The sequence below is a fragment of the Spiroplasma endosymbiont of Tricholauxania praeusta genome (genome assembly GCF_964019535.1).
Classification (GTDB): Bacteria; Bacillota_I; Bacilli_A; order Mycoplasmatales; family VBWQ01; genus Spiroplasma_E; species Spiroplasma_E ixodetis_A.
Genome location: NZ_OZ026450.1, coordinates 1,211,104 through 1,268,774 on the forward strand (window position 1 = coordinate 1,211,104; position 57,671 = coordinate 1,268,774).

Annotated in this window: 63 protein-coding genes, 11 tRNA genes and 1 other RNA gene (2 of these 75 only partly in view); 27 read left to right on the top strand and 48 right to left on the bottom strand. The window is 23.3% G+C overall.

The annotated features are described in order from the left end of the window. The 13 genes from gpmI to AACK96_RS06675 all read right to left on the bottom strand — a co-directional run. Window positions 1-1,491 carry the 5' portion of a 2,3-bisphosphoglycerate-independent phosphoglycerate mutase gene (gene gpmI, locus AACK96_RS06615; protein WP_338974017.1) on the bottom strand. 45 nt of this gene lie to the left of the window's left edge, so the window shows 1,491 of its 1,536 coding nt (coding positions 1-1,491); its start codon is at window positions 1,489-1,491; the stop codon falls past the left edge of the window. A gap of 17 nt (window positions 1,492-1,508) precedes the next feature. Next, window positions 1,509-2,885 carry a hypothetical protein gene (locus AACK96_RS06620; RefSeq protein ID WP_338974019.1) on the bottom strand — a complete coding sequence of 459 codons (1,377 nt, stop codon included), beginning with the start codon at window positions 2,883-2,885 and terminating at the stop codon, window positions 1,509-1,511. Between the two features lie 41 nt (window positions 2,886-2,926). Further along, window positions 2,927-3,676: a triose-phosphate isomerase gene (gene tpiA / locus AACK96_RS06625; protein ID WP_338974021.1), complete on the bottom strand. Its 750-nt coding sequence runs from the start codon at window positions 3,674-3,676 to the stop codon at window positions 2,927-2,929. 16 nt (window positions 3,677-3,692) lie between these two features. Continuing rightward, entirely contained in the window at window positions 3,693-4,442 is a 750-nt protein-coding gene (gene nagB, locus AACK96_RS06630) for a glucosamine-6-phosphate deaminase (RefSeq protein WP_338974023.1), read from the bottom strand. Between the two features lie 27 nt (window positions 4,443-4,469). Then, on the bottom strand, window positions 4,470-5,663 hold the full coding sequence (nagA, locus tag AACK96_RS06635; RefSeq protein ID WP_338974025.1) for an N-acetylglucosamine-6-phosphate deacetylase: 1,194 nt from the start codon (window positions 5,661-5,663) through the stop codon (window positions 4,470-4,472). Window positions 5,664-5,795: 132 nt separating this feature from the next. After that, a tRNA-Phe gene (locus AACK96_RS06640) sits at window positions 5,796-5,871 on the bottom strand. Window positions 5,872-5,967: 96 nt separating this feature from the next. Beyond that, a complete protein-coding gene (locus tag AACK96_RS06645) occupies window positions 5,968-6,684 on the bottom strand; it encodes a hypothetical protein (protein ID WP_338974027.1) in 717 nt (238 codons plus the stop codon). Between the two features lie 106 nt (window positions 6,685-6,790). Further along, complete coding sequence (locus tag AACK96_RS06650) at window positions 6,791-7,363, bottom strand: IS630 family transposase (RefSeq protein WP_338975134.1); 573 nt, start codon at window positions 7,361-7,363, stop codon at window positions 6,791-6,793. Continuing rightward, on the bottom strand, window positions 7,320-7,679 hold the full coding sequence (locus tag AACK96_RS06655) for a helix-turn-helix domain-containing protein (RefSeq protein ID WP_338973555.1): 360 nt from the start codon (window positions 7,677-7,679) through the stop codon (window positions 7,320-7,322). The genes AACK96_RS06650 and AACK96_RS06655 overlap by 44 nt, the downstream gene beginning before the upstream one ends. Window positions 7,680-7,838: 159 nt before the next feature. Next, window positions 7,839-8,312, bottom strand: coding sequence for a hypothetical protein (locus tag AACK96_RS06660; protein WP_338974029.1), 474 nt, complete (start codon window positions 8,310-8,312; stop codon window positions 7,839-7,841). Then, on the bottom strand, window positions 8,278-9,141 hold the full coding sequence (locus AACK96_RS06665; RefSeq protein WP_338974031.1) for a hypothetical protein: 864 nt from the start codon (window positions 9,139-9,141) through the stop codon (window positions 8,278-8,280). Before AACK96_RS06665 ends, AACK96_RS06660 begins: the two co-directional genes overlap by 35 nt. A gap of 241 nt (window positions 9,142-9,382) precedes the next feature. Then, on the bottom strand, window positions 9,383-10,489 hold the full coding sequence (locus tag AACK96_RS06670) for a hypothetical protein (RefSeq protein ID WP_338974033.1): 1,107 nt from the start codon (window positions 10,487-10,489) through the stop codon (window positions 9,383-9,385). 20 nt (window positions 10,490-10,509) lie between these two features. Next, entirely contained in the window at window positions 10,510-10,758 is a 249-nt protein-coding gene (locus tag AACK96_RS06675; protein ID WP_338974034.1) for a hypothetical protein, read from the bottom strand. 363 nt (window positions 10,759-11,121) lie between these two features. On the opposite strand from AACK96_RS06675, the gene AACK96_RS06680 reads away from it, so the two are divergent. Next, window positions 11,122-11,538, top strand: coding sequence for an ankyrin repeat domain-containing protein (locus tag AACK96_RS06680; RefSeq protein WP_338974036.1), 417 nt, complete (start codon window positions 11,122-11,124; stop codon window positions 11,536-11,538). A 100-nt stretch (window positions 11,539-11,638) separates the two neighbouring features. Here AACK96_RS06680 and AACK96_RS06685 read toward each other — a convergent pair whose 3' ends face one another. From AACK96_RS06685 to ssrA, 20 genes are all read right to left on the bottom strand, one after another. Continuing rightward, window positions 11,639-12,274 (bottom strand): hypothetical protein, encoded by a 636-nt coding sequence (locus tag AACK96_RS06685; protein ID WP_338974038.1) that lies wholly within the window; start codon window positions 12,272-12,274, stop codon window positions 11,639-11,641. Window positions 12,275-12,461: 187 nt separating this feature from the next. Continuing rightward, complete coding sequence (locus AACK96_RS06690) at window positions 12,462-13,433, bottom strand: HNH endonuclease (protein WP_338974039.1); 972 nt, start codon at window positions 13,431-13,433, stop codon at window positions 12,462-12,464. Further along, window positions 13,415-14,527 carry a DNA (cytosine-5-)-methyltransferase gene (locus AACK96_RS06695; protein WP_338974040.1) on the bottom strand — a complete coding sequence of 371 codons (1,113 nt, stop codon included), beginning with the start codon at window positions 14,525-14,527 and terminating at the stop codon, window positions 13,415-13,417. Before AACK96_RS06695 ends, AACK96_RS06690 begins: the two co-directional genes overlap by 19 nt. Before the next feature lie 122 nt (window positions 14,528-14,649). Further along, window positions 14,650-16,137, bottom strand: coding sequence for a VWA domain-containing protein (locus AACK96_RS06700; protein WP_338974042.1), 1,488 nt, complete (start codon window positions 16,135-16,137; stop codon window positions 14,650-14,652). Between the two features lie 14 nt (window positions 16,138-16,151). Further along, entirely contained in the window at window positions 16,152-17,729 is a 1,578-nt protein-coding gene (locus AACK96_RS06705; protein ID WP_338974043.1) for an AAA family ATPase, read from the bottom strand. Between the two features lie 22 nt (window positions 17,730-17,751). After that, window positions 17,752-18,372 carry a hypothetical protein gene (locus AACK96_RS06710; RefSeq protein ID WP_281749118.1) on the bottom strand — a complete coding sequence of 207 codons (621 nt, stop codon included), beginning with the start codon at window positions 18,370-18,372 and terminating at the stop codon, window positions 17,752-17,754. A 330-nt stretch (window positions 18,373-18,702) separates the two neighbouring features. Continuing rightward, window positions 18,703-19,164, bottom strand: a complete 462-nt coding sequence (locus AACK96_RS06715) for a hypothetical protein (RefSeq protein ID WP_338974045.1) — start codon at window positions 19,162-19,164, stop codon at window positions 18,703-18,705. A 234-nt stretch (window positions 19,165-19,398) separates the two neighbouring features. Further along, entirely contained in the window at window positions 19,399-21,024 is a 1,626-nt protein-coding gene (locus tag AACK96_RS06720; protein ID WP_338974046.1) for a hypothetical protein, read from the bottom strand. A gap of 22 nt (window positions 21,025-21,046) precedes the next feature. Further along, complete coding sequence (locus AACK96_RS06725) at window positions 21,047-21,658, bottom strand: hypothetical protein (protein ID WP_338974048.1); 612 nt, start codon at window positions 21,656-21,658, stop codon at window positions 21,047-21,049. 230 nt (window positions 21,659-21,888) lie between these two features. After that, window positions 21,889-23,871, bottom strand: a complete 1,983-nt coding sequence (locus AACK96_RS06730) for a hypothetical protein (RefSeq protein WP_338974050.1) — start codon at window positions 23,869-23,871, stop codon at window positions 21,889-21,891. A 231-nt stretch (window positions 23,872-24,102) separates the two neighbouring features. Continuing rightward, window positions 24,103-24,178, bottom strand: a tRNA-Asp gene (locus AACK96_RS06735). Window position 24,179: 1 nt separating this feature from the next. Continuing rightward, window positions 24,180-24,254: transfer RNA gene (locus AACK96_RS06740), tRNA-Met, on the bottom strand. Window positions 24,255-24,275: 21 nt separating this feature from the next. Further along, window positions 24,276-24,365: transfer RNA gene (locus AACK96_RS06745), tRNA-Ser, on the bottom strand. 13 nt (window positions 24,366-24,378) lie between these two features. Next, a tRNA-Ile gene (locus tag AACK96_RS06750) sits at window positions 24,379-24,455 on the bottom strand. Window positions 24,456-24,462: 7 nt separating this feature from the next. Next, a tRNA-Met gene (locus AACK96_RS06755) sits at window positions 24,463-24,539 on the bottom strand. 34 nt (window positions 24,540-24,573) lie between these two features. Continuing rightward, a tRNA-Ala gene (locus AACK96_RS06760) sits at window positions 24,574-24,649 on the bottom strand. Between the two features lie 13 nt (window positions 24,650-24,662). After that, window positions 24,663-24,739: transfer RNA gene (locus AACK96_RS06765), tRNA-Pro, on the bottom strand. Window position 24,740: 1 nt separating this feature from the next. After that, window positions 24,741-24,817 (bottom strand) — tRNA-Arg (locus tag AACK96_RS06770). Between the two features lie 107 nt (window positions 24,818-24,924). Then, window positions 24,925-25,000, bottom strand: a tRNA-Cys gene (locus AACK96_RS06775). 196 nt (window positions 25,001-25,196) lie between these two features. After that, window positions 25,197-25,613: a transfer-messenger RNA gene (ssrA, locus tag AACK96_RS06780) on the bottom strand. Window positions 25,614-25,969: 356 nt separating this feature from the next. Here ssrA and AACK96_RS06785 point away from each other — a divergent pair. Both AACK96_RS06785 and AACK96_RS06790 read left to right on the top strand, forming a co-directional pair. Continuing rightward, a protein-coding gene (locus tag AACK96_RS06785; RefSeq protein ID WP_338973306.1) for an IS3 family transposase occupies window positions 25,970-27,093 on the top strand; the annotation gives its coding sequence in 2 pieces (ribosomal slippage) (window positions 25,970-26,213 and window positions 26,213-27,093; 1,125 coding nt in all). A 6-nt stretch (window positions 27,094-27,099) separates the two neighbouring features. Continuing rightward, window positions 27,100-27,534 (top strand): hypothetical protein, encoded by a 435-nt coding sequence (locus tag AACK96_RS06790; RefSeq protein WP_338974051.1) that lies wholly within the window; start codon window positions 27,100-27,102, stop codon window positions 27,532-27,534. Window positions 27,535-27,683: 149 nt separating this feature from the next. On the opposite strand, the gene smpB is transcribed toward AACK96_RS06790, so the two are convergent. After that, the gene (gene smpB, locus AACK96_RS06795) at window positions 27,684-28,115 is read right to left on the bottom strand and encodes an SsrA-binding protein (protein WP_338961046.1); all 432 of its coding nucleotides are present in this window, start codon (window positions 28,113-28,115) and stop codon (window positions 27,684-27,686) included. A 276-nt stretch (window positions 28,116-28,391) separates the two neighbouring features. On the opposite strand from smpB, the gene AACK96_RS06800 reads away from it, so the two are divergent. After that, a complete protein-coding gene (locus tag AACK96_RS06800; protein WP_338974053.1) occupies window positions 28,392-28,784 on the top strand; it encodes a hypothetical protein in 393 nt (130 codons plus the stop codon). Here the strand turns inward: AACK96_RS06800 and AACK96_RS06805 are convergent, their stop codons facing one another. The 4 genes from AACK96_RS06805 to AACK96_RS06820 form a co-directional block, all read right to left on the bottom strand. After that, window positions 28,785-29,399 (bottom strand): hypothetical protein, encoded by a 615-nt coding sequence (locus tag AACK96_RS06805; protein WP_338974055.1) that lies wholly within the window; start codon window positions 29,397-29,399, stop codon window positions 28,785-28,787. It abuts the gene before it with no gap. Beyond that, the gene (gene rnr, locus AACK96_RS06810) at window positions 29,372-31,648 is read right to left on the bottom strand and encodes a ribonuclease R (protein WP_338974056.1); all 2,277 of its coding nucleotides are present in this window, start codon (window positions 31,646-31,648) and stop codon (window positions 29,372-29,374) included. The genes AACK96_RS06805 and rnr overlap by 28 nt, the downstream gene beginning before the upstream one ends. 106 nt (window positions 31,649-31,754) lie before the next feature. Further along, window positions 31,755-32,018, bottom strand: coding sequence for a preprotein translocase subunit SecG (gene secG, locus AACK96_RS06815; RefSeq protein WP_174480339.1), 264 nt, complete (start codon window positions 32,016-32,018; stop codon window positions 31,755-31,757). Between the two features lie 365 nt (window positions 32,019-32,383). Beyond that, window positions 32,384-34,195 (bottom strand): hypothetical protein, encoded by a 1,812-nt coding sequence (locus AACK96_RS06820; protein ID WP_338974057.1) that lies wholly within the window; start codon window positions 34,193-34,195, stop codon window positions 32,384-32,386. 938 nt (window positions 34,196-35,133) lie between these two features. On the opposite strand from AACK96_RS06820, the gene AACK96_RS06825 reads away from it, so the two are divergent. The 21 genes from AACK96_RS06825 (at window position 35,134) to AACK96_RS06925 (ending at window position 48,102) form a co-directional block, all read left to right on the top strand. Further along, window positions 35,134-35,376, top strand: coding sequence for a hypothetical protein (locus AACK96_RS06825; RefSeq protein WP_338973510.1), 243 nt, complete (start codon window positions 35,134-35,136; stop codon window positions 35,374-35,376). Between the two features lie 48 nt (window positions 35,377-35,424). Beyond that, on the top strand, window positions 35,425-35,571 hold the full coding sequence (locus tag AACK96_RS06830; protein ID WP_338973430.1) for a hypothetical protein: 147 nt from the start codon (window positions 35,425-35,427) through the stop codon (window positions 35,569-35,571). A 15-nt stretch (window positions 35,572-35,586) separates the two neighbouring features. Next, on the top strand, window positions 35,587-35,916 hold the full coding sequence (locus AACK96_RS06835; protein WP_338973513.1) for a hypothetical protein: 330 nt from the start codon (window positions 35,587-35,589) through the stop codon (window positions 35,914-35,916). Beyond that, window positions 35,916-36,353 (top strand): hypothetical protein, encoded by a 438-nt coding sequence (locus tag AACK96_RS06840; protein WP_338973516.1) that lies wholly within the window; start codon window positions 35,916-35,918, stop codon window positions 36,351-36,353. Before AACK96_RS06835 ends, AACK96_RS06840 begins: the two co-directional genes overlap by 1 nt. Next, complete coding sequence (locus tag AACK96_RS06845; protein ID WP_338973519.1) at window positions 36,343-36,636, top strand: hypothetical protein; 294 nt, start codon at window positions 36,343-36,345, stop codon at window positions 36,634-36,636. Before AACK96_RS06840 ends, AACK96_RS06845 begins: the two co-directional genes overlap by 11 nt. Beyond that, entirely contained in the window at window positions 36,605-36,817 is a 213-nt protein-coding gene (locus tag AACK96_RS06850; protein WP_338973522.1) for a hypothetical protein, read from the top strand. The genes AACK96_RS06845 and AACK96_RS06850 overlap by 32 nt, the downstream gene beginning before the upstream one ends. Further along, a complete protein-coding gene (locus tag AACK96_RS06855) occupies window positions 36,817-37,092 on the top strand; it encodes a hypothetical protein (protein ID WP_338973523.1) in 276 nt (91 codons plus the stop codon). Before AACK96_RS06850 ends, AACK96_RS06855 begins: the two co-directional genes overlap by 1 nt. Further along, window positions 37,092-37,379, top strand: a complete 288-nt coding sequence (locus AACK96_RS06860; protein ID WP_338973525.1) for a hypothetical protein — start codon at window positions 37,092-37,094, stop codon at window positions 37,377-37,379. The genes AACK96_RS06855 and AACK96_RS06860 overlap by 1 nt, the downstream gene beginning before the upstream one ends. Before the next feature lie 166 nt (window positions 37,380-37,545). After that, complete coding sequence (locus AACK96_RS06865) at window positions 37,546-37,671, top strand: hypothetical protein (RefSeq protein ID WP_338973528.1); 126 nt, start codon at window positions 37,546-37,548, stop codon at window positions 37,669-37,671. Between the two features lie 111 nt (window positions 37,672-37,782). After that, window positions 37,783-38,028: a hypothetical protein gene (locus tag AACK96_RS06870; RefSeq protein ID WP_338973530.1), complete on the top strand. Its 246-nt coding sequence runs from the start codon at window positions 37,783-37,785 to the stop codon at window positions 38,026-38,028. Window positions 38,029-38,149: 121 nt separating this feature from the next. Continuing rightward, window positions 38,150-38,344 carry a hypothetical protein gene (locus AACK96_RS06875; protein ID WP_338974059.1) on the top strand — a complete coding sequence of 65 codons (195 nt, stop codon included), beginning with the start codon at window positions 38,150-38,152 and terminating at the stop codon, window positions 38,342-38,344. After that, entirely contained in the window at window positions 38,331-39,143 is an 813-nt protein-coding gene (locus AACK96_RS06880) for a hypothetical protein (protein WP_338974061.1), read from the top strand. The genes AACK96_RS06875 and AACK96_RS06880 overlap by 14 nt, the downstream gene beginning before the upstream one ends. 14 nt (window positions 39,144-39,157) lie before the next feature. After that, complete coding sequence (locus tag AACK96_RS06885; protein ID WP_281748859.1) at window positions 39,158-39,316, top strand: hypothetical protein; 159 nt, start codon at window positions 39,158-39,160, stop codon at window positions 39,314-39,316. 41 nt (window positions 39,317-39,357) lie between these two features. After that, the gene (locus tag AACK96_RS06890) at window positions 39,358-39,546 is read left to right on the top strand and encodes a hypothetical protein (RefSeq protein WP_338973407.1); all 189 of its coding nucleotides are present in this window, start codon (window positions 39,358-39,360) and stop codon (window positions 39,544-39,546) included. A 16-nt stretch (window positions 39,547-39,562) separates the two neighbouring features. After that, window positions 39,563-39,940, top strand: a complete 378-nt coding sequence (locus AACK96_RS06895) for a hypothetical protein (RefSeq protein ID WP_338973404.1) — start codon at window positions 39,563-39,565, stop codon at window positions 39,938-39,940. Between the two features lie 18 nt (window positions 39,941-39,958). Then, window positions 39,959-41,140: a hypothetical protein gene (locus AACK96_RS06900; protein WP_338973539.1), complete on the top strand. Its 1,182-nt coding sequence runs from the start codon at window positions 39,959-39,961 to the stop codon at window positions 41,138-41,140. Window positions 41,141-41,154: 14 nt separating this feature from the next. Next, the gene (locus AACK96_RS06905; RefSeq protein WP_338974062.1) at window positions 41,155-42,852 is read left to right on the top strand and encodes a hypothetical protein; all 1,698 of its coding nucleotides are present in this window, start codon (window positions 41,155-41,157) and stop codon (window positions 42,850-42,852) included. Between the two features lie 3 nt (window positions 42,853-42,855). After that, on the top strand, window positions 42,856-44,742 hold the full coding sequence (locus AACK96_RS06910) for a hypothetical protein (protein ID WP_338974063.1): 1,887 nt from the start codon (window positions 42,856-42,858) through the stop codon (window positions 44,740-44,742). Window positions 44,743-44,746: 4 nt separating this feature from the next. Further along, complete coding sequence (locus AACK96_RS06915; protein ID WP_338973392.1) at window positions 44,747-44,869, top strand: hypothetical protein; 123 nt, start codon at window positions 44,747-44,749, stop codon at window positions 44,867-44,869. A 16-nt stretch (window positions 44,870-44,885) separates the two neighbouring features. Then, window positions 44,886-46,127 carry a hypothetical protein gene (locus AACK96_RS06920; protein ID WP_338974065.1) on the top strand — a complete coding sequence of 414 codons (1,242 nt, stop codon included), beginning with the start codon at window positions 44,886-44,888 and terminating at the stop codon, window positions 46,125-46,127. Continuing rightward, on the top strand, window positions 46,078-48,102 hold the full coding sequence (locus AACK96_RS06925; RefSeq protein ID WP_338974067.1) for a hypothetical protein: 2,025 nt from the start codon (window positions 46,078-46,080) through the stop codon (window positions 48,100-48,102). The genes AACK96_RS06920 and AACK96_RS06925 overlap by 50 nt, the downstream gene beginning before the upstream one ends. 1 nt (window position 48,103) lies before the next feature. Here the strand turns inward: AACK96_RS06925 and AACK96_RS06930 are convergent, their stop codons facing one another. Both AACK96_RS06930 and AACK96_RS06935 read right to left on the bottom strand, forming a co-directional pair. Further along, on the bottom strand, window positions 48,104-48,442 hold the full coding sequence (locus AACK96_RS06930) for a hypothetical protein (RefSeq protein WP_338974069.1): 339 nt from the start codon (window positions 48,440-48,442) through the stop codon (window positions 48,104-48,106). A gap of 150 nt (window positions 48,443-48,592) precedes the next feature. Further along, window positions 48,593-50,299 (bottom strand): hypothetical protein, encoded by a 1,707-nt coding sequence (locus tag AACK96_RS06935; RefSeq protein ID WP_338974071.1) that lies wholly within the window; start codon window positions 50,297-50,299, stop codon window positions 48,593-48,595. Window positions 50,300-50,372: 73 nt separating this feature from the next. On the opposite strand from AACK96_RS06935, the gene AACK96_RS06940 reads away from it, so the two are divergent. Beyond that, window positions 50,373-51,533 carry an Mbov_0401 family ICE element transposase-like protein gene (locus tag AACK96_RS06940; protein WP_338973625.1) on the top strand — a complete coding sequence of 387 codons (1,161 nt, stop codon included), beginning with the start codon at window positions 50,373-50,375 and terminating at the stop codon, window positions 51,531-51,533. A gap of 628 nt (window positions 51,534-52,161) precedes the next feature. Continuing rightward, a complete protein-coding gene (locus AACK96_RS06945; RefSeq protein ID WP_338974073.1) occupies window positions 52,162-53,043 on the top strand; it encodes a DegV family protein in 882 nt (293 codons plus the stop codon). A 50-nt stretch (window positions 53,044-53,093) separates the two neighbouring features. Here AACK96_RS06945 and AACK96_RS06950 read toward each other — a convergent pair. The 8 genes from AACK96_RS06950 to proS form a co-directional block, all read right to left on the bottom strand. Further along, window positions 53,094-53,168 (bottom strand) — tRNA-Trp (locus AACK96_RS06950). A 59-nt stretch (window positions 53,169-53,227) separates the two neighbouring features. After that, window positions 53,228-53,689, bottom strand: a complete 462-nt coding sequence (locus tag AACK96_RS06955) for a Fur family transcriptional regulator (RefSeq protein WP_281748950.1) — start codon at window positions 53,687-53,689, stop codon at window positions 53,228-53,230. A 25-nt stretch (window positions 53,690-53,714) separates the two neighbouring features. After that, window positions 53,715-53,969, bottom strand: coding sequence for an acyl carrier protein (locus AACK96_RS06960; protein ID WP_338974075.1), 255 nt, complete (start codon window positions 53,967-53,969; stop codon window positions 53,715-53,717). Window positions 53,970-54,029: 60 nt separating this feature from the next. After that, window positions 54,030-54,503, bottom strand: a complete 474-nt coding sequence (locus AACK96_RS06965) for a hypothetical protein (RefSeq protein ID WP_338961065.1) — start codon at window positions 54,501-54,503, stop codon at window positions 54,030-54,032. 1 nt (window position 54,504) lies between these two features. After that, complete coding sequence (locus AACK96_RS06970; protein ID WP_338974076.1) at window positions 54,505-55,587, bottom strand: hypothetical protein; 1,083 nt, start codon at window positions 55,585-55,587, stop codon at window positions 54,505-54,507. Window positions 55,588-55,640: 53 nt separating this feature from the next. Next, window positions 55,641-55,895 (bottom strand): hypothetical protein, encoded by a 255-nt coding sequence (locus AACK96_RS06975; RefSeq protein WP_338974078.1) that lies wholly within the window; start codon window positions 55,893-55,895, stop codon window positions 55,641-55,643. 9 nt (window positions 55,896-55,904) lie between these two features. Beyond that, window positions 55,905-56,261 (bottom strand): MG284/MPN403 family protein, encoded by a 357-nt coding sequence (locus AACK96_RS06980; RefSeq protein ID WP_338974080.1) that lies wholly within the window; start codon window positions 56,259-56,261, stop codon window positions 55,905-55,907. A gap of 75 nt (window positions 56,262-56,336) precedes the next feature. Beyond that, window positions 56,337-57,671 carry the 3' portion of a proline--tRNA ligase gene (proS, locus tag AACK96_RS06985; protein WP_338974082.1) on the bottom strand. The gene runs 117 nt beyond the window's last position, so 1,335 of the gene's 1,452 nt are visible here — the last part of the coding sequence; its start codon lies off the right edge, out of view; the stop codon is at window positions 56,337-56,339.

The following is a 57,671-nucleotide window of genomic DNA, read 5'->3' on the forward strand; positions in this document are numbered from 1 at the left end:
TAAACCCAAAACGTCTAATAGCGTTGGAGCAATATTTGCTAAGCAACCACCTGATTTTAATTTTAATCCTGTTTTACAAATAATAAATGGTACTGGTTGCGATGTATGTTTTTTATTAGGATTACCCTCTTTATCAATCATGATTTCAGCATTACCATGATCAGCAGTAATCATTAAAATACCATTCACTTTTTTTATTGCTTGATACAATTTTCCAAGACATTCATCAATAACATCAATCGCATCAATGGCAGCATTTAAAACACCAGTATGACCAACCATATCTGGATTAGCAAAATTTAAAACCATAACATCATATATGTTTTTAGAAATTTCACTTTCTAAACGAGTAGTAATTTCGCGAGCACTCATTTCTGGTTTTAAGTCATAAGTTGCTACTTTTGGTGAAGGAATTAAAATTCTTGTTGATAGTGGATATTCAACATCAACACCACCATCAAAAAAATAAGTTACGTGTGCATATTTTTCAGTTTCAGCAATTCGTAATTGATGATATTGATTTTTACTTAATCATTCCCCTAAAGCATCAAGCATTGATATAGGTGGAAAAATAACACCTTGTGGTTTAACACTTTTAGCATATTCCATCATTGAAATAAAAAAAGTATTTTTTAATGTTGGTATTTTCATACTAATATTAAAATCATATTTATTATTTGTTAATGCTGATGCTAATTGAATTGCACGATCAGGACGAAAATTAGCAAAAATAATGCTATCGTTATTAGTAATATTGCCATTATTAATTTCAGAATTATAAGCAGGCATAATAAATTCATCATTACGACCAGCACTATATTCTGCATTAACATAAGCAATAGGATCAATAAATGAAGCGCCTTCATGATTAACTATTACATCATATGCTATTTTTAAACGATCTCAACGTTTATCGCGATCCATAGCATAATATCTTCCTGAAATAGTAGCAAGCATACCAACACCTAATTGTTTCATAGTTTTTAATAACTGTTCAATATAAATTTTAGAAATATCAGCTTTTGTATCACGACCATCTAAAATAGCATGAACATAAACATTCTTAAAATTTTGTTGTTTAGCAATTTCTAATAATGCCAAAATATGATTAATATGAGCATGTACTCCACCATCACTTAGTAAACCAATAATATGAACATTACTATTATTCTTTTTGGCATGATTAATTGCTGACAATATTGTTTCATTTTTAAAAAATGTTTTATCATTTATTGACTTATTAATTAATGTTAATGACTGATAAATTACTCTACCGGCACCAATTTGTAAATGTCCAACTTCAGAGTTGCCCATTTGTCCTTCTGGTAAACCAACTGCAAGGCCAGAAGCTGAAACTTCAGTATGCGGATAAGTTTTTAATAAATAATCCAAATTAGGTTTTGTTGCAGAACTAATGGCATTAGTTGCACTAGATTTTGCAATACCAAAACCATCTAAAATGCATAGTAATATTGGTTGTTTTGTTTTCATAAATTTCACCTCATATTTTATTTAATAACTTGCAACTGATGTTTAAAATTATCAGATTTAAAAATAGTAATCATTTTAGTAATAAAATCAGTAATACATTGATAATGAACAGTACTCAAAATAACAATATCTTTTTTAAAGACTATTTTAATAGATTGCTTTTTAGTAATTTTAGTAATTATTGTTTTTAAATCACAAATTGATTTTAAATCTTCACTTAATAAAATAACCATACTAGGATTATCACTAATATTATTAGAAAGAAATAAAATAGTATTACTACTATTAGCTAATAAATTGTGTCCTTTAATTTCCATTAAATTATAATCTAATAAATCATTATTAAAAGAATAATGAGTAATTTTCAAATTATCAATGACTTCTGAATAATAACCATAAGCAAAAGTTTGCGATAAATTTTCTAATATATCTTGAGATACTATCCGCCATTTTGAAAATGACTTCAATAGTTCTTTATGAATTTTTTGTAATTGTCATAAATCTTGATAATTAGTAATATTAGTTATTGGTGCTATTGGTTGAATATTTTCAGGCTGATTAATTGCTCTAATTTTTTTATTAATAGCATTAATAGCAATAATGATTGGTTTTTTAGCATTAATAAAAAAGTTTTCAATTCGTTGTTTATTACCTGCTATTAATGTTATTTTTTGCTGATCTTTATTAGTTTTAATAGCAACAACTGCTATTTTTTGCAAATTAATAATTTCTTGTAATTCAACTTCATTAAATTTTTTTAAATAACTATATTCTTTTTTATTTTGCAATAAAATTAACTGTTCTAATGATAATTTTTGTTCTAATAAAGAATTAATGATACATTCACTTTGCAATATTTGTTTTCTATTTATCTTTAAATTATTAAGAACAACAATAAAATTTTGTTCAGTAATAGAAATAGAACTAAAATTAGAAGTTTTATAATTTAATTGTTTCATCAAACTATTTGTAAATAATTTAGCACCAATTTTATTATTAACTAATGATTGATGATGACTTTCATTGATGGTTAAATATAATGGAATATCGTTAATAACGATTGGTCCACTATTAACCTTAACTAAATGAATATAAGTATTAGGAATAAGAGTATTATTAACATCAATTACTTCACCAGTAAAATATTCATTAGTAATAATACCTTTGTCACTAACAATACTATCACTACTAGAAGCAAAAATAGTTTTAGTACAAATAATAAAGCCAATTTGTTCTAATTGATTAGTGTCTTCACCATTTTTACTAAACAATGCTAAAATTTCTGACTTATTCCTAAAAGCATTGACAAAAGTGGTTGCCGGAAAGGCACGATGTTTAATTTTTTTTGTTAATTTTGTTCACATACTTTTAATTTGTATCTTTGATAATTCCATGTTTAGTTAACTCCTTATTTTTATTAGTAATTTAAATAGAGTTAAATTAGTAAATCAAAAAAAGATTGTGGTACTAATGAAGCACCTCCAACTAATGCACCATCAATGTCAGGTTCAGAAAGTATTAATTTAATATTATCGGGTTTTACTGAACCACCATACTGAATACGTACTTGTTCTGCAACATTTTTATTATATAATTCACTAATAAATTCACGAATCATTTTACAAACTGTTTGAGCTTGTTGAGCTGTTGCTGTTTTACCAGTACCAATTGCTCATATTGGCTCATAGGCAATTACTAACTTAGCAATATTTTCTGCTTTAATATTTTTTAATGCTAACTTAATTTGATTTTTAATTACTTCATTAGTCTTTTTATTTTCATATTGGTTTAAAGTTTCACCACAACATAAAATTGGTATAATATTAGCATTAAATAGTGAATGTAATTTTTTATTTATTGTTTCATCTACTTCATTAAAATACATTCTGCGTTCAGAATGACCAATAATAACATGACTAACCATCATATCTTTTAGCATCTTAATTGAAATTTCACCAGTATATGCACCTTCGGTTTCATAATGACAATTTTGAGCTGCAATAATTAAAGCAGAAGTTTTATTCATTTTTAATAAAGGTAAATTAGTAAAACTAGCTGCTATTCCATAATCATATTTAATAGTTTTAGTTTTTAATAATTTATTAAATTCATTTAAAAAAAATTGAGTTTCTTCTATATTTTTATACATTTTTCAATTTCCAATAATAATCTTTTTACGTTCCATTTGTTTCTCCTTTAAGTTAATTTTTTTTTGATATAGTTGGCTTTAATAATGTTGCTGCTTCTTCATCAATAATAATTGTAACATCATCATGATTTTGTAAAAAAGTACATGGATAATTTGGAGAAACTTTACCTTCAACTAACTCTCGAATAGTTTGTGCTTTATTAGTTCCTGTAGCAATTAAAACAATCAATTTAGCTTGTAAAATAGTATGAATACCCATCGTAACAGCTTTGGTTGGTACATCTTCAACTTTAGAAAAAAATCTTTTATTAGCTTCAATTGTTTCTTTAGTTAAATTAACAACATGTGTTTTACTACTTGCAAGAGTACCTGGTTCATTAAAAGCAATATGACCATTAGTACCTAAGCCCAATATTTGTAAATCAATTGGTCCTTTTTCTTTTAATAATTTTTCATACTCTTCCACATTTTGGTCTAAATCACCAATACCTTTAGGAACATACGTATTTTTTAAATTAAGACTTTTAATATGATTAAATAATTGATGATTCATAAAATAACGATAACTTTTTACATGATCTGGAGTTAAACCAACATATTCATCTAAATTAAATGTTACGACTTTTGATCAATCTCTTTTGTTATTTTTTGCATCTGCTATTAATAAATCATATGTTTCAATTGGACTACTTCCCGTTGCCAATCCTAAAATAGCATTTGGTTTAACTTTAATAATATCAATAATAATTTTACTTAATAATTGAGCAACCTCAGTTTTATCTTTTAAAATAATTAATTTCATAATTTAAAAACCCCTTACATTACTTACTTATTCTTGCTGATATGCAATTTTTCCTTCACATATTGTTAAAAAAATATCATTATTCTTAGTTAATACAATAATATCTGCTAATTTACCAATAACAATATCACCCGTTTTATTTGCAATTCCTACTTGTTTAGCACTATTATAAGAAGCCATTTTGATGCAATCTTGTCAATTATTATTAGTAATTTTTAATAAATTTTTAAAACCAGCAATCATTGTTGCAATGCTGCCTGCTAATTTTCCGGTTGCTTCAACAGTAACCTTATTATTACTTTTAATGACAGGTAATGGTCCCAATAAATACTTACCATCAGGCTGTCCTTTCGCACTCATGGCATCAGTAATCATACAAATTCCATCGGCACCTTTAATTTTATATGTTATTGCTAAAATATCAATATCAACATGAATTCCATCACAAATTAACTCAGTAACTAATTGATCATAATATAATGATGCCGGAACAACACCAGGATCACGATGATTATAGGGGCTCATTGCATTATAAAGATGGGTAATATGCGTTAAACCATATTCAACAGTTTTAGTTATTTCTTTAAAAGTAGCATTACTATGACCAACACTAGGAATAATGTTATTTTTAATTAATGAAGAAATAAAATTTGAATTTTTATTATTTAAATTAGGATCTATCTCAGGAGCATAAACAATAAATTTTAAATTTTTGTTACTAATTATATTTCAAGATTTTACTAAATTAAGATCAGGAACATGAAGTAATGACGGAGTATGTGCTCCTTTTTGTAATTCTGAGATAAAAGGTCCTTCTAAATATGCACCAATAATTCGTGCCTTGTTACCTTTATTTTCTGTTTTCATATACTTAGCAAATACTGAAAGAACATTATCAATTTCTTTTTTGCTGGCAGTAACTGTTGCATAACAAAACTTTGTTACTCCCTCTTTTGGAACTAATTTTGCAAAATTATTAATTGATTCAATGGTACCATCCATTAAACTATAGCCATAACCTCCATGTACATGTAAATCAATAAAACCAGGTATTATTGTTTGATTATGACAATCAATAACCTGAGCATCTTGAAATTCATAATTATACTTTCCTTCATTAATTTGGAAAATTAAATTATCTTTAATTACTAAAAAACCATTATTTATTATTTTCTTAATGCTAATTATTTTCGCATTATTTAAAACTAAAATTTTAGACACTAATACCCTTCTTTCTAGAATTATTAATTGTTTAAAATTGCTAATGACACTATTATACCTAAAATTTTAACTTAAACCTAAATCTAAGAAAAATAATTAAAAAAAAGGCTTAATTGCCTATATTTTAAATAATGGTGGCTCGAAGCGGATTCGAACCACTGACACTTCGCTCTTCAGGCGAATGCTCTACCAACTGAGCTACCGAGCCGTTACCTATACAATAATAGCATATAAAAGTAAAAAATAACAAGGGGTTAAAACTTATTTTTTTATTTCTTTAAATATATATTTATTTTTTTGCTAATTATCTTCTAATTACATATCTTCTTCAACAAGGTTTTTCAGTTTTTGGCATTAAGTGATTTGAGTCTCTTCTAATTTCTTCTTTTCAATTATTATTTAATAAATCAGTAGACTCATTTTCTTTAGCAATATTTGCTTGTAAAAATATATTATTACCAATAATATTTAATGATTCACTTCTTTGAAATTCATGATCACTACATACATCATTTACTAAACTTTTGACAATCTCACATAATTTTTTACAAGTATCTAATATCAATTTATATTTTTCTTTACCTTTTCATTTTTCAATTAATGATTCACAATTTTCAATAAATTTATCCTGTCATTCTTTAAACTCTTCGGAATTAATTGTCTTAGTTAAATCACGATCACAATAATAAGTTAATATTTCTTTTCAAACATTACGTCATACTTTTCTCATATTATTATGAGGAGTTTTAACTTTCAATTTTTTAATCAAAAAATCAAAATCTTGAATTTTATTTCTTCTTCAACAATTTAATAATGCAGTAATAATCGGAATTACTAATTGTTTATTATTTATTTTTTCTATTATTTCTTGTTTTTTATTTTCAAGATCTTCTAATCTAGTTATACGTTCTTTTTCTAATTCTTGTAAAATATTAAAATACTCTTGATATTCTTTTATTGCTTGTGAATATATTATTAATTTAATTATTACTTCTCATTTGTTTATAAGTTTAATATCCATTTTAATCATTCTTTCCATTAGTTCAAATATATCTCTTATAACCCACTATTTAATCCGATAATTTATTTATGTTTTATAAATAAATTCAATATATATATATATATAGCTAACGAAAGTAATGTTTACTCATATCTTGAAAAACAAAATCAATCGCGTTTTTAATATTTGGTCAATAATTTGGTAATATTTTTCTTATATTATGTTTTATAGCAAATCAAAAATGTTCAATTGGATTTAAATTAGGAGAATATGGTGGAAGAAATAATAGTTTGCATCCAACATTTTCAATTAATTGTTTTGTTGCTTTAGATTTATGAAACGTCGCATTATCTAAAACTATAATTTGTCCACACTTTAATACTGGAATTAGTATATTTTTAACATATGATTCAAAAATTTTACTATTGCAATGTCCTTCAAATGCTCATAGAGCTTTTAATTTACCTTTATTTAGTGCACCAATTATACTCATTCTCTTTATTTTATATGCAGGTTTATTATCAAATAATCTTTTACCTTTTTCAGACCAACCATATTTATAAAATTCATTATCATCAATTCCAGATTCATCAATATATACCAAATCTTCATTCATTATTTTCGCTATTTCTTTTAAAAAATCTTCTTGTTTATTTTTATCTCTTTGTTCATATAGAAAAGTTTTTTTTATATGTATAATTTAGTTTTTTGAAATAGTTATAAACTGTTTCTTTTGTCATATCACCAAATTTTTCAATTACTTTTTGAACTGTAACATCTTTATTTTCTGCTAAATAATTTTTTAATTCATCTAAATCCTTTATTTTGTGGCTATGTCCTTTTTGATAATTCAAAATTGGTTTTATATTTCCGGTTTTTTGCTTTCTTTTTCTTCATAAAAATAAAGTCTTTCTAGTGATATTGAACACTTTACAAATTTCTTTAATTTTCATGTTTTTACTTTCATAAACTTCTATTACTTTTCTTCGTAAGTCCTCACTGTATGGTTTTGGCATAATTTAATCTTCCTAATCTATTTTAATTATTGCTGAATTATACTTGTAAGTGCAAGATTTGTTTAAATTACATATTATTATTTTACATTATTTATGAGTAAACATTACTTTCGTTAGCTATATATATATATAATTTTAATAATTTATTTTATTAATAACTTATGCTACAACTGTTTGTTTAGGAGAATGAAAGTCAATATCCATATCAATATTAATACTTTCACCGAAACTATCACTTCACTCACTAATGCCGCTTTCAGAAACAAGACATGTATCAGAATCTAATTGAGATGATAAATCATTATCATCATTAATAACTTTAATTTCGTATTTTTTTTGAAGTTCAATATTTTTTAAAACATCTTTAAATAAAGTTACTGCAAAATTACTAATTAACTCTATTTTTAAACTATTAAATTCAAGATTTTTAATTACTTTTTCACATGTAGCAATAAATTCGACTTTTCACACTTCATATTCAGAAAATTTTAAATTTTTAGATTTGTTTTGTTCTAAATAAAATGCTAATAGTTTAGCAGATAAATCCAATTCTGCTTTTTTAAGTGTTGACTGATCTAGTGATTTAGTATAAAGATCTTTAAATTTTTTTAAAAAAAAATTCTTTTTCTGCAATCTTTTCACCTAATTTAATTTCTCAATTTTTGTTACTTTTCTTTAACTGTCTACATTTTCAAATTTTATAAAATCATATGTTTTTTATTTTTTGTAGCTTCATATTGTTTTTTTCTATTTTATCTGTAATAACTTTTATTTTTAAATTAATTTCTTTTAGAACTGATTCTTGATTATCTTTTAGATTGTTATATTGTTCATTAACTAATTTATGTTTGGCAAACGCTACTTGAAAACTTAATATTTCTTTACTATTAATTGTTTCATAAATAAATTTTTCCATTAAATTTTTTACTTTTATAACTTCCAATTCATGTTTGTTTTGAAAAGTTTCATCACGAAATACATCTAAAAATAAAGTTTGTACTGTATTAGTTATTATTTTAATATTTTCTAAATCAAATCCTTGTAATTCATTCATTTTTATATTAGCAAATTCAATAAATATCTTTTTTCATTGTTCATATTCATAAAAATATAATCTTTTACCATTTAAAGAACTATCATCAAAATATAAGGATAATATTTTACAATAAATATTATGTTCAGCAAATCGTAATTTTTTTTCTGCTAAACTTCTTTTTGTTTTTAAAAATTGAATATTTTTTGACAAAAATAATTTTTTTATTTTATTTTTTAAATTTAATTGTCTATTATTGTTTGAATTTATAAAAGCATTATATCTATCTAAACAACTATAATATTGTTTTAAAATTTCATTTAAATCATTAAAAGATTTATTATATTTTTTCATTTGTTCATCTTTTTTTGCTTCTTGAATAAATTGTTCTGCTTTTTCTTCATTAAATAAGAAATCTAACTCTGACACTTAAATCTCTCCTTAACATATTTAATTTGTTTTTAATTAATATTGTTTGCTAATGAATTATATAAAAATAATAAAAAGCCACACTAATAAATTTAATTTATTAACGGGCTTAATTTTACAAATATATAATTCCTAAAAATAATACACCTATTATAATTATTTGTAAAGGGAAAATTATTATTAAAATCATAATTTATTTTTATTTTATACAATATATTTTGTTAAAATAAAAAAATAAACTTTACATATTAAATGGTCTATTTTCTAAATTTGTTACTACACTAGAAGTATTATTAATCAAACTTATATTTTCAGGAAAATCTTTTTCACTAATAACTGTGATTGCAACTTCTTCTTGAAATTCTTTATTTGTAACAATATTTTTTTTAAAATTTTGAAGAATTTCAATAAAATTACTTAAACTTTTAAATTTCTCACGTTCTGTAATATAAAATCTCTGGTTTTTACATACTTTAATAAAGTTATCTATTCATTTTTGAAATTCTTCAATTTTTATTTCTTTATTATGATTTGTTTCTTTTAAATATAAAATTAAAATAAGATTTCATATACCACGAATTGCAAAAATAAATTTAGAATGTTTATATTCTTCAATTAATTTAAGTGTATTAATTATTTCTTCTATTGCTACTAATTCAAGTTCCATTTTTAATAAAGAAAAAGTATTGTTTTCATTTTCTTTCTTTTTAATTTTATTTTTATATTGTTCATTTCTTTCAAATAATTCTTTTGATATCTTTGTGACTATATCAATAGTCTCTCTTATTTCATTTCTTTTAAGAAGAAATAATTTATAATCAACTAGTATATCGTATTTTTTAATAATTGATATTTCTCTAATATATTTTGGTATTTTTTTGCTAAAAATAGGTAATTGTTCCATATATGTTTTAAATATTTTAGTATTTATAATTTCAAGTGCATCATTAAAAAGATTAAAAGATATTACATCTTCTATTTCTAATTTAGACTTTTCTTTTTTAATATTTAAATTATATTTTCTTTGAAAAGTTTCATCACGAAATACATCTAAAAATAAAGTTTGTACTGCATCAGTTATTATTTTAATATTTTCTAAATCAATTCCTTCAAGTTCATTCATTCTTATATTAGCAAATTCAATAAATATCTTTGTTCATTGTTCATATTCAGAAAAATCTAACGTTTTGCCTTCTATAGTAGTATCATTAAAATATAATAATAATATTTTTAAATAAATAATGTGTTCCATTTCCCGTTTTGGTGCATTATCACGTAGTTCTAATAAAATATTATGTATTTCTTCCAACATATTTGCTTTCTTTTCTAAGTTTTCTATTAAAAACATTTTTTTATTATTTTCCTTTTTTAAAAAAAAGAATTTATTTTTTTTATTTTTTTATTATCAGGAGCTGTTTCTGCTCTTAATTGTTCTCTAATTTTTTCTTTATTTTTTAAAAATGCATCTAAATCATAAAAAAAATTCATATATTGACATTCACCATTTAATATGACTTCTTTATAATCATTAAAAAAAGTTTTTATTTCATCACTATTTTTTAGTAAAATAAGAAATTTGTTTATTCTTTCTTTTTCTAAATGTTCTAATCTTGGCATTAAAATTTCTCCTCATAATAATGTTAATTTAAAATATAAATTATAATATTAAAAAACCTTATTAATAAATAAATCTATTAAAAGGCTAATTTTGCAAATATTATAATTACTATTGATAATACACTACTATAAAATAATAATTAAATCAAACTATACAAAACACTTATTTTATAATCATTTATTTACATTCTTTAAATTATTTTTAATTAAATATTCAAAACCTTAAAAATACAAAAAAGCATATTAATTGATAGATTAAAAAAATAAATTATAATTTTATTAATTTAATAATTGTTTATTCCTATTATAGATATTTCTATAATAGGATTTTTATTAAATTACTAAAAAGGAGCATTAAAAGATATGACTAAAAATGAGAAATTAATGATTGCTATTGAAGAAGGTAATTTAAAAAAAACTATGAAATTAGTAAAAAATGGCGCCAATGTCAATTATAGAAACTTTAAATATTCCATTTGTAAAAAACTTACCGGTAAAGTGAATTCTTATCCAGATAAAAATACTAGTGGTAATACTCCATTAATGAAAGCCGCCAAAAAAGGATATTTAAATATAGTTAAATTTTTGGTAAAAAATAACGCTGATATTAATCATACAAATCAAAATGGTAAAACTGCCCTAATCCTAATTGCTGATAATAATAATATAGAGGGAGTTAAGTTTCTAATAGAAAATGGTGCTAAAATTGAATGTATAGATAATTTTTGAGAATCTAGAAGTGAAAGAATATTTGCAATCATGAATTTTAAACTCAAGTAAAAATGAAATAAATTCACCTAACTCTAGTAATCAACCAACAACAAATATCAAAAAAACAAAGTTTGCTAATGATCTAATTAAAAGTCTAAAATAACTTTTATTATTTCTTAGTTTTAATATTTCTAACTTCTTTTAATTGTTTTTTTAACGTTTTTAATTGCAATTGTAAATCTTCATATGATGATAAATCATCACTTTTAATTTCTTCTTTTTTGTTTTTACTATAATCATTAGTTTTTTTTGATAATTGTGGAGGATTAACTCATAAATTTTTTAAGCCATATCAAAAAATAGTAAGTAAACTTAAACCAATACCTGCTCAAGGTATTGTTCATAAATCTTTAAAAGGAATAGTTTGAAAATTTCTAATATTAAAGTAATTAAAAAGTACTAATACAAAAAGTATCAATACTAAGGTTATTAATAACATGTGTATAGCAAAAACTGATCTTGAAAAAGGTTTTTTAATAAAAATTAATGGTATTAAATAAGTTAAATTAAAAATCAATAATGTTCCAAAAGTATATAAAGAAACTATACTATCACTAGTCATTAATTGTTTATAAAAACTACTAGTGATTGGTTCTTTATTAACGATTAAAGTAATAATAATAGCAATATTGTTTTTTAATGGAACACCCCAATTAAATAATGGAAAAATTGATAAACTAATTGTTACTGTTAAAACACTAATAATAACTAATGTTTTACTTAAAATTAAATTATTTTTTTTCATATTATCCATCTCTCATTATCAGTTTATTTTTTCCCTCTAATAATATTTTATCATTATTAAAGCAAAAAAATAACTATCAAAAATTAAAATTAAGATTTATTTTTAGTTTTAGCTAAATTTATCATAAAAAAATTATAAACAAATCCCTATTAAAATTCATAACATAAAAAAGTTCTAACAAATATATTTAGCCTAATAATAAAAATCCATTAATATACCTAAATATTTTTTCCCTATGATATTTTATATATTCTTTTTGTTCATTATTAAATCTTAACTGTTTATTTTTAATAATTTTTTTAAGCTTATACACATCATTATTTGGTAATAAATCAGAAAATATAATATAGCCATTAATATCAAATGTAATTAATCCACGATCAAAAAGTTTATCAAATATAGCACTAAGTAATAAAACATTATTTAAATCTATTTTTTCTTTCTCTTCAGAAAAAACCCAAGGTTTTATATGTGATGCTATTAATAATTCATTATATTCCAATTCTGTGATTTGACATACACTGTATTTTTTAATTATTTTTTTTCTTAATTCATCTTGACCTTTTCTTGCTGTTACTATTCTTTTATTTGAATTTTTCCTTAGTTCATTTTGTTGTTTAAATAAAATACTATTCTTTATTAAAGAAAAATCTAAACCAAATGAAATAAAAACGTGATTATCTTTCGTTTTTTTTATTTCTAAAAAAGTTTCAAAAGGTATTGCAATATAAAATATTATTTTACTAAAAATAGGAATTTCTAAGGCATATCTATTTTTACTAAATGTGGTCATAATATACTCTTCATTAAAATTATCATTTTCTAATAACATACTATTATATTTACTATAAAACATATTAATCATTTCGTTAATTTTTTTAATATCAGGACTTTTAAAATCATGACTAGTTTTTAAAATTGTTACTCATCTAATTCTTAAAGATTCAATAAAATTTTCTAAATTGTGTAATGAAAAATAAATATTTCCCTTAATCTCTTTACCAAATATTTCTAAAAATTGATTTTCTGAAAATTTTATTTTAGCTTGACCATTAGTTCTAGAAATTTTATGTTTATTATTAGCACAAACATATTCATTAGATAAAGTAATTACCTTATTTAATATGATATCATTACTACTTATAACGATATTTCCCATGATTTATTTCCTTTTTTTTCTTTTATAGAAGTATCAATGTTAGAATTTTCTAATGACAATAATATTTCTTTTAATAAATGTTCAAAAACATTTACTACAATACTATTACCAGATTGTCTATAAATCTGAGTATTAGAAACTACTATTTTAAAAGAATCAGGAAAACCCATTAATCTTAAACACTCCTTTGGCGTTAATCTTCTTATCCTATCAGTATCATAATTAACATAATTGTCAGTACTTGCATAATGATATTTAAAAGAAGAACTTAAGATTGTTTTTGCTATTTGAGGATTTGCCTTACCTTTTTTTAAAACTGTATTTTGTAACTTTTCTGACAAAATAAATTTTTTAATATACCCTTCTGAAACAAAATCACCAATAAAATTTGACTGTTGATTTCTAACTTGACAAAGCATTATTTCACCATTAACTTGTGTTATCTTCTTTTTCATTCTTTCTTCATTTAAAACGTATTTTTTAGCTTTTTCTGATATTTCTTGTTCATCTAAAAATACTTTTTCTAAAAAATCACTCATTTTATATTTTAATTCAATAGGTTTTGGAAATTTAAAATCAGTTTCATTTAAAAATCCAACAACAAAAAGTCGATTTCTACTTTGTGGAATACCATAATCTTTAGCATTTAAAAGTTTATAGTGAATATTATAACCCGTTTCTTTAAATTTTTGTTCAATTATTTTTCAAGTCTGACCTTTATTATTTGTTAGTAACCCTTTAACATTTTCAAAAATAAAAACTTTGGGTTTTATTTCATTTACAAGTCTAATAAATTCAAAAATTAATAAACCTCTAGTATCTTCCAACCCTTTTTGAAAACCAATCGAACTAAAACTTTGACATGGAGAACCACCTACAAATATATCAACTTTATTTTTAAACTTACTACCATCAATATTATATACATCATCATATCATTGATTATCATTTATTTTATAATTTGCAAAGTATGTTTCTTTAACATATTTATCATTATCACAAGCAAATAATATTTCATGTTCAATATCCATTTTTTTAAGCGCTTGTTCAAATGAACCAATACCACTAAAAGAGGTTGCTACTTTTAATTTCATATTCTTACCTCCATTAATTTATATTCAAAAAGAATTATAACAAAATAAACTTATATTTTAGTTTATTTTTATTTTTTATAATATTTATATTTTATATAAAAATTATTTTTAAACGAAATGCATTATTTTATTTTTTTAGTTTTAGCTAAATTTAATGCAATTTTTCGCGCAGCAAATGGATCACGAGGATCATAATGTCAATAATTAGTAAAATATTTTTTAAAATTATTAGGTAATGTTGAATAAGCGATATTAATAGCATGAAAACGATTAGCTTTTGCTTTTAGTTGTAACATTAAATTAATATTATTTTTAGTAATATTAGCAGATAAAAAATCAGAAACTACCAATAAGTCTGCATTATGATATGTCTTAGATTGCATAATTGTTAAAGCATGACTAATAGCTGGATTAATATTAGTATGTCCTTTAAAACTATGACCTAAAAAATGAATTAGATTGGGAATTGATGAAACTAAATTAGATAAGTCATAAGTTTCAAATTTACCAGAAAAATTAATCATATAGCACGGTCTTTTTTCTTGTAAAGCAATTTTACTAATAGCCAGCGCAATTGATTTTGCAATAATTTCCGGACTATGACTCATTGATTTAGATGTATCAATGCATAAGATAAAAGGGCCTTCACTTTCGGGAATTGGTACTTCTACAACTTCTTCAACAAGATGTTCAGTGGCAACTAAATCCAATGATTCAAACTCTGTAATTGCTAACTTTTCTTCAACAAATTTTTTATAAAAAATGGCATTTAACTCTGGAATAGCAAGATTAACTAATTCTAATGGTAATAAATGTTCTAAATCTTTACCCTCGGTAATTCCTACTATTTCTTCAGGCCATTTTCCTAATGGCTTTAATTCATATTCAATTTGTACTTTTTGATGAATCTGCTTTTCTGTTAAACCTGAAATTCCTTTTCAACGACCAAGTAGTCTAGCAATTTCAATAATAGCTGGATTCTTATTTAAAATTTCACCATATTGTATAATAGTATTTAAATTAATTTTTTTAAAATCATTTAAATCTCCTTCTCAAAATCGTCCAAAAAAATTTCAAGCAAAACCAACAATATGCCTTACTTCATTAATAATTTTAATATTATTACTTCACATTGTTAAATACTTTTGACGCATTTGCATAGTTTCAAATAACTTATAATTTACAATTCTTTGAACAATTAAACTTTCTCAATGTCTTGTAAAATTATCAAAAGTTAATTTACTATTAAGTTTACGATCCTTAAATTTTTCTTGAAAATAATGAAAATAATTAATCATTAGTGAATCAAGAGTTTTTGCCCTAGTGTAAATTTCTTGTCAATTATTTTTTAATCTATCAATACCATTAATCATAACTCAGAAATATAATCGTAATTCTCTTTTAATGATGGGACTAATAACAATATTTTTACTTTTTTCTAAAACTTCATTTAAATAAAAATGACTAATTTGTTGATCAAATTCCGGAGCTAATCAAGCAAAATTTCTTTTAAATCAAGCAAAACTACTTAAATTTGTTTCTGATAAAGACATTTTTTTTAATTTAGTTTCTAAAATTTGTGAAACATGGGATTCAATTAATTCTTCCATACTAATCACCTATTTTAATTAACATCAGAATTATTATTAGTGTCATTAACATTTGGGATAGTTATTGGTGAATCTTCAGTTAGTGATTCTGATGAAAGAGTCTTTTCGGTTTCTGCCTCAGGTATTTGTGAAATTTTATCAAAAAATGCCATTTCTAATAGTGATTTAAATTGTTCATCAAAAAATATAGAATTGGTTTTACTTAAATGATGATATTCTTGTTCAAAATGTACTTTTAATTCATTAATTTGTTGCTTTAAATCTTTAATTTGACTATTAATATTTCCAAATTGTGATTTACTATCAGTATTAGTTAATTCAACTTGAATTATAGAATTATTTGTAATATTTATTAATTCACTAGAATTCTTTAATTGTAGTTCAAACTTCTGATTACCTTCCATTTTACTTAAACTTTTACCATAAAATAATTGAATATTATGACTTTTTTTATTACGTCGTAATAATAACTGAAAATCCTTTCTACTAATAAAACAAATTGGAAATTCATCACTATGTCATAATAAACGATAATATATACCTTTAATTTCTTCAGAAAATGGATTGGAGTAAATAGATGGTTGATTTTGACTATCTTTAATGTTTTCGGCATTATTACTTAATGTTTCCAACTCACTTTCCAGTTCAATCTGATTTTGTTTTAATGTGTAAGTTAAATCTTCACAATATGCTTCATTGAAAAGTTTTGTATATTCTTTTTCTTGATCTTCATTATCTCAAATACAGTAAGGAATAATCAATAAATCAGGCTTATCAGTAGTTGTTCTGCCATTATAATAAGCTGAAGCTTTTATTAATTTTGCAATTTTTTTTCATCTTCGATCAGAAATGTAAGCTTTACCATTAGTTGCTTCTGTTAAAATTTTACGAAAACGAGAAATAAAACTTAATGTTTCTTTGCTTAAAGTAACAGTAGTTTCCAATTCTTTTAATCACTTTTCATATTCAGATGTTTTAATTTGTAATTCAAGCGGAACTTTTACTTCTAAACTAGTAATACTTTCTAGCATATCATTAAAATTTTCTTCATTAGTTAAACCATAAACTATCATTCTAATAATAAAACGATCAAATAAAGCTTCTAAACCTTTACCGCTTTCTGGTAACTCATTGGAAGCTGAAATTAATAGTTTTAATGGTACTTTGATATCAACACCACCATTACGAAAGATTTTTTCATTAATAATAGTTAGTAAAGTATTTTGAATTGAAGGGCCTGCTTTTCAAATTTCATCCAAAAAAGCAATATCAACAGCAGGTAAATATTGATCAATAATTCTTACATAGTTACCTTTTAATAAATCTTTGATTGAGATTGGTCCAAAAATTTCTTCTGGAGTAGAAAAACGATTCATTAAATATTCAAAATTTCGCCCATCATGAAGCGCATATTTAATTCGTCGTGAAATTAATGATTTAGCAATTCCTGGTAATCCTAATAAAAATATTGATTCTCCTGATAATAACGCCAAAATAGCAAGTTTAAAAACAGTTTCTTTTTCATAAACATCAGCGCTAATTACTTTAATTAATTGTTTAATTCGCTTAGAAAGTAAACTATCTGTATTCATTATATTCTCCTTTACTTATTATTTATTCGACACTTAATTCTCTTCTTACATCATCACTTTTAACAATTAATAAACAAGCAGCAATTAATCATAAAACAGTTATTAATAAAACAATAATCATAAATATTGGAACTTCTGCAGAAACAGTTTCATTTACTAATCCATTAACCACTAACAAAATTGTACAAAATACTTCTAAAACTATAAAATAAGCAATTGCTAAAATAATATAAACAATTGATCATCCAAACATAGCACTAGCAGTGCGACCAATCGCTACTGGTAAATAAAATATAAAATTAAATCCCAGAGTTATAATTAAAAATATATAAATTATATAAGTTGGGTTCATGTTACTACCTTTATTACTCAAAATTTGATTAACCAAATTGTTAGCTAAAAAATAAGAAAAAATTAAATGAAAACATGAAACTGTAAGTAACAAAATACGAGCAATATTTTCCATTTTTGAACTTCAATACATTCTTTTAAATTTAATACTATCACTTAATAACGGATTATAAGTTGTAAAACGTTGTTCTTCAATATCTTTAAATGATTGATTATCATTATTTGATTTGATAATACTATTATCAACATTTGACAATGGAGTATTTTTTAAGTCATCTTTTTTTTCTTCCATATATCTAACACCCCTTATTTTTTATTTATATTATAACTTATTTTAGGTATTAAAACTTAATAATAGTATCTGATATAAATCAAAATTATAAGCGTTTAATTTTACAAAATTATTAAATAAACATATTATCAAATTTAAATTTATTTTTTTAAGATATAATATGACAAAATTAAAAAACAAAAAAATAATTATTTAATTTTGGATGATCAAAGTTAAATAATTATTAAAAATATTTTTTAAATAAATAAGAAATTATAAATCAATATATAAAATAAAATATTTTGTTGATTCACTAAAGATAATACTTAATATATTTTAAAAACAAAATACCTAATGAACATAATAACTGTTAATTATTTCACATTTTTGGATTGCATCTCAAAAATTATTATTTTTTATTTTTACTTTTAAACCAATAATTAAAAAAGTTAATGCAATAGTAAAAAATCCAAAAATTGGAGTTAAAATTATACAAAAAATAACTCCAATTTGTAACTGAACTCAATCATAATAACCATCATAATTATGAATTACTGATGAACATATATTTTCTGCAGAATGATTTAAAATATAATTTACACTCATATAATTTAATAAACTAAATCCATTTGTTATTTCTAGTGTTATTTCTACAATAAGTCTTTTTTCTTTATATAATTTAAGATTTTCAAAAAAACTTTTATCAAAATTTGAAAAACCAATTAACATTAAACCAATTACCATAATTAAAATAGTTAAAATAAATAAAAATAAGGTTGCTAATTTTAATTTTTTATATTTTTGCAATATCATTTATAATTTTCCTTTCAAAATAAAAACCCATTTGCTTTTATCTCAACAAACAATGGGTTAAAAACTACTATATTATTTATATTTTTTATACATAAGAATAATAACAAATTTATATTAATTTTACAATTAATAACCTATATAATTAAAACTATTTTATATAAGTAGTATGAATATTAAATTATAGTTATCAAAATTTAACCAATTTTCATAAAATCAACACTTATTTTTAAGTATTTAAATTCACTTTACTTTAAAAGTAAAATTAAAACTATGAGGTTTGGGAACATAGCCACTGCTTGTCAAATCTTTTCCAATATGAAATCTAATTTTTTTAATATCATCAGTCTTAATAATATCAGTTGCCTTTAATGATAAATTATTACCATCAATATCTAAAAAAGTAAAAGCAGTTAACTCATAAATTTGCACATTTAAAGCTTTAACAAAATATCCTTTAAAAGTAACAAGTGATTTAATAACAAGATTTCAATTAATATTTGGATCAACCGTCGAATCAGGATAATCTAATAAGAAAAAAGTAGAATTATTTTTTGCAAATTGATACATTTCTTGTCAATATTTATTTTCTAAAAAAGTTTCTAGATCACCAATATTAACATAATCATTAACATTAATATTTTCAATACTATTATTTATTGAATTTGAAAAACCAAAATAATAACTCAATTCCTTATATTTAAAATGATTACCACTATTATCACTAGTCAATAATACATGTGGAGGACTATATTTTATTAATGATTCATCACTATCTACTGATTCTTGTACCATACTAAAAGAAACAAAATCAATAGGCTTAACTTTAAAATAATCAATAACCTCTTCAATACTTGTTGGTTTTAACTCAATGAAATCATAAACAACATTTGGATTAGAAACATATGTTATATAAAAAGGCTTTAATGGAAAATTTGAAGAATATGAATAAAGGTTAACATATTCTTTGGAACTACTCACAGCATTACCAACATAATTTAATTCGGGATGATGAACTAATTCAAAATATGGTTTAATAGTATCTACATCATTAAAGTCAATATCTAGTAAAGGAATTGTTGATATTATTGGATAAAGATGAGTAGTACTAGCAAATTCTTCTTCATAATCATTAATAAATTTATTAATTTCATCTTCGATTGTTTTATAAACAACAGTATTATCAATTTTATCCGCATAATAAAAATTAGTTGGTAAATAACCATGTGTTCATTGTTCTTGCAAATAATCACTACCATTTGGAAATTTTCCTGAAATATGTTTACTAAATTTTCCTTCAAATTGATTAAACATCATAAATTTTTCATAAAATTTAGCAGTATTTTTAATTAATGCAATTACTGGTATTTTAAATTCAATAAATGAAGATTGTAACTTTAATTTTAAATCAAATTTAGTAACACCATCAGTTTGAATTAAACTCTTATCTAATTCATCATTACTATTAGGTTTATAAAAAGTGAAATCATAATTAGTAATATTAGTTGGAAAAAAACTATCTCATCAAGATTCTTTTATTAATAAATCAAAAACTTGTTTTTTTGATTCTTCTTCAAAAAATGGCAAACGTAAATTTTTATTACTACTATCAATTGGAACATCATTCATATCAACAACAATTGATTCTTCTGGAATATTTTGTTTAAAATAACCAATATTAAAAGCACTCTGCATAGCAAGAGCAATAAAAAAAGTACTAATTGCTAAACGAATTATCATAATTAAAGAAATAGTTATTGTCAAAAAAGTTTTTTTTACTTTTACTGGTTCTACTTTACCAGTAACGTATTTAGTAATATTATTTAGTTTTCTTCAATCATCATTATCTTTCTTTTTAGCCATATATTATTCACCTAAATTTCCATTATCTAAAACTTAATTCATACATTTTAATAATACTTTTAATTAAATATTTTTTATTTTCAATAGTATTTAATCATCAATGCAAAATAGCAATTCATCATAATAAGAGTGCTATAACTGCGAAAATCAATACTGTAATTCGATAAGGACTGTCACTATAAGAAAACATAAAAAAACTAATACCAATAATTATTAAGTTAACAATAGAACCAAATATTAAAAAAAATAAACAACTTAAACCAATACCTCTAATAGTTTTAGATAAAAAAACGGGTAAAATCATAATTAAAATTATAAAAGCAAATAAAACAGTAACTAACATTGCTACTACTTTTAATATTGCACTTTGAAAAACTGGTGCTGATGGTATACCAGGAAGATTAGCAACCAATTGACCAAAACCAATGCCATTAAAAAAAATCAAACCAATTCAAAAAATTTGAATAATTAAAATAAATATTCGCGAAAAACCATCACCAAGACTAGTAAAATAAACTCTTGTTAAATTTAAATCTAATAATGAAGGTAAAGGAGTTTCCTTTAATTTCTTTAACTCTTTTTGACCAATAAGATTACTTGTAGTTAAAAATTGTTTATCTAATGATTTATCCATATCTTTCACCCATCCTATAAAATAATTATAATGCATTTTATTTAAAAACTATATAGTTAACTTATATCCAAATTTTAAATCTATAAAATAATTAAATTATTATTTTAAAATAAATACAAACATAATTAATAATATCTATTTTTAACTACAAGTAATATGAAAAATAAACAATAATTTTCAATAATTATTGTTTATTTTAATAATATAGTATTGTTTAAATATTTTTTTGATTATATGGAGTGTCCAGAAATACTTGCAGTTGCTAATTTTGATTGATAATCTGATAAATCTATTGAATTTATTTGTTTTCACTTATCAACTTCATTATTTAAACTTTCTATATTTTCATCACATACAGATTGTAATTCAATATTATCCATAATTAATATTTCTTCTTCATTATTTATATTTATTAATTCTTGTGATTTATTTGCATTATTTCTTTCTAAGTTATTATTTGATTTAAAATTAGTTCTAATTTTTTTAAAAATAAAACCTATTAAGCCTCCAACTAAACAAAGAGGTAAAATAGGTAAAATTCAAAAAGACATTGAAACTAATTTATTGTTTTCAACTTGCTCTGACTCTAATTTAAATGTTGCCAATTGTTCTTGATTAAATCATGAAATTTGTTGTTCTGACAGTTCTGCTTTTTGTATTGGAGTTAATAACAAAATTTGTTCTAATGATAATGATTGAATTTCTGATTTTGATAATAATTGCATTGGTTTTGAATTAAATTCTTCAACTTGTTTTACTGTTGTTGAAGCAACTGTTGTGCTATTAAAATACTTATTTATTTTTCCCTCAAAAATTTTTCGTTGTTCTGCTGTCAAAAAATGAATTTGTTTTTCTGTAAAATTTAAAATTTGTTCTTGATTAAATCATGAAATTTGGTCAGGAGTGAATGATTGAATTTGTTCTGGTGTAAATGATTGAATTTGTTTTTCTGTAAATTCTCGAATTTGTTCAGTTGTAAATTGTGTAATCTGACTTGGTGTAAATCATGAAATTTGGTCAGATGTAAAAGAATCAATATATGCACGACTGAATATTTGTATTTGTTCTAATGATAATGATTGAATTTGTAGTTTAGTAAAATCTGTAATCTGACTTGGTGTAAATCATAAAAATTGTTTTTTAGTAAAATCTGTAATCTGACTTGGTCTAAATCATGAAATTTGTTTTGGACTAAATGCTTGAATTTGGTTTTTAGTAAATTCTACAATCTGACTTGATCTAAATCATGAAATTTGATCAGATGTAAATAATCTAATCTGTCATGGTGCAAATCATAAAATTTGTTTTGGACTAAATGCTTGAATTTGTTCTTCTGTAAATGATTGAATTTGTTTTAGTGTTAGTCCTTGAATTTGTTTTTCTGTAAGTGCTTGAATTTGTTCTCGTTCAAATTTTGGTATTTGTTCTGGTGCAAATCATGAAATTTGATCAGATGTAAAAGAATCAATGTCTGCACGACTGAATATTTGTATTTGTTCTAATGATAATGATTGAATTTGTTTTTCTGTAAATTCTCGAATTTGTTTTAGTCATAATGCTTGAATTTGTTCTGGTGTAAATGATTGAATTTGTTCTGGTTCAAATTTTGGTATTTGTTCTGGTGTAAATTCTGAAATTTGTTTTTTTGTTAATAATTGAATTTGGTGACTAGTATACATTTCTAAGTTCGAACGAGTCGAACGTTTTTTTCTATTTAAACTTAATGAAGTTACTTTTATCGGTTTTAATGTAAATGTTTGAAATTGTTCTCTTTGAATTATTTTTTTGATTTTTTTATTCTTAAACTTTAAAACTTGTGCTGGTGTAAAGGTTGCAAGTTGTTTTTTAGTAAATCATGAATTCTGCTTTTTAGTAAATCATGAAACTTGTTGTAAAGTAAATGCTTGAATTTGTGCTTTTGTGAAATGTGGTATTTGTTTGGCTGTAAATGCTTGAATTTGTTTTTTATTAAACATTTTAATATGTTTTTGGGTAAATTCTTGTATTTGTTCTGCCGTTAGTAACTGCAGTTGTTCTTTAGAACCCATTTCAATATTGTATAAAAAATTTAATGATAATATATTTTTTAAAATTGGTTCATTGATACCATTTTCTAATGTTAATCCATTATTCACTGGTATCAATGTCTCAACATTATTGCTACTTATGATACTTGGAGATGAGTTATTAAAGTTTAATAAATTGTTTGGCATATTTTTGCTCCCTTTTAAAAATTAAAAACTATTATAAAGTAATAGTTAAATTTAAATAAAATTATATCGATTATTTAAATTATACGTGTATTTTAATATTTTTAATTTACTTAATCAATCAAAAACTTTCTTCCATAATGAATAAAATAATTATTAATTATAACAATAAAAAAAGAGTAAGACCTTTTACTTACTCTCTAAATTAATACTACTTATGTTTTATTTTCTAAATGGCGGTCTTGACGGGAATCGAACCCGCGATCTCCTCCGTGACAGGGAGGCGTATTAACCACTTTACCACAAGACCGTGGTTGCGGAGACTGGATTTGAACCAATGATCTTCGGATTATGAGCCCGACGGGATACCACTTCCCCACTCCGCGATGTATAAAATTTAATAATAATGGAGGAGGCTGAGGGATTCGAACCCTCGAGCACTTGCGCACTGACAGTTTTCAAGACTGTTCCCTTCAACCGGACTTGGGTAAGCCTCCGAGTATTTAAGTATGGTGGACCCTATCGGATTCGAACCAATGCTCGCCCGGTTATGAGCCGGGAGCTTTAACCAACTAAGCTAAGGGTCCTAGACTATGGTAGCGGGGATGGGACTCAAACCCATGGCCTCTCGGGTATGAACCGAACGCTCTAATCAACTGAGCTACCTCGCCAGTTTTAGTTTAAATGTTTAAACCGATATATAAATGGTGGACCCTATCGGGATCGAACCGACCACCTCCTGCGTGCAAGGCAGGCGCTCTACCAAATGAGCTAAGGGCCCTTGTTTTTAATAATGGTCGGGAAGACAGGATTCGAACCTGCGACCTCTCGGTCCCAAACCGAGCGCTCTACCAAGCTGAGCCACATCCCGATGGTGCGCCTGGCAGGACTTGAACCCACAACCTTTTGATCCGTAGTCAAACGATCTATCCAATTGATCTACAGGCGCATTTAATTACTAAAATTTATAGTAACTCATTAAATCATTAAACCTAATCAATTATAACTTATTAAAAGTAATATTTACAAGTATATTTGCAAATATTATTAATATTTTGGAGGAGCCGATCGGATTCGAACCGACGATCAAAGTTTTGCAGACTTATGCCTTAAACCACTTGGCCACGGCTCCAAATATAATTAAAAAAATTTAAAGACTTTTCAATATTACCAAGACTAGTTACTATTTGCAACTTGTTTTACAATATTATTCATAAAATATTAAATATTTTTTTATTATTTATTTCACTAATTAAAATCTTATAAAGTTATTTATAATTAATTATTAAATTAAATAATAAAAAAAGCACAATTGTGCATTTAATTTATGGTGGAGATGGCGGGGATCGAACCCGCGTCCAAAAGTTAACTGACTAACTGTATCTACAGTTTAGTATAATTTAGAAAAATCACTATTTAATAATAAATTATACGAAATTATGAATAGCTAGTTAATGGAAATTCGAAAAAATTTATTAACATCATTTTTTCTAGTTTATCCTTATGATACGTTACTAATATTGATAAACTTGCTATTAGCAACGGTAGTATTTACTTCTTAAGTAATTAAGCAGGTAAAACTGCTTGATTTCCTAAACTAAATCCAAAGTTGTTTAACTTTGTTGTGAATCAGTTAGGTACTACGGTTTTAGTTTGTTTTCCGGTTATGAAACCTCGTAGTATTATGGTCTACCAAACCACTGCCACAATTAGTTGTTCACTCCTGTCGAAACCAGAACATCCCCGTTAATATTATACATTACTTTCTAATATAAAGCAATTTTTGGTTTTCTTAAAAATTACTAATAATTCTTTCAAATTTTCATCATAAATTATAAAATCTAAAAATTAAAATTTGGCAATTTATCAATGCTATTACTAATTCGAGAATTAATAGCACAAAATTATCATGAATTATTACTTTTGAAACATTTCATTGTGATAAATTTTGATCAAACATTATTGCACCAGCAAACATAGAATGCATAGTTATTACATTTGAAACATCTCAACCCGAAATATCTTGTGGATGGGTTACACTTTATTGGACACTAATTACGTAGACAAGTTCACAAATTAGTTAAAAGAAAGGAAAATAATTATGGCCAATATTAACTCATATTCAGATGAATTTAAAAAACAAATAGTAGCTTTATATCAAAGTGGCAAGTCAGTATCTTGTCTTGTTAAAGAATATAACGTTACAAGAGCGGCTACTTATAAATGAATTAAGCAATTTACTAATTCAGGCAGTTTTAAAACCAAAGATAATCTTTCTGATTTAGAAAAACAATTAATTCAAGCAAATAAAGAATTAAAACAATTACGAATGGAAAATGATATTTTAAAGCAAGCAGCACTAATAATAGGCAGAAAATAGAAATTATTGCAAATAATAAATCTAAATATAAAATTCGCACAATGTGTCGTTTTTTAAAACTCTCTAAATCAACATATTATTTTAATTTAAAGAAAAAAAATAAAAATCAAAATAATATTTATGATGAAGCTGTTATTAGTGCTTTTAAAGAAAATAAAGAAGTTTATGGTACTAGAAGATTAAAAGTCATACTAGCAAACCAAGAAATTTATTTATCACGCAGAAAAATTAAACAAATTATGAATAAGCATAATTTAATATCAAAATACACTAAATTATCATTCAAAAATCATCATAATAAAGTCAATGATAGTCAAATTACCAATCTTGTTAATAGAAACTTTAATAATAAAATTAAAAATGAAGTTATTGTTAGTGATTTAACTTATGTTCAAGTTAATGGTAAGTGAAACTATATTTGCTTATTAATAGACCTATTTAACCGCGAAATTATTGGACATAGTGTAGGTACTAAAAAAGATGCATCATTAGTATATCAAGCATTTATGCACTCAAATCGCTGTTTAAAAGATATTGAAATATTTCATAGCGATCGCGGTAACGAATTTAATAATAAAACTATTGATAAACTTTTATTAGCATTCAACATAACTCGATCTTTAAGCAAAAAAGGCTGTCCTTATGACAATGCTGTTGCTGAAGCAACTTTTAAAACTTTCAAAACTGAATTTATTAATGATAAAAATTTTACATCATTAATCAAATTAAAATTAGAATTATTTGATTATATCAATTGATACAACAACATAAGAATTCACAGCACCTTAAACTACCTAACTCCAGTTAATTATCAAAAACAAGTGTCTACCAAAAAACAGTCCTAAAAAGGGTTGCCATTCCAAGTTGAAATATTAAACGTAAGCATATTAATTGGTATAATAATTAAACTTGCCAATAATCCCGGAACAATAAGTATAGTAAAAGTTAAAAAAGCATGTGATTTTACAAAATATTGTTCATTGAACATTAATTCATGAACTCCCAATGATGCAGTACTCATTCCTAACGCAATATTTAACAAAATCAAAGATCATAAATTTGGTACAATTAAAACTAAACAGCAAGTAACCAAAAGTCAACTATGCATTCATCAAATATACAACTTTCTTTTTTTAAATTTTGCAGTAAAAAAAGTAGCTGGTATAGCAAAAATAATTACAGTAAGCGAAATAATCACTGTAATACTAATTGCTTCAGTTACTAAATTAGTTAATGATAAAACTAAAAAATTATTAATAGCTTTTAAACTATTAATACCAAGATAAAGAAAAAAATAATAACTAATAAATAATCATTGTCACTTATTTATCTTTTGCTTAAAAAGAAAAAATAAATAAAAACTTGTAAATAAACAAAAGATTATTAAGAAAGGTAATCATATTATCATAGTTTTTTTCCTTTCTTAATTAAATTATTATTTTTTGATTTGTCTTACTGCATCACGATTTTTAATCGTCTCTCTTTTATCATAATTTTTTTTACCACGAGCCAATGCTATTTCTAACTTTGCTCTACTTTTACTATTTAAATATATCATTGTTGGAACAACAGTTAAGTTTTTTTGCTTTTGTTCTTGTTGAATTTTTTTAATTTCACGAGCATTTAAAAGTAATTTTCTTTTTCTTAATGGATCAAGTATATAACTAGTAGTAAATTTATAAGTATTAATGTTCATATTAATAATATAAGCTTCATTATTACTAAAAGTTACATAACTATCCTGTAAAGATACATTACCTAAACGAATTGATTTAATTTCAGAACCAGTCAAAACAATTCCCACTTCTAATTTTTCTAATAATTCATAATTAAAGTACGCTTTTTTATTTTTTGCAATTATTTTCATTGTTTCCACCATTATTTTCATAAACTTTATAATTAGATTATATAATAATAATTTCATAAATACCGAAATACTTACTTAAATTTGTTTTTTATTAAGAACATGCTATAATCTAATGAAGGTTAGATTAATCAATAGTTTTTCTAGCAATGATTAATGTAAAATTAAACATAAAATTAATATTTGTTGTATAGCGACCCAAGAAATAGATTTTATATTTGTTTTACGGGTTTTTGTTAATTTTATATATTAATAAACAACTGAAAGGAGTCTAAGGACATGGCAGGAGAGTTAAATACTAAAGCAACAACAGTAAAAAATAGTCAATTTTATCAAGGCGATTTGGGTTTTGATAAAAATAATAATGATAAAGTAATTATTTATAAAATTTTAACTGGTAAAAAACTTGAGGTTTGTAAAATTATTATTGATGAACAAAATCATATTTTAAAAATTTCTACTAAAACGGAAATTATTAATGAAGATGAATTTGAAATTTACACATTTGCTTTAGAAGCAGATACTGCTGATTTTATCTTAAAACTTATTGCTAAAAATCAAATTAATGCTGAAATTAATTATGCATTTATAAATAATATTGAAGATTCTTATAATATATCTGAATCAGACTCATTAGAAGAAAAAAAGAGAAAAATTAGGAAACTCTTTTAACTATTTATAAATTTCTTCTCAATTATAAACTGAACCATAACACAAAGCTTTAATTTTAAAATCATTGTTATTATTGATAATTTCTAAAATAGTTTGGGCAATAGAAATCCCTGAGGCAACTATATCATCAATAATAATAATGTTTTTTTTATTAAAAAAATTAATATATTTAGGTAATAAATGAATCTTATTAGTAATTTCCATTTGTCTTTCGCTAACTTTTAATTTATTTTCTCAAAATTTACGGTAGTTATCAACTTGGAAAATATTATTAATAAATAATATTTTATAATTTAATTTTTTTTTAATAATTTTAACTAATTCAATTATTACTAATTCTAAACTACTAACTGAAGTAGGTTTTTTTGGCATCATAATAAAATAATCTAAATTTTCAAACAAATTAAATTTTTGACCAACTTCAAATAAATTAGTTGCTAATCTTATTACAATATTTTGTTCAATATTTACTTGCTTAATTAAGTTATAATCTTCATTAACTCATAATAAATCCGGATATTGTTTTAAACCTGGTGATTTAAAATAATTATAATAATAGCATTCAATGTTAAGATTGCTTTGTTGAATTAATCTTTTTTGCCCTTGTATTTTCATTTTTTTACTCCATTTTTCTTTTCACTTTTATTTTTTTTAACTTTACCATTTAGTTTTATCTTTTTTCTATATTTAAAATTATTTGCTTTATACATTTTTGATGATTGATTATTATTATTTTTATCACGGTTTTTATTTTGCTGACCATTTTCTTCTAAAATAAAATCAATAGTTCTAGCAACTTTATTTGCACTTTTTACAAGAACACTGACCTTTTGACAAAGAGCATACTGTTTTCGTTTTCTTTCACCAAACAAAATCATTGCTTTTTCATTAAAAATATAATAATCATCAGTCATGTCTGCAATTCTAATTAAACCCTCAATTGTATTATCTAACTCAACAAATAATCCAAAACCAGTTACACTAGAAATTATACCTTCAAATTTATGACCAATAAATTGCATCATGTATTCTGCTTTTTTCATTTGATCTACAGCTCGTTCACACTCTAATGCTTTTAATTCCATATTACTAGATTGCTCAGCAGCTCAATTAGTAAAACTTTGATATTTCTCAATTATTTTAGCATTTATTTCTCTTTTAACTATATATTGACGCAATAAACGATGAACTATTAAATCGGGATAACGTCTAATTGGCGAAGTAAAATGTGTATAATAATCACTAGCAAGTCCAAAATGGCCAATACATTTATTAGTATACTGTGCTTTTTCCATACTTCTTAATAATAAAGTTGATAAAACTTGAAATGTTGGTAATTGTTTTAAAGAATTTAATAATAATTGTAAATCTTTTGAACTAATATTTGTGATTTTTGGATTTAATTTAATACCCATTAATTTCAGAATTGTAACCATTTGATGCATTTTTTTAGAACGAGGATGTTCATGAACACGATAAATAAAAGGTAATTTCATATCAAATACAGTTTTAGTAACTACTTCATTAGCTCTAATCATAAAACTTTCAATTAATTTTTCAGCGATATCACGAGTTCTTAAAATAATATCAGTTACTTCTCCATTATCGTTAATAATTGTTTTTGCTTCATTAATTTCAAAATCAATTACTCCAGCATCTTGTTTAAACTTTCATAAAATTTGGTGCAATTCTTTTGCTTTTAGTAACATTTCTCAAATTTGTGGATGTGTTTTAATAAAATTTGGATTTTTACCATTATATCCATCATTTACTTCCTCATAATTCATTCTTCTTGCTGATTTCATAAATGCCTGATAAATTTTATGTTTTACTGTTAAACCATTCTTATCAATTTCCATATCACAAACCATACATAAACGTTCTACTTGTTCATTTAAAGAACAAATACCATTTGATAACTGCGTTGGTAACATAGGAATAACACGATCTGCTAAGTAAACAGATGTACCACGAGTAAATGCCTCTTCATCTAAAGGACTATTTTCTGTTACATAATGACTAACATCAGCAATAGCTACAATTAAACGATAATTACCATTAACTAGTTTAGTAACACAAATAGCATCATCAAAATCTTTAGCATCTTTACCATCAATTGTAACTAATAACTCTTTAGTCAAATCAATACGACCAATTTTATCTGATTCTAAAACTGTTAATGGCACCTTATCTGTTGCTGTTAATGTTTCAACATCAAATTGTGCTTTAATACCAATTTCATAAATAACAGCTAAAATATCAACACCAGGATCATTAATATTACCCAAGATTTTAGTAATAGTAACATTAAAAATATTTTGTTCAAAATTTTTAATTTTTGCAACAACAATATTATTTTCTAACGCTTTATCGGGGTTTAAAATATTAACTTCATACTGTTGTAACTTTGCATTTTGAATTAATAATGTTTTTACTTTCGTATCTGCATTAACAATAATAGTACCAACAAGAAGATTAGTATCACGTTTAATAATTTTTAATACTACAGCCTCATCATTCTGATTATTAATTTTTACTAACTTACATAATACTTCATCATTATTTAACGCATTATTTATGTTTTTTATATTAACGTAATATTCTTCTTCACTATTTAATAATTTAACAAATCCAAATCCTTTTTTAGTAATTTGAATTTTGCCAATAAATAAATTATTATTTTTTAGCATATAAAATTGTTGTTCTTTATTTTCCAAAATAATTTCACTATTTTTCAATTCTTCTAAATCAGCAATAAGTTCTTGCTGTTGATGATGATTAGTAATATTAAGTTTCACTGTTAAATCAACCGTTGATAAAGGTGTAATACTATTTTGTAACTCATTAATAATCTCTTGCTTCATTTCAATCAATCCCAACTTTATCCTAATTATATAATTAATTATAATCTATCTTTTAAAATTTATAAAAAGGCACATTTTAGTGTACCTTTTTATAAAATAATTATCATTAATTTATAACTCCAATAGTATTAATAAGAATTCTTACTATTATTGCCATAGTAAATAACGATATACCTAATACTAAAGTGGCAATAGAAAATAACTTACTTCAACCACGTTCTTTAGTACTAGCAAATAATTCTTGATTACCCCCACTTAAAGCACCAAGTCCATTATGATTTTTTTTACCTTGTAATAAACCTAAAATTACTAATAATATAGCGATAATTAAGGCAATAATTTCAAAAGCAAAAATAATGTTTTGACTCATTTTGTCACTTCCACTTCTTTATAATATTATTAATATTACACTTAATTTTACTAAAAATAAAAAAAATTTCATAATTATTATTATGACTTATTCCAAAATTAAAATTTTAATTATGAAATAAGCCTAATATGTTATGTTTTATAATTCTTTTATAGGAAAAATTTATTAACTTTATTCTGGTTCAATTTCTAAGTAATTTCCAACAGTATTTGTTACAATCTTTCATCCATGTTGATTTGTCATCATATAAAAAATGTTTATTTCTGAAAAATTATTATACATAACTTTAACTAAATTTTTTAAATTACTATCACTTAAACTATTTGCTAAGGTTCCTATAAATTGCGGAAATTTAGTAATTTCACTTAAAATTTTTTTTCAAAAAGTTGATAGTCATCTTTATTATCTTGATAAATTTCTGCTAATCTTATTCACATATCATTACTAATACCTAATTTAATTTTGCTTGATTCTGTATATTGTGGAGTTTTATTGTCTAAAGGTACGTAATATTTTTCTATTTTATTATATTGATTATGGGAATTGATATCAGCATTATGAGCATGGGATCAATTATACGCTAAATATGCTATTCCACCAACTATAATTACTCCACCCACAACTCATCCAATAGGTCCTCCTTCAATCATAACAGATGCACCACCTTCAACAACCTCTTCGCCAATAGCAATGGCTCCTTCCTCACCAACTTCTAATAAAGGCACCGCTTCTTCTGTTTCAACTACTGTTGTAGCTTGTGGAGAACTTATTCATTTAACAACTTTATATGCAGGTGGAATACTCATAGTTGTGGTAGTGGCTAGACCTTTTAATAAATATTCATTTTTATTAGGTGTTATAAAAACGATTCCGTATTTATGCAATTCAACAATTTTTTCAAATTGTGCTCAACTAGCATCAGTAAAATGTTGTCCATAAATTTCTGTTAGTTTTTTTCTTGCATTATTTTTACTTTCTGTAGATGTGGCGTGATAAATATCTAATAATTTTTGATCAATAATTTGTGTTTTTAAAATATCACACTTTGGTTTCTGATTTGTTCTAGAGTCTGTACTTTGATTACTGTGTTGATTTCTATTTCTAGAACTAGTTCCAATGTTAAAAGATTGTTCAGATGTTGATGGCAAAACAGCGCTTCCACCTGCTGAAGGTGAAGGGGTTGTTGTTGTAGTGGTGTGCGAATTACTTGGTCTATAATTTGATATATCTTCAAGGGTAGTAAAAGTAACACTAAAATCACAATCATAAATAATATTCAAATTTTGTGTAAATATTATACTGTTTGGACGAAACATATGTGATAATGGAATTATTAATGTAGTTGAAGTTAAAAATGGAGAGAAGTCTATACCAGCCGCAAAATCGAAATGAAAAACTAAATCAGGATTTAATTCTCATAATCTCTCCATAATAGTACTCGGATCATTACGTCTAATTTGTCCTAAATTAGTATTTCTAAGTAAAGTTGATAATCTTACGCTTTGTTCATTAATAGTAAAAGTTACATTTAAATCACTATCAAAAACAATATGAGGATTATTCTGTTGAAAATCATAAACATTTTCTGATAAAATTTGAAAATTATTTATGCCTATAGGATGTCTATTTGTAAAACTAGGATAACGTAAATGCAAATCGGGATTTAAAAAATTTAGTCTCTCTATTATTGTTAATGGTGCATTATCTAACAATTCTCCTAACTCAGTTCTAATAAGAATACTTGATAATGTTAATCTTTGAGGTGTAAAGTTAATAGTAAAATTTAAATTTTTTGGAATATTTCTTGCGGGATTTTGATCGTAAATGTTAATACCAGCATGCACTGTTGCATTAATATTTGTAATGTTTTCAAATTCAATATTTTCTAAAAAATCTTCTCTAGATAAAATTGGATGATTAATTTCTCTTAATCTTTGAATAATATGTTGTTTATCATTCGATTCAATTTGACCAATATTAATTGTTGTCATTGTTTTTTGTAAACTTGGTGGAGTTTGCCTTTTAACTCTTTTTTTTGTAGAATTTACTCTTTCATCTTTTTCTTCTAATTCATTTTCTATTTCAGTTTCTATTTTAGTTAAAGTACCACTTTCAGCAGGAATACCACTAGTTAATGCAGTTGATGCAATGATTGTTTTAATAATTTTCTTTTTCATAATATAACCCTCTCTTTAAATCTTTAAATTTTTCATAGTGTAATCATTTTATATGATTTATGAAATAAAACAGATTTGATATAAAAATATCGGGGTTTTAGAAATTTAAAATATATTCTTTGATAATTAGAAAAAACACAACATATTGATTTATATCATTAATATTTTCATCAACATTTCAATATTGATTTGAGTTTTTAAGTAGTCATTCATTTATTTGGATTTTTTTATTTTGGGAGCGTGTCGAAGATGTCGATAACTAAAAAGTTTTAAAAATAGCTCCTTTCTTTTTTTACCCTTGAATTAAAAATAAATGACAAAAGACGAGAATAAAAATCTTGTCTTTTTTTTGTAATTGTAAAATTTTAAAATTTTTAATAACCGTCTTTAACGCTATTATCAACACGTGTTAGGGAACTAAAAAAGTGAACTACAACACAGTTGTTAAAAATAGTAGCTAGAACATGTGGACTTGCATGGATAAATAAAAAGTGGAGTGATACCTAATAAAATATACTAACCATTAATGGTAATTCTTGGGGTGGGAGCGAATTGGAAACTAGTATATATAGACCTGTTGTAGGGACCTATTGTATTAATTCTATTCTTTATTTAACCAACCTTGCCACCCCCCAGTGAGCAAGTGTTGGTTTTATTTTTTATTTTTTTTTGAAAATTTTTTTTGGGCGAGAAAATAAATTTCAAACTTGTAAAAAAAATTGAGCGGTGCCGGTTCAATTAAAGTATTAATTTGTTAAACGCAAATTAAATAAATATTGAATCGAATGCCTCGATTTCTTTTTAAAATTTCACAATTTATTTTTGAGCCCAGTTTTCATGGAATGAATAAAACTAATAGTAGTATTATTAATAATATAAAAAACAAAATATATGTTCTTTATGCTAGAAGCAACAGAACATATTAGGAAAGGATTATTATGGTAATAGAAATTCTTGATTATGAAGCACTAAGAAAGATTGATAAAAAAAGAAGAAAAAGATGTGTTGAATGTAATGAATTATATGAAGATGACAAAATCCAAATGCTTTATCGCTTTAAAACAGAATTAGAAGCAGAACAACATGATATTAGAAAATTTGAAGATGATTATGATATTGATGAACATTTGGATTATACAAAACCATTTGGATATGTTTGTGATTGATGTAGAAGTGATTAATTATGCAAATAGAATTTAAAAAAGAACATATTAGAAAAGGAATATTAAATGAAAAATTATTTTTGCTGAACATGTAAACAAAAACAATTATATTATTTATTCTTTACTACTAGTGATATTAAAACAAGAAAAAAATTTTTAAGAGACAAAAATGGTAAAGCAATTTGTTATGACTGTATTTTAAAAATAAGTTAAGTAGGAGGTATAAATATGGATAAAACAAACTGTACAATAGATGATTGTAAACTTTTTATTAATCATGATGGTAAATGTAAAACTGAATATGATTTTTGAATTAATAAAGAAAAATTAAGAGAAAAATTTAAAAAAGAAGTAATTAAAGTAGCAATAATTGCAGAAATATTGAAACAAATATCTTCTGCAAATGCTATTGAAAAATTAATTTATTATCTTGATAATGAATTTATTGAATTACTTAAAGATGATATTAGTGATGTAATTAAAATTAATATTAGTAATTGAAAACTTAAATTAATAATGAAATTACAAGAAAAAATTCAAAATGGTGACTTTGAATAATGCAATATGACTTAATTATTGGTATTGATCCCGCTGGTATTGGTAATAATGGAATGGTTATATATTCAAGTGAAACTAATAATATTACTTTTAATGAAACATTCAAAACTAAAACAGTTTTAGAAAGTAAAAATATATATAAAGAATATTTTAAATTAATTAAAAAACAATTTATTAATCAAAAAATATTAGTTATTGTAGAAAATTTCTTTTTAAGCTCAAAACAATTATTAACTAATCCATTAGCAACACCTAAGATTATTGGTGCATTAATGGTATTAGTAGAAGATGTTATGAATTGAGATTATTTAGAAAGTGAACCAAAAAATAAAACTAAAATAGAAAATTATAAAGGAAATATAAAATTAACAAAACATGAACAAGATGCTTATAAGCATATTCAATACTATTTAAGGAATTATAAAAATGAAAGATAAAGCAAATTATGTCAAATTAAAAGTAAAACTGAGTAACACTATTGAAGCAAAATATTACGAAAAAGGTAATAAGGAATTATATTATAGTGTTCGTGGTCAATGAAATGGATTAAATTATGTTACTTTAATTTTTAATAACCCAAAATTTTATAGACGATGTATTTTATTAAACAAAAACGATGAAATTATTGTAACTGGTCAATTTTTTAATACTTTAAATATTCCTAAAAATCGTGCATTTTGTTCAATCAATGTTAAATGATTTAAAAAATGAAAAGAGTAAAAAAATGATTAAAAATACACCATTAGAATATATTAATGACAGAATTAAGCAGCATAAAGAAAATATTAATAAATATACAAAAGAAATTGAAAGATTGCAAAATTTTATTAAAACAAATGAAATTAGAATGACTGAATTAGAAATAATAAAAGATATTTTACAAAAAGGAGAAAAAATATAATGAATTTTAATCAAAATCCAAAACAAATGACTGATTTAGTAATAAAAAAAGAGAAGGAAAAAGTATTAGAAAATTTAAAAATTAAAATAGGAACTCTTGCATTTAATAATATTGAAGAAGAAATACATTATATAAATTTAATAATAAATAAAATGTCAGAACATATTTATTCATTAGAACAAGAAATAATTAGAAAAAATCAAATAATAAAAGATAAATTGGAACAAGAAAAACTTGAAATTGCTAATCAAATTAAAAATAAGGAGAATAATTAATGAATAGATGTACATTTTCACAAACTACTAAATTTACTAGTTTAATACCACCACATGATGAACATTTTGAACAAATACAATGTGAAAATATGACAGAAGAGCAATTTGATGAATATGGAAGAGTATATTGTAAAGAACATAGAAATAAAGTTGATGAAATTAATAATTCAAGACATAAAAATTGTATTAATAAAGAAAAAATAATTGAATATTTAATTGAACATGACACATTAGATATGGAATTAATAATTGAATATTTAGAAAAAGGTTACTTTGATAATGAATAAATGTGAACATGAAGATGTGAGTATTGAATTAGTATTTAGATGTGATAATTGTAAAGCTGTTCAATTTCAACATCCAAAAAATAATAAGGAGAAATAATTATGAAAATTTGTAAAAATTGTAAAGAAAATTATAATTGACCAAATTGCGAAAATTGTTTTAAAAATAATGATAATAAAAATTAAAAAGAATAATAAATGTGGTTATGGTAGAGTTTTTGCTCATAAATGTAATAACTTATGTAAACAAAAACAAAATAAAAGAGTTAGGAAAGAAAGGTTAAATTATGAATAAAGAAAAATTTATTAAATATATTAATGATTTAATTGAATTAGAGCCAGCACGGAGAACGGATGTAACATTATTTATCTTAAATAAACTAATAGAAAATGGAGAATTTGACTAATGATAATATTACCTACTTTATTTGAAAATAAAGATGAAATTGAAATATTATCACCATTTCCCAAATCAATTCATACAAGTAATGATATTAGAGCAATTATTTTAAGACAATACCCAAATGTTAAATCCAAACACATAATTGTTTCTGACCCCGAAAGTAATGTTGCATTAATAGTTGGTGATAATGATGTTTATCAAGGTTGAATTAAAGTAACAATTAAAAAATTAGAAATTAAAGGAGAATAAATAAATGCAGAAGGAAAAAATTAAAATTAGAATTCATGAATTTGAATTATATGATTATCAAGTAAATACTTTATTAGATATTGTAAGAGAAATGTTAAAAGCAAATAAAGGAGAATAAATTATGTTAGATGAAATTTTAAAAGTAATTTTTGATAGAGCAGATAAAAAAGAATTAATTTATATGATAGAAAGATTAATTCTTTGTACTAATAATCAGTCAGAAACAAAAAAATGATTGATTAGAGAATTTGATAAAAATCATTATGTTTTAGAAAAATTATTACAAATAAAAGGAGAAAAAAATGGAAACAAATAATTATACTTTAACCAAATTAATTAGAACTGGTATAAATCCAATTTGTGCAATGATTGGTACAAGTGCTTATTATGGTCAAGTAATTGCAAATCCAATATTAGGTTCAATTAATAGTTTATTATTTGGTAAAAAATTAGGTTTAGATATTTGAAATTTAAATCAAAGACCAAATACTAAAACTAAATTAATTAATAGTTCTAAAAAAATCTTATTAGGTTTAGGAACAATTGGATTAGCAAATTATAGTAAATGAACAAAGAATAATATTACTCCAATTATTCCAACAACACCAATGCCAATAACTACTACAACTACAACTGAGGGTCCTCCATGATTACTATTAAATAAACAAGAAAATCAGTCATTAATGGATTGAGATACATATATTAGTTTAAATGCTTATGGTATATCAAATCTTATTAGTGGATTAACTGAGTTAATACCTAATAAATTTGAAACAATAAGAAAGATTTGTAATATGGCAACTGGTGGATGTTTAATATCAAGTGGTGTTGCTATGGGTATTAATAATGATTTTAATAATGCTTATGCAGTACCTACCATAATTGCTGGTGCAAGTGAAATAATCCATAATTTACTACCAATGGAAACAACTAATCATATTGAAGAAATGCAAGAAACATCATTTAATAATGAAACTGCAAGATTAATTAATGATAATAGATTCACAATTAATAGTGAAACAACTAGTCAATATGGTAGTGATAATCTAAGCGAAGTACCATTAAATACTGATAATGCTTCATTAAATTGAGATTACAATCACATGAGTTTATAAAGGAGGTGAAAAGTATGAATAAAGAAAAATTAATTCAATATTATGATGATAAATTAAAACAACATGAAAAAGATTTAGAAGACATACGACTGAATGAACGTTTAATTGCAAATCTTTTAATGGATGCAAAATGTATGATTGAAAGAATTATTAAAGGTGAATTTGATGAATAATCAAAAATAAAAAAATAAATAGTTGAAAGGAAAATATTGAAATGAAAGAATTTTTACATGAATTAATAATTATTGGAACAAGTGTTGGAATATTAATTTGCAGAGAAATTATTGTTTTATTAAAAAGATTTATCACAACTCCAAAACATGTTAGAGCAAATAATAAAATTATAAAACATCAAAAAAAATTAGCAAAATTAAATGAAAAGATTAATAAAGAAAATAAATAAAAAAGTGGTGATGTAAATGTTAGAAAATGAAAATAATGTTCAACAAACAACTGAACCTTTAACTGAAAATAATGCTTCTTCACAAGAAATAGAAAATAAAGTTAATGAAGCAGAAAATAAGTTAAATAAACTTAATCAAGAAATTAAAGAAAAAGAAATGATTAATATATTTAAAAAATATCAAGTTAAAACGGAATTTTATGAGTTTTTAAAATTTAAAACAAGTAATATAGAAAATTCAAAAATTGAAGAAAGTATTAAAAAAATGATTAAAGAACAACCAGTATTTAAAGAAACAATTAATACAGGTGGCAAACCACAAACAATAATAACAAATCAACAAAATTCAATAAAAAGTACATTATTGGATTATAAAAAAAATAATAATTTATAACAGAAAGGAAATCAAAAAATGGCAATACAATTCAATAAAAATTTAGATAATACCGAAAAATTAGTAGAAGCACCAGAGTTTATAGAATTTTATAAACAATCAAATTCACCATGAGCAAGTTTTTTTCCTATCGAAATGGTTAATTCAACCAAAATTGAATTTATAGTTAAAAAACCAAAAAATTCAGAAATTAAAGTATTAAAATGAAATGATAAAAGTAAAGGATTAGATGTTAGTTATGCTGAAACTATTAAAATTTTAAAAGAAATTAAAGAAGAAGCAGTTGCAGGTGAAATAATTGCTAATGTTGATTTAAATGCTGAAAATGGACAAAATTTATTAAATACAATGCAATATGAAGTTGCTAATGACTTAGCAGATTATTTAGCAAATAATGATACAAATGTAATTGCAAAATATGCAACTAAAGTAGATATTACTGATAAATCACCAGTAGGATACTTAAAATCAATGTTAGATGCTTGAAATACTTTATTTCAATTAAGAAATAGTAATAATTGTCGTTTTTTTATTACTAATAATCTTTATGATAATATTGTTTATTTAGCTAATAATAAAGGTTTAATTACTGATAATCAGATTGCACAACAATTAAGATTAAATGGAAATGATTTATATATTAAAGGTGTACTATGTCAAATTGTAATGGATGATTATATGACATTTACTGATAATAATGAAACTAAAATTATGTCTTTTGTTTTAGCAACACCAAGAGCAATGAAAAGATATATGTTACAAAATACAGTTGTATATGTTCAAGATATTGCTGATGGTAAAGTTGGAAGAAGATATTTAGTTGGTGGAGAAGTAACTGGTGAATCAATACCCTATATAACAGATGAAGAAACAACTTCACGCTGAATGTTATGTGCAATTGTTAATAATGATAAAAATGATTTAAAAACTAAGATTACAAGTTTAACAACTGATATTACTGCAAATGTTAATAACAATAATAGTGAATTAAATACACAAATAAAAAGTACTAATGAACTTAAATCATTAAATCCAAATTTAACAAATCCAACTATTAAATATTTTAGTGATGCACAAGGAAAAACTAATGTAAGTAATCAAAAACAAAAAGCGGGTGACTTATATATAACTATTACTGCAAATGTTAATGATTTAAATTATAAAGGAACAACAAATCCAATTAAAATAACTCTTAAATAAAGGAAATTAATATCATGCCAATTGGTACAACTAGTACAGCAATACTTTTAAACATAAATAAACCAAAACATACTAGAACAAGTAACCAACAAGAAAATAAAAGTTTTTGATGAGAAATTTTAGAAATGATTGGTGTACAAGTTATAGCAGTAGCACTTGCTCCTTTTACTGGTGGATTAAGTGAAAGTGTAGCCCTTGGATTAGGTGCAAGTGATTTAGTTGCTAGTATTAGTGCTGTTGGTGTAGAGTTTTTAACTGATTTTACTATTAATCAAGTTTATGATTATTTAAAAGGAAATGTAACAAAATTAAATACTTTCTTTAATATACTTCCTGCATTTGCTGGACTTAATAAAATTAGTCGTGGTTATCGTACAAGTAAATTTATTAAACTAGCACAAAAAACTAAAACATTAGAACAAGTGGGAATTAAAGAAGCAAAAAATTTACAAGAAATTATTAGTCAAGTAAGTGGAAAAGAAATTTTAACAGATAAAATTATTGGTAATAAACGTTATTTAATGAATTATAGTTTTACTCCTAATCGTGAAACAGTATTACGAGATTTAGGTTATGTTGCTGAAAGACAATATAAAAATAATTTTCAAAAATTAGAAGCACAAGAGTTAAAAGATTACTTATTATTACAAAATACATTAATAAAACTAAGTCCACAATTAACTCCTAAATTTAAAATTAAAGATATTGAAAAAGCAAATAACTTTTTAAAAAAATTTAATACTGATTTAAAAAAAGTATTATCTATGAATCAGCATGATTGATTAAATTTAGTTCATACAATACATACAGAAAATAGATATGGAAAAACTTTAATTTTAGATTTACAAAAAATTCGTGCTAATTCTATTAAATTTAATTTTAAAAATAATATTATTCATCAACTTGTTTTAAAAGCAAATCAAACTTTTAAATATTTTGATATTAGATTTTATTTAAAAAAAGGTTTAAATAAATTTTGAAAAGATACACCATATTTTGAAAAAATAAGAGAAAGTATATATAAATTACAAGAAAAATTTGAAAAGTTAGAAAAACAAGCATTTGAAAAAATTAATAAATTAAAAGAAAAAGCAACTGATTTATTTACTAGTGCAGAAAAAAGAGCAATTAAACATGCACAATTAATTCCATTAAATTCACCAGTATTTATGGGTTGTAAAATTCAACCTTTGTCATTAGATAAATGTGCAATTACTATTTATCATCGTAATCCTAAATATAAACCAATTACAGTTGTTGATAGTATTCTTAAAGCAAAAACTTTTGTTACTCAAATACATCCATTTCATTGATATCGTTGATATAGTGGTTGATACATTGGTTATGGTGTTAATCGTAATAAATGATTAAAAGCAATAGCATTTGCTCCACCAGTGGTGCAACAAGTAATTAGAGATAGTTTTAAAGTATATAGAGAAATATTTAGAACTATTAGAACTTATCATAAAGTAGTGAATGTTATTAATAATCCTATTGAAAATATTAATAAATCATTTAAAAGTGTTGGTTTAAAATTTTCAGTTAATACTTTATTTGGTACTGGACTATTACATCATTTAGAAAAATTTGCATATAGTCAAATTGTAGAAAAAGGGAAAAAGAAATTACAAAAAGAAGTTATTCATATTGCACATAGAAAAACTAAAACAAAAACTAAACATTATAAAAAAGCATTTTTTAAGGAATGATAAATTATGATTAATAAACTTTGAACTGATGTCAGTTTAGAAAATTATAATAACTGATATCCATTAACTGGAAAAATTACAGAAACGCCACAGCAATACATACAAACATGACCTAATGTTAATGATTGATTTATAACTTTTGCTATTCGTGCTCAAAATGATATTAATGCTTATCTTGATTTTATTTTATCTAAATTTCCTTTTGATAGTTTTAAAGATGAATTAATTAAAGAAACATTAAGAGATATGGTTTATGTAATGGTTGAACATTGAGTATTTAATCGTACACCAATTGAATTTAATGTTGATGCTACTATTCAATTTAATAATGGTACTCAATTTAGTGCAAATAGTACTCCTACAATTAATGTTTGAGATTTAGCACCTAGTAGAATGAAAATATGAGCAAGATTAACAGAATTAAAACAAATATTTTCAAGTTATAATGATGATGAAATAGATATTGAAAAAATTGACTTAAAAGCATTTTATACTAGAAATCAAATTGATAAATTAATTAAAGAACAAAAAGAATTTACATTATCAAAACAAATGAAATTGTATGATGATTTAGTTGATGATAATGAAAATGAAATATATAGAGGTCCTGTTACAAAATTTATAAATAAAGGTTATGTTGCAACAGATTATGATAAAGAATCTGAAACAATGATTTTAGATTGACCTGATGAAATTGGTACATTACCACCCGAAGCATTACAAAATAATCCACAAATTGGTGATTATACACATGCACCAACTTGTGATTTTTCTGCTAAACAACAAAAACGAATTACTACTAATGAAAATGAAATTACAAAATTAAATACTGAATTAATTAAAGCAAACGAAAATATTAATGATGTTAAAAATAATTGATTTAATATCGAAACTAGTCCCCTATGAAAAAAAGTTGAAAATAATAATATAGAAACATTTAAATGATATTTTATTAAAATCAGTTATCAATATTCAACAGAAAATGACTTTATGAAATTTTATAAAGTAATTAAAATTTATTTAAATAATGTTTTTAATGAATTTGAATTGTTAAATGTTGATTCCATGACTTATAATGAACAAATCTCAAATAAAAATATTTTAAATATTGGAACTATTTACTATGACAATAGAAATAAAAAATTTAGGGGTGGAGGTAATTCTTATCCTGAACGTGGAAAAATTAATTTAATTGGTGATATAAAAGAAATATATCAATATCAAGGAATAGATACGCCAACTGAATTTATAGCAGAAGAAAGTACTGAACGTGATTATTATACAAAAATAGAAACTAATAATTTATTAGATAAAAAGCAAAATAAATTAACTACTGGCGAAAATATTAAAATTGATGAAGTAACTAATACTATTAGTGCTATTGGTGGTAAAACTGATTTATCTGATTATTATAAAAAAGAAGAAGTAGATAAAAAAATAGAAGATAAAATGGATAAAGACCATTTTAAATATGCTTTTTCTATCAATACTATTAGTACTAAAATTCCTAATTTAGAAACTACTGATAAAACTATTGCCGGTGCTATTAATGAAATATTAGAAAAACAACCACAACCAAGTCCAAGTCGTTCAAATTGAAAAGAAGTAGGAACAAGAGAAAAAAATAAATGAGATAATTGACAAATTACTTATGATTTTATAGTTAATAAACATTATAGAGTTTATTATTCTTGAAGTATATATAATCCAGTTTATACTATACAAGAATTTATTATAACTGATAAAAAAATTGATGGTGTACAAATACAAACCTTTAATGATAGTGCTAATATAGTAATTTTATCAGTTCAACATGCAAAATTGATTACTATTTATAGCGGAAAAGGTAATTTAAAAGGTAATGTATGAAAATTAGAAGAATTACAGGAATAATATTATGTTTTTTAAAATTATAAAAATTATTTTAGGTTTAATTGGAGTACTATTATCTTCTGCAACTGCTGGTTTAATTATATTTATTATTGTAAAAATTGTATTAAAAATTAATCAAATATTTTAGAAAGGTGGTGAATATTATGTTAAGTTTATTTAAAAGAAAAGATAAAACAAATACTAGTGATAATCAAAATGAAAAAGTAAAATTTTTAACTAATAAAAATAAAAGTACACATGCTTCTATTTTAAATTATTTTGGTTTTAATGATTTTAACCATGAAACTTATTTTACTGATTTTGTAGCAGAAAATAATGCTAATTTATATAATGCTCCATTAGATATTAATAATGAAACTATTAAAAAATACTTAATTCAGCAAGAATTTTATAGAAAAAATTGAAATTCTATTTTTAAATTAAGCAAATTAGGAATTAGTGGTTATTTAATTTTTATTGCTAATGATGATTTATATTTTCAAGTAATAGATATTCAACAAAGAGTTTATGATATTACCGGTAAATTAATTCAATGTACTATTTTTTATGATAGTTATCAACAAAATGCACAAAATGTAAGATTATTTGAAATTTATACATTAAATAATGAACAAGTAACTATTAATCGTGCAATTTATAGTATTAGTGATAATAAAAAACAATTTCCATTAGATTTTAAATCATTCATTAATAATCCAAATTTAGAGCAAGAACAAACACTAAATATTAATTATATACCAATAGCAATTATGCGAAATAAAGCAAATGAATTAGCAGATTGTGATAAAGTAATGGATAAAATTAAAGCATTAGATGTTATTTATGAACAAATTGTTTTAGATACTATTTTAAACTCACCTAAATTTATTTTTAATCAAACTTATGGGAATGTTCAATCAGCATTAGAACAAACAGTAAGAACTTTGGTTACTAAAAACTACATATTTAAAAGTGGTGGAGATAATAACGAACAAAATGAAAATATTAATATGACAAATAGTAATTTTAAAGGTAAAAATTTAACTGATATATACGATTGAAATGTTAATGAAATATTTAAACGTTGTGGTATTCATATACCAAGTCAAAAGAAATCTGCACAACAATCAGTTCCCGAAAGTACAGCTGTAAATATTTCAACTATTAATTATATTGAACAAAAATTATGACAATTTAATATTGATATTCTTAAATTTATTCAAATATTAGTAAGCATAGATAAAGATTTATTAAATAGTAAAACATTTAATATTAATGATGAACAAGAAATTAATAATTTAACAGTTAAATTAAAATTATTTAATCCCGAAAATAACCAATTAATAGGAGAGAACAATGGAAAACAACAACAAACCACAAACGAAGTTTCCACAGAAACAAACTAAACTTAATCAAGCAGAAGTAGAAAATGATTATTTAATTGATAATATTCCTTATGATTTTACTAATATGATGGGTGCTACTAGTGACCCAGATATTAATAGAGCATACGATGAATTTAAAAAAAGAACAATTTATATTTATGAAATTGAACGTTTATTTAAAAATAATGAAAATAATAGTTTAAGATTTTCAGCAAATACTATTAAAATAGGTTTTATTGATATTGATAAAGTTTTAAAAACTACTGCTGTTGAAACATCTGATTTTACTATGCAATTAAATCAAAGAGCAAGTACTAATATTAATGATAATACAATTGAATATAGTATGACTGATATTAAAAATTTAATATTTCAAGAAATAAATTTATTAAATCAATTTAAGTTATATGCAGTTAGTATTAATGAACCATTAACTGAAAATAATATTGATAATTTATATATCATTAATAACTATTCACAACCTTATCAAAATCCAAAAACAAGAAGTACTAAAAGTATAACTATTATTAAAATTAAAGATTTTAAAACAAGAGATGGTTATCCAATCATTATTAAATTACAAAAACCATTAGATAAAGATACCAAAGTTATTGGTTTAAAAATTAAAGCCCCTAGAAGCATGATTTTTGGCAATATAAAGGTACTTGGTGAAGTTGACAATATGGAAGTATACCCAAAGTTATTTGTCAAGGATAAGATAGCATTTCCGCTGTTATCAATGCCTATTGAAACTCAACCAAAAGTTAGAATATTACAACAATGATTTAGTGAACAAATATTACCGTGAAATTTAGCAAAACAATTTATAGGACAAGAAAAATCAGTTTTAGATTTAATTAAAATTAGTACTGGAACTGTTACAAGAAAAGAAGTTATTAATAATGCCAGAGTAACTGATACTTGACTAGGTTGAGAAATGGGTGCTGTTTGAGATGGTAATTGACCATTAAAAAAAGAAATACATTTAGAAGATAAAAAAGTTTTATCTTTTAGTAATGAAGGATGATATGTTTATCTTGCAACCAATAATAGATTTAAAAGTATAGAAATTGAAATAAAAGATGCACCAACAATTGATAGTTTACAAAAATTATTATTAGATATGTTAAGTTATACATATAACTATAATAGAAATTTCGAAGGTGCAGATTATGATGATAAAGGTAAACCAAAAAATAAAATAGCAGAATTAAGAAAAAAATTTGAAGGTCAAAAACCCGATGAAGTAATTACCAACTTATTTAGGCAATGAGAGTTAGATTATCCAAATTATGTTAATTTATCACAAGTTAAAATATTTAAACAAATATTTACTATGTTATCAAAATATATTTATTCATCATTATCAATAAATAAAGGATTAAATGATGATAATAAAATTTTATTGCCATATTATTTTGAATTACAATCAAGTCCAATACAACCTAGCGAAAATGATATTTGACAGTATAAAGATATAAAAGTAATATTAAAATCTGTATATTTTGATTTTACAGATATAAATAATATTAAATTAAAAAACAATGATATTAGTCAAAATGAATTATTGAAACTAGATGATAATCAATTTAACTGACTATCTATAACTAATGAACTAGAAAGTAATAACATACCTTCATTAATTCCAGCAGACTGGACATTATCAAATGGTGAATATGGTAAATATTTTACAAGAGCAATTATTGGAAAAATTAAAATTGCTAATGCTTTAAATTTATATGGTTCAAATAAATCTCAATTATTTTCTAAATTAGAATTTTATAAAGAAATTTCTCAAATTGATAATGTTAATGAATTTGAATTACAAATTGAAAATCCGATTAATAATTTAAATCGGATTGAAATCAGTGGTATTTTTGGTGCTGGTAATTATGATTTAATTTTAATTACTGATAAACAAGAAATAAATCTACAAAATATTAATTTATTTGATAAATATAATGAAAATATTTCTTATATTAACTTAGAGATATAAATTATTTATTAAAATATCCATTAGGATATTTACCATTTCATACTATATCTGTACTATAATATCAATTTTGAAAAGATATATCAAATTTTCTTCTTAATGGTTCATCTGCAAAATATAACACAAATTTATAATCTTTTTTTAAAGTATCATTAGGATTAGTTGTCCAAATAGTTTGAACACCTCATTCAACTTGTTTATGTGGAGTTAAATAATATTTAACTCCACTAAGATTATGGGTAAGCACCCCCCCCATGATTAATCCTATTGTTCCAGTTGTTGCACCAGTTAGTGCTAATGCTAATGTTATTTTACTTAAATTTGTTTTTATTCATGTTTTCATCTTAAATTACTCCTTTTTTCCTTGATTTTACTTATAAATTGTACTATTTTTGATTATTTTTACAAGTATGCTTTTAAATGCAAAATAACGCCTAAATTAAAGGCGTTTATTTTATGAGACCTATACTATTAATTATATTGAAATTGTTTATTATATAGCAAATGTGAAGATACTTTTTTTCACAGTAGCATTATTTTTACCCCTAATTACATTTTTATATGGATACAGTGCATAAAACAGAGCATCATAAGGGTCTTGATACATATTTTTGTCAGGAATATTAGTTTTTGTTTCATCATAACGTAATTCTTCTAAACATTGAGTTGTTTTTGGTAAATCATCTTTATTTGCGTAAAAGTTTCCATAACTCATAATATTTCTCATTCAAACTACTCTATTAGTTAATCCGGCTTCTTGATTTAAATTTGAAGCATGTTTAATAGCAGTTTGTGTTATTAAAATAGTATTGTGTTCATCAATTAATTTTTGATTTAATCAATCCATTGCTGTTCTTGCTTTATCATCATAAAAATAAATTGCTTGTTCAAAATTTTCAAAATTATCCATTAATCCTAAAATTTCATTAACATAAGCATTAATTTTTTCATTTTCATTAATAAAATCATTTGGAGTAACTACTAATTCACAAATAATATAAGCATCATAATAACCAGTATTATTATATTCTTTAAAACCAACTACCATAAATACAGTATGGTCTTTTGGTCCCGTAGCTCAATCAATACCAACACTATAAAAATCAAATTTATACATTTCTTTTTCTTGATTATAAAATTGTTTTAAATCATATGATTGTCAATATTTTACTGTTTTTTGAAATGGGAAAATTGTTGCATCGCTATCTAAAAATTCAAAACCATAATAAACAGTATTATATTCATCTGGATTACTTTTTTCCATTTCTAATAATGTTCTTTGTTGAATGTCAGGTAATTTATTTCAAAATGGTTGAATAGTAAATCTTAAAACAAATAAACCTAAACCACTAAACATATCTTTATTTTCATAATAAACTTTACCAATTTTTTTAAGATTTTCAATTATTTCATCATTTAAAGGTAAAAAGGGAGTACAGTATTTTAAATAAAATGGATGATATTTATCATAAGGATTACATGTAAAAGTAATAAAAAAACTTTTATAAAAATAGCGAGTAATCAATTTTCCAAAAGTAGGACTATATATATTATTATCAATAAAAGTTCAACTTCATTCTTTAATAGGTTCTTTGGATACTTTAATACGATTACTTCTAAACATAGAGTTTTGTAATCTTTCATATCGATATGTTAATTGCTTTTCTGTCAAAGTTTCTTTTTCTTCTGCCATTATTATTTCATCTGTTCTTGAACCTAAAAAACTTGACCCACCTGCTTCTTTTCCAAAAATTTTATTACCATTAGCATAACCAATAAAGTCAATTTGTTGATTACTTGGAAATATAATACATCCCCCATCCTTAGTAATTTTTCATTTAATGCCATGTGGATTATTAGGTAATAAATTAATATTATATGTATCTAATAAAACTTGACAAACATTCATTAAAGCACCAATTGTAGTTTCACTATGAGTATTTTCATATCTTCTTACTTCTTGAACACTACTATCACTAAAATTACAACATATAAATAAATCAAATGCTAAACAATTTCAAGTTTTTCTTGTTCCACGTGCAGTTGGTACAAAACGATAAAAACAATTAGTTGTAAAAAATTCTGCTCATTCATCACCAACAAATGCTTTAAAAATATCTCAGTTAAAACCATAATTATTATCACTAAAATTAAGATTATATTTTTTATTTAATTGTCCATAACTACTAATAAAAGCCATATTTACTCCTTATTTTTTAAAAAAAATTAAACTTAAATTATTAACAAACAAAAATTAGAAAGGAACATTAAAAATGTTTATATTACCATTCGCAAATCATTTTGATTGAGACAAACATGATTTTAATCAAGATAAATTAAGTTTAAAACAAACAGAAGAATTATTTGCAAAAATAGATGATTATTTATGAAGTATATGTGATAAATCTGAATATAAATCATATAGATTTAGACAACGAAAATTAAAAGCAAAAAAAGGTTTATTAACTTATAAACGACGTATTTGTACACATTATAACACAAAAACACAAAAAATGGAGTACGTATCATTATTAGATAATTATCTTGGTGTTAAAAAATATAGTAAACTTGCACCTAACGTTATTAAACAAATTTTAAAATATTTTGCTGATGGTAAAAAGTATCGTGATGTTTGTGATACTTTTATTGAAGATTTAATAAGTAATAGTACAGTTTGTAGAACATATCAAAAATTTGAATTACCAAAAGCAAATATTCCCAAAATACCATTACAACCAAATCAAAATTTATATGTAAATATTGATGATGGTCATCGAAAATTTAAGTTTAATGAAAAACACAATACTAAAAATTGTAAAAAATGTTCGATGAGATTAATAGTAATGTGTACTGGTAAAAAGAAAAATGGAAAATTAATTAATAAAAGAGCTGTATGTAAAATAAGAGTTTCAAAAACAGAAATTGGTGCTGAAAAAACCGCAAAATTAATAGAAAAATATGGTAATTTATTTTTTGAAAACTTTGACCAAGCAAATTTAATAGTTTGTGGAGATAGTGCAAAATGAATTAGAAAAACTGCTACAATTTTAAATGCTAAATTTATTTTAGATAAATTTCATGCTTTTCATGTTTTATTTCTTGGTATAATGGCAGGAAGAAGAAAAAATCAAATTGCTAAATTACACTATCAAAATGCAATAAATTTATTTGCCAAAGGTGAATATTATGAATTAATTGATTTTTTACAATCATTAACTTTACAATATAAAAAATTAAAAGTTCGTTATTTTATTAATGCCAAAGATGGTTTATTAAACCAAGCATTAGTTGAAAATATTGGTTGCTTTACTGAAACTAATATTAAACAAATTTTAAAACATATGATTGGTGATAGAACTTATAATATTGATATGTATACAAAAATGGTTAATTTTAAATGCTATCAAATAAATACAGCCATCCAGTTATTATAAAATAAAATTAAAGATTTTAAAAAAACAAAAATAAAATAAAACTTATTAAAGATGCTTTAATAAGAATTTTTGAATTATAAAAGTAAGTATTATTGTTGACTAATATTTTTCAAGTGTTAAGATTAACTCACAATTGCATATTGAAGTCAAAATTATTCTCGTCTAACTTTATAATTTTAAGACAAATTTGAATATTATTGACAACATCGGTACGCTCCCTTTATTTTTATTACTTAATGAGTTTTATTTTTTAACTTTTTTAATAAATTTTTCTTGATTTTTAAAAAGTAATATGCTGATAGTTTTGGTTTAATATATTTTGTTAGATATTTAATTATTTTTTTCCGTCATTAATAATTTTTAATTTTGAAAAAATATTTAATTTATTAATAAAATCCTTTCATGTCAAAACTAGTGTTAATTATATAACCAATTGTTTTTAGAATACATTCAGTTTTTTTAAAATTAATGTTCTGGTAAAAAATCTAAGAAACAAGAATAAATCATTCCAAAAACAACATATTAACTATTTTATATATCTTTCAACGATGAAAGTCCATTTTTAAGTAAAAAATATATGTTATAATTTAATAAATAAGTAAAAAATATTATAGTTAGGGTGAGAAAATTGAAAAAAAAAATTGGTATTGTTGCTGATTCCTCTTCAGGATTTTCAATTAAAGATTTAAAAGAAATGAATATTGGATTTTGTCCATTATTAATCACTTTTAGTGATGATACAACTATTACTGATGACCCTAACATTCTAAAGGATGAAGAATTCTATAATAGAATAGTTCATGAAAAACAATCTGCCAAAACTTCGCAAACACCACTTGGTCAAATGAGTATAATTTGAGAAGATGCTTTAACTAAATTTGAAAAGATTATTTTTATTCCTTTATCAAAAGGGTTATCGGGTCAATATAACACTGCTACTATGTTATCAAAAGAATCTAATTTTAAAGATAAAGTTTTTGTTTTTGATAGTAATGGTGTTTCAGTTATTAACTGACTATTAGTTAAAAAAGCATATCAAATGTCACTTAACGAAAAAAATAATGTTAATGATATTATAGAAGCACTAAAATTAATAAGAGATAACTATATAGCATTTATTTTACCTTATGATTTAAATTATTTAGTTCGTGGTGGTAGAATTTCAAAATCAGCAGCAGCCTTAGCTACTATGTTAAAAATAACTCCAATTTTATCTTTTGACGGAACCATTGATAAATTTGATAAAACAAGAACATGAGATAAAGCTATTAAAAATACTCTTAAAGAAATTAATAAAAATAAAAAAATAGAAAGTATTACTCTTTTTTACATTATTCATGCTTTTGCTGAGGCAAAAGAAATAGAAAAAGTTACAAAATTTGTTAAAGATTATGGCATTAAAAACGTCAAAACTATTAATTTAGCAAATGTAATTTGTGCTCATACAGGAATTGGAACCTTCAGTTTTGTTGCTTTTAATTTAGATAAAGATAAATTACCAAAATTATAATAATAAAAAATTCACTTTTATGAGAAACATTTAAAAGTGATTTTTAATAATGGCAGGGGTGGCAGGACTCGAACCCACAACACTCGGATCTGAAGGCCGATGTTCTACCATTGAACTACACCCCTAAAATATTTAATTTAAATAGTACATGTTCAATTTTACGCGAAAGAAGTTTTAAGTTCAATTAAAATTTCATTTTTTTTATTTTTAATTCACATTTATCACAAATTCCATGAATTTCTAACTTATAATGTGAAAAATAAAAATTATTTTTAATCGCTAATTTTTCAAGTTTTTCTTCTTGTAATGGTGAAATTTGTTGTTTATCTTCGAAAGAGGCATGAATAATTTTATTACAAAAATTACAAATAATATGAACGGTATTTTCTGATAGTTCATAAATTATTTGTTTTCCTTCAAAAACATTAGCATGAATAATATGTTCTGTCATTAATAAATCAATAGTATTATAAATACTCATAATATTAATATTATCATTACCTTCTTTTGTTAAAAAACTAATAATATCATTAATACTAACATGTTGCTTAAGCGTTAATACTTTAATAACTGCTTTACGAACATCAGTTAAACGATAGTCTTTATCTTTCAACTTTTGGATAATATTTTCAAAATTTTTATTCATACTAATCTCCTGATAAAATATAATATTACTTTTTTTTATTTTCTGATGATTCTAATCTCTCAATTTCATTTATTAAATCTTGAACTGTTTTTGTTTGTAAATCCAGTAATTTATTATCATCAATTTTTACATGATGCTCTTCTTCTAATTTAAGAACAATCATTACTAATCCAAGAGAGTCAATTTTTACATCTTTAAATTTAGTTTTCGGTGTAATTTTTTCTTTAATCTCTGGATAATCCTCTTTAACAATTTTATGAATTTCACTTAAAATATTCATAAATTCACTCCTAATTTAAATCATTTTTATTAATAGTTATACTTAGTATAACATAGAGCATTAAATTTTATTTGTTATTTTAAAATATCATTCTAAATAATCTAGTTTTAAATTAGTATTATATTCAACTCATACAGCATTATTTAAAATATTAAAATGAAAAATAAAATTATTAATTTTTCATTGTGGAAATGTTTTAATAATTAACTTTAAAAATATGTATTGAAATAAATCTTGATTAAATTGTATTTTATATATAATCTGTGACTGATTTGCTAAGATAGTACTATTTTTATCTAAAATAATTGTAATACTTTCATTTAATTTTTTAATATCAATAGCTTCTACAACTATCTCTGGATTTAAATTTTCTTTTTTATCATCTACGGTCTCTAATTCTACATCATATTCTTTTACCATTTCATTTAAATTTTTATTAGTTGAAAAATTTTTGATAATAAAAAATAATATAATACTTAATGTAATAGTGATAGTAATAATTAAAATGCTAATTTGTAACTTACGTATAAACATTTTATACCTTTATTTGACTATGAATTAAATACTTATAATCAATAAAACTAAAGTTATCACTACTATAAAATTTTAATATTTCATTGTAAGTTAAACTAAAATTAGTAGCTGCCACTCAATTTTCACTATTATTTCTTATTAATTTTTTAATAAAAATAGAATGATATGGACCACCAATAATTGGTTCACTACTTTCTTCAATAAATTTTAAATTAATATCATATTTAAAAAAGGTTTGAAAATAAAATGGAATATTTATATTAAAGTGAAAATCTTCAAATCTTGGTAAGTCAAATTGATTTTTTCCTATTTCATCATTCAATACTATTTTATTTACAATGCTATTATAAATAGTGCTATAAAATTCTAAATAATATTCATCAATATTTTTTTTATTACGTAATAAAAAAGCTGGTATTTTATTATTTTGATAAAATTTTGATAGATTTTCATTAATATTTAATGATGTATTTTGTTGTAAATCAAAATTATTATTAAATATTAATATTTTACGTAATATTGTTTCTTTATCATTATATCAATCTTTTACTTTTGGAAAATGCGATACTAGATAACGTTTTATTTTTATTGGCACTATATTTGCAGTATTAATATTATTACCAGAAAACTTAAAAACCTCATCTAATCTTGATTTTCCACCAACTATCATGTTCTTCATAATCGTTTTAGAAAAAATATGATAAAATCCTTTATCAGAGAAATTTGTCGTTAAAATAATGGGATTTTTAATTTCTAAATTAAAATTTGTTGTAATAAACATTTTTGGTTTAATTTGTAATTGATACTGTGGATTACTATTAAAATAAAAACTAAGTGATCCATAATTATGTTTATTATTAATATGACGAATTTCCTTTAAATTACTAGGTTTTTTACAATTAAAACTATAATTTAAAATATTTACATTATCTTTTTTAATTGCTATTGCTGGTAAAATTATCTTATAAGTTTTCATAACCATATGCAAAAAAGAAATATCAGCATATGGACCAAGTTTATTATTTTCAAGTAATTCTAAATATGAAGAAGTAAGAAATACTCACTTAATTGATTTAGATATCACAAGTTGTCCACTTGCTTGCTTAATACTACTATAATTCAAATCATATTGAAACGTTACATCGTCAAGTAATCCTTCACTTGTTCTTTGTTAATATCAAAATCATAACTATATGCTTCTACAATTTGAAGTTCAATATAATAATAACTGCTTTTTTGCAAAGTTTGGATCGGAAAGCCAACCACTGTAAATCTTGGAATTAAAAATAATTCTTTTTCATAAATGGGGCTGTTTTTTACATCACTTGTTAAATTCATCTTTTGTTCTAAAAAACTACGCGAATTCAATAAATCAATGCTATTAATATTCATTTTATATCCTTAAATTAAATATAAGTATAAAAAACGCTTAATAGCCGTTTTTTCTAATTTTTCATATTCTTTGATATGATAATATTTTTTTCATCAATTTTTATTTGATTTAACTAAGAACGTTCTAATAATATAACTATATTCATTTTTTGGTAATAATGCTAAAACTGTATCAACAATTTGCACATGTTTTTCATAATTTTTTAAATCCTTATTTATCAGTATCTTATTAGCATAGTGAACACTATCCTCTTTCAAAACATAATTTTCTTTAAAATTATTATTTGCTAATGTTAATTTTGCTTGTTCATATTTAACAAAAATAGCAGCAATTAGTTGCTTATCAGCACTTATTTGTTCTTTCATTATTATTACCTCAATAATAATTTAAAAACAAATAATTATTTTTCCTCTATTTTATTTCTATTTAACTTACTAATTTTAATATGATCTTGCAAAATAAGTTCAGACACTATTAGGAGTTTGACACTTAAAACAATTACTTGGTTTTTTATACGGTTCTAAAGGAATACAACGTGATGTTGTACCAGTTAAACTTTTAATTTCTTCTTCACACTTTATTTGATCACAAAAAGGTACAATAAAGAAACCTTTATGAATTTTAACTAATTTATGATATTCATTAAAATCTGTTAATTCTTTTAAACTTGTATTTAATTTTTTTTGTGAACTATTAAATAAATCTTTATTTAATTTATTTAATTGATTAATAATAGTTGTTACTAATAATTTTTCATTATTAATTTCAACATCAATAGTATCTAAATTATGACGTAAAATTAATTTAATTACTTGGTTTTCAATTTCTTGCTCACCAATTGCAATAGTAATTGGAATACCTTTAATTTGACTTTCACTTTTCTTATAAGAAAAACTTTTATTATCTTCATTTATTAATACTCGGAAATGAGAACTTAAAATTTTAAATATTCTTTCAACAGTTATTTTAACTTTATCACTTTTAGGTGATAAATTTAAAAGCATAATCTGATGCGGTGCAATTGTAGATGGCAATACTAAACCTAAATCATCGCTATGTGCCATAATTAAAGCACCAATTAATCTTGTCGATACACCTCATGATGTTTGATATCCTAATTCTTGTTTATTGTCTTTATTGCTAAATTTAATATTAAATACCTTTGTGAACTCTTGGCCAAAATAATGACTAGTACCGGCTTGTAATGCTTGTCCATCTTGCATCATAGTTTCAATTGTATATGTCATTTTTGTCCCAGCAAAACGTTCGTGAATTGTTTTTGCACCAACAATAACTTTAATTGCTAATTGTTGTTCAACAAAATCAGCATACAACTTAATCATTTTTAATGTAAAGTTTTTTGCTTCTTCATCGTTATTATGCATTGTATGTCCTTCTTGTCATAAAAATTCACTAGTTCTTAAGAATGGTTTTGTATTTTTTTCTCATCTAACAACATTGCATCATTGATTATATAATAATGGTAATTGTTTATATGAACTAATTATTTTTGAAAAATGACGACAAAATAAAACTTCTGAAGTAGGACGAATAATTAGTTCCTCTGATAATTGATTATTTCCAACTTTAGTTACAGTTGCACATTCTGGTGCAAAACCCTCAATATGATCTTTTTCAACTTGAAATGCTTTTTGACTAATTAAAAGTGGTAACATTACATTTTCAATATTTAAAATTTTAAATTTTTGATTTAATAAATGTTGAATATTTTCTCAAATTGCATATCCGCGAGGACGAAAAATAATGGTACCGGC